Annotated in this window: 52 protein-coding genes, 1 tRNA gene and 1 pseudogene (1 of these 54 only partly in view); 23 read left to right on the forward strand and 31 right to left on the reverse strand. The window is 70.0% G+C overall.

Going from position 1 to position 48,613, the window contains the following annotated elements:
• Window positions 1-716, forward strand: partial view of an aldo/keto reductase gene (locus tag ASF71_RS14640; protein WP_056301725.1) — the 3' portion only. The gene continues 232 nt to the left of window position 1, outside the view; only the last 716 of its 948 coding nucleotides appear in the window; the start codon falls outside the window, past its left edge; the stop codon is at window positions 714-716.
• A 292-nt stretch (window positions 717-1,008) separates the two neighbouring features.
• Here the strand turns inward: ASF71_RS14640 and ASF71_RS14645 are convergent, their stop codons facing one another.
• The 4 genes from ASF71_RS14645 to ASF71_RS14660 all read right to left on the reverse strand — a co-directional run bounded on the left by ASF71_RS14645 (window position 1,009) and on the right by ASF71_RS14660 (window position 4,441).
• Window positions 1,009-2,244, reverse strand: a complete 1,236-nt coding sequence (locus tag ASF71_RS14645) for an aminopeptidase (protein WP_056301574.1) — start codon at window positions 2,242-2,244, stop codon at window positions 1,009-1,011.
• Window positions 2,245-2,311: 67 nt separating this feature from the next.
• The gene (locus tag ASF71_RS14650; protein ID WP_056301576.1) at window positions 2,312-2,794 is read right to left on the reverse strand and encodes a tRNA (cytidine(34)-2'-O)-methyltransferase; all 483 of its coding nucleotides are present in this window, start codon (window positions 2,792-2,794) and stop codon (window positions 2,312-2,314) included.
• Complete coding sequence (gene ispF, locus ASF71_RS14655) at window positions 2,787-3,335, reverse strand: 2-C-methyl-D-erythritol 2,4-cyclodiphosphate synthase (RefSeq protein ID WP_056301579.1); 549 nt, start codon at window positions 3,333-3,335, stop codon at window positions 2,787-2,789. The genes ASF71_RS14650 and ispF overlap by 8 nt, the downstream gene beginning before the upstream one ends.
• A 44-nt stretch (window positions 3,336-3,379) precedes the next feature.
• The gene (locus ASF71_RS14660) at window positions 3,380-4,441 is read right to left on the reverse strand and encodes a M42 family metallopeptidase (protein ID WP_056301582.1); all 1,062 of its coding nucleotides are present in this window, start codon (window positions 4,439-4,441) and stop codon (window positions 3,380-3,382) included.
• 34 nt (window positions 4,442-4,475) lie between these two features.
• Here ASF71_RS14660 and apaG point away from each other — a divergent pair, with 34 nt between their 5' ends.
• Window positions 4,476-4,865, forward strand: coding sequence for a Co2+/Mg2+ efflux protein ApaG (gene apaG, locus ASF71_RS14665; RefSeq protein WP_056301728.1), 390 nt, complete (start codon window positions 4,476-4,478; stop codon window positions 4,863-4,865).
• A 49-nt stretch (window positions 4,866-4,914) separates the two neighbouring features.
• On the opposite strand, the gene ASF71_RS14670 is transcribed toward apaG, so the two are convergent.
• Both ASF71_RS14670 and ASF71_RS14675 read right to left on the reverse strand, forming a co-directional pair.
• A complete protein-coding gene (locus tag ASF71_RS14670; protein WP_235514487.1) occupies window positions 4,915-5,883 on the reverse strand; it encodes a hypothetical protein in 969 nt (322 codons plus the stop codon).
• The gene (locus ASF71_RS14675; protein ID WP_235514489.1) at window positions 5,880-6,623 is read right to left on the reverse strand and encodes a M23 family metallopeptidase; all 744 of its coding nucleotides are present in this window, start codon (window positions 6,621-6,623) and stop codon (window positions 5,880-5,882) included. The genes ASF71_RS14670 and ASF71_RS14675 overlap by 4 nt, the downstream gene beginning before the upstream one ends.
• A gap of 114 nt (window positions 6,624-6,737) precedes the next feature.
• Here ASF71_RS14675 and ASF71_RS14680 point away from each other — a divergent pair.
• The 3 genes and pseudogenes from ASF71_RS14680 to ASF71_RS25820 all read left to right on the forward strand — a co-directional run bounded on the left by ASF71_RS14680 (window position 6,738) and on the right by ASF71_RS25820 (window position 9,419).
• Window positions 6,738-6,813: transfer RNA gene (locus ASF71_RS14680), tRNA-Asp, on the forward strand.
• A 205-nt stretch (window positions 6,814-7,018) separates the two neighbouring features.
• On the forward strand, window positions 7,019-8,929 hold the full coding sequence (gene speA, locus ASF71_RS14685) for a biosynthetic arginine decarboxylase (RefSeq protein WP_056301588.1): 1,911 nt from the start codon (window positions 7,019-7,021) through the stop codon (window positions 8,927-8,929).
• Between the two features lie 133 nt (window positions 8,930-9,062).
• Window positions 9,063-9,419 (forward strand): annotated as a pseudogene (locus tag ASF71_RS25820) (DUF952 domain-containing protein).
• Between the two features lie 60 nt (window positions 9,420-9,479).
• On the opposite strand, the gene ASF71_RS22910 reads toward ASF71_RS25820, so the two are convergent.
• Entirely contained in the window at window positions 9,480-9,650 is a 171-nt protein-coding gene (locus tag ASF71_RS22910; protein ID WP_235514491.1) for a hypothetical protein, read from the reverse strand.
• A gap of 156 nt (window positions 9,651-9,806) precedes the next feature.
• Here ASF71_RS22910 and ASF71_RS14695 point away from each other — a divergent pair, with 156 nt between their 5' ends.
• The 3 genes from ASF71_RS14695 to ASF71_RS14705 all read left to right on the forward strand — a co-directional run bounded on the left by ASF71_RS14695 (window position 9,807) and on the right by ASF71_RS14705 (window position 11,791).
• Window positions 9,807-11,039, forward strand: coding sequence for a class I SAM-dependent RNA methyltransferase (locus ASF71_RS14695; RefSeq protein ID WP_056301590.1), 1,233 nt, complete (start codon window positions 9,807-9,809; stop codon window positions 11,037-11,039).
• A 133-nt stretch (window positions 11,040-11,172) separates the two neighbouring features.
• Window positions 11,173-11,307, forward strand: coding sequence for a hypothetical protein (locus tag ASF71_RS25570; RefSeq protein ID WP_255354745.1), 135 nt, complete (start codon window positions 11,173-11,175; stop codon window positions 11,305-11,307).
• Between the two features lie 73 nt (window positions 11,308-11,380).
• On the forward strand, window positions 11,381-11,791 hold the full coding sequence (locus ASF71_RS14705; protein WP_235514492.1) for a hypothetical protein: 411 nt from the start codon (window positions 11,381-11,383) through the stop codon (window positions 11,789-11,791).
• 15 nt (window positions 11,792-11,806) lie between these two features.
• Here the strand turns inward: ASF71_RS14705 and ASF71_RS14710 are convergent, their stop codons facing one another.
• The 9 genes from ASF71_RS14710 to ASF71_RS14750 all read right to left on the reverse strand — a co-directional run bounded on the left by ASF71_RS14710 (window position 11,807) and on the right by ASF71_RS14750 (window position 19,961).
• A complete protein-coding gene (locus ASF71_RS14710; protein WP_056301593.1) occupies window positions 11,807-12,184 on the reverse strand; it encodes a hypothetical protein in 378 nt (125 codons plus the stop codon).
• Between the two features lie 321 nt (window positions 12,185-12,505).
• The gene (locus ASF71_RS14715; protein ID WP_056301595.1) at window positions 12,506-13,063 is read right to left on the reverse strand and encodes an HD domain-containing protein; all 558 of its coding nucleotides are present in this window, start codon (window positions 13,061-13,063) and stop codon (window positions 12,506-12,508) included.
• A 103-nt stretch (window positions 13,064-13,166) separates the two neighbouring features.
• Entirely contained in the window at window positions 13,167-13,727 is a 561-nt protein-coding gene (locus tag ASF71_RS14720; protein ID WP_056301597.1) for an HNH endonuclease, read from the reverse strand.
• A gap of 176 nt (window positions 13,728-13,903) precedes the next feature.
• A complete protein-coding gene (locus ASF71_RS14725; protein ID WP_056301598.1) occupies window positions 13,904-14,554 on the reverse strand; it encodes a MarC family protein in 651 nt (216 codons plus the stop codon).
• On the reverse strand, window positions 14,554-14,778 hold the full coding sequence (locus tag ASF71_RS14730) for a transcriptional regulator (RefSeq protein ID WP_056301600.1): 225 nt from the start codon (window positions 14,776-14,778) through the stop codon (window positions 14,554-14,556). The genes ASF71_RS14725 and ASF71_RS14730 overlap by 1 nt, the downstream gene beginning before the upstream one ends.
• Before the next feature lie 203 nt (window positions 14,779-14,981).
• Window positions 14,982-15,818 (reverse strand): SDR family oxidoreductase, encoded by an 837-nt coding sequence (locus tag ASF71_RS14735; RefSeq protein ID WP_056301602.1) that lies wholly within the window; start codon window positions 15,816-15,818, stop codon window positions 14,982-14,984.
• Window positions 15,819-15,968: 150 nt separating this feature from the next.
• Window positions 15,969-16,652 (reverse strand): hypothetical protein, encoded by a 684-nt coding sequence (locus ASF71_RS14740; RefSeq protein WP_235514493.1) that lies wholly within the window; start codon window positions 16,650-16,652, stop codon window positions 15,969-15,971.
• Between the two features lie 50 nt (window positions 16,653-16,702).
• Window positions 16,703-19,465, reverse strand: coding sequence for a hypothetical protein (locus tag ASF71_RS24545; protein ID WP_056301603.1), 2,763 nt, complete (start codon window positions 19,463-19,465; stop codon window positions 16,703-16,705).
• Between the two features lie 97 nt (window positions 19,466-19,562).
• Window positions 19,563-19,961, reverse strand: a complete 399-nt coding sequence (locus ASF71_RS14750; RefSeq protein WP_056301606.1) for a Fur family transcriptional regulator — start codon at window positions 19,959-19,961, stop codon at window positions 19,563-19,565.
• Window positions 19,962-20,097: 136 nt separating this feature from the next.
• Here ASF71_RS14750 and ASF71_RS14755 point away from each other — a divergent pair, with 136 nt between their 5' ends.
• The 5 genes from ASF71_RS14755 to ASF71_RS23905 are packed head-to-tail and all read left to right on the forward strand — an operon-like array spanning window position 20,098 to window position 22,924.
• Window positions 20,098-21,054: a biotin--[acetyl-CoA-carboxylase] ligase gene (locus tag ASF71_RS14755; protein ID WP_056301608.1), complete on the forward strand. Its 957-nt coding sequence runs from the start codon at window positions 20,098-20,100 to the stop codon at window positions 21,052-21,054.
• The gene (locus ASF71_RS14760) at window positions 21,051-21,638 is read left to right on the forward strand and encodes a biotin transporter BioY (protein WP_056301611.1); all 588 of its coding nucleotides are present in this window, start codon (window positions 21,051-21,053) and stop codon (window positions 21,636-21,638) included. Before ASF71_RS14755 ends, ASF71_RS14760 begins: the two co-directional genes overlap by 4 nt.
• A 27-nt stretch (window positions 21,639-21,665) precedes the next feature.
• Complete coding sequence (locus ASF71_RS23895) at window positions 21,666-21,983, forward strand: hypothetical protein (protein WP_156372841.1); 318 nt, start codon at window positions 21,666-21,668, stop codon at window positions 21,981-21,983.
• Window positions 21,984-21,997: 14 nt separating this feature from the next.
• Window positions 21,998-22,285: a hypothetical protein gene (locus ASF71_RS23900; RefSeq protein ID WP_156372842.1), complete on the forward strand. Its 288-nt coding sequence runs from the start codon at window positions 21,998-22,000 to the stop codon at window positions 22,283-22,285.
• A gap of 3 nt (window positions 22,286-22,288) precedes the next feature.
• Window positions 22,289-22,924 carry a hypothetical protein gene (locus ASF71_RS23905; protein ID WP_156372843.1) on the forward strand — a complete coding sequence of 212 codons (636 nt, stop codon included), beginning with the start codon at window positions 22,289-22,291 and terminating at the stop codon, window positions 22,922-22,924.
• A 73-nt stretch (window positions 22,925-22,997) separates the two neighbouring features.
• Here the strand turns inward: ASF71_RS23905 and recA are convergent, their stop codons facing one another.
• Genes recA through ASF71_RS14775 form a run of 3 tightly spaced genes read right to left on the reverse strand, consistent with a single transcriptional unit; the run spans window position 22,998 to window position 26,238 of the window.
• Entirely contained in the window at window positions 22,998-24,068 is a 1,071-nt protein-coding gene (gene recA / locus ASF71_RS14765; protein WP_056301613.1) for a recombinase RecA, read from the reverse strand.
• Complete coding sequence (gene thpR, locus ASF71_RS14770; RefSeq protein WP_369815003.1) at window positions 24,065-25,018, reverse strand: RNA 2',3'-cyclic phosphodiesterase; 954 nt, start codon at window positions 25,016-25,018, stop codon at window positions 24,065-24,067. Before thpR ends, recA begins: the two co-directional genes overlap by 4 nt.
• Window positions 25,015-26,238, reverse strand: a complete 1,224-nt coding sequence (locus tag ASF71_RS14775) for a CinA family nicotinamide mononucleotide deamidase-related protein (RefSeq protein WP_056301616.1) — start codon at window positions 26,236-26,238, stop codon at window positions 25,015-25,017. Before ASF71_RS14775 ends, thpR begins: the two co-directional genes overlap by 4 nt.
• A 283-nt stretch (window positions 26,239-26,521) precedes the next feature.
• On the opposite strand from ASF71_RS14775, the gene dnaX reads away from it, so the two are divergent.
• From dnaX to ASF71_RS14790, 3 genes are all read left to right on the forward strand, one after another.
• A complete protein-coding gene (gene dnaX / locus ASF71_RS14780; protein WP_056301617.1) occupies window positions 26,522-28,891 on the forward strand; it encodes a DNA polymerase III subunit gamma/tau in 2,370 nt (789 codons plus the stop codon).
• Window positions 28,892-28,973: 82 nt separating this feature from the next.
• Entirely contained in the window at window positions 28,974-30,839 is a 1,866-nt protein-coding gene (locus ASF71_RS14785; protein WP_235514495.1) for a glycoside hydrolase family 10 protein, read from the forward strand.
• 53 nt (window positions 30,840-30,892) lie between these two features.
• Window positions 30,893-31,396: a flavin reductase family protein gene (locus tag ASF71_RS14790; RefSeq protein ID WP_056301620.1), complete on the forward strand. Its 504-nt coding sequence runs from the start codon at window positions 30,893-30,895 to the stop codon at window positions 31,394-31,396.
• A gap of 79 nt (window positions 31,397-31,475) precedes the next feature.
• On the opposite strand, the gene ASF71_RS14795 is transcribed toward ASF71_RS14790, so the two are convergent.
• Both ASF71_RS14795 and ASF71_RS14800 read right to left on the reverse strand, forming a co-directional pair.
• Complete coding sequence (locus tag ASF71_RS14795) at window positions 31,476-32,399, reverse strand: endonuclease/exonuclease/phosphatase family protein (RefSeq protein ID WP_056301622.1); 924 nt, start codon at window positions 32,397-32,399, stop codon at window positions 31,476-31,478.
• 66 nt (window positions 32,400-32,465) lie between these two features.
• Window positions 32,466-33,020, reverse strand: a complete 555-nt coding sequence (locus tag ASF71_RS14800) for a TetR/AcrR family transcriptional regulator (protein WP_056301739.1) — start codon at window positions 33,018-33,020, stop codon at window positions 32,466-32,468.
• 89 nt (window positions 33,021-33,109) lie between these two features.
• Here ASF71_RS14800 and ASF71_RS14805 point away from each other — a divergent pair, with 89 nt between their 5' ends.
• Window positions 33,110-33,814: an MBL fold metallo-hydrolase gene (locus tag ASF71_RS14805; RefSeq protein ID WP_056301624.1), complete on the forward strand. Its 705-nt coding sequence runs from the start codon at window positions 33,110-33,112 to the stop codon at window positions 33,812-33,814.
• Window positions 33,815-33,878: 64 nt separating this feature from the next.
• On the opposite strand, the gene hflX is transcribed toward ASF71_RS14805, so the two are convergent.
• Together hflX and ASF71_RS14815 are read right to left on the reverse strand one after the other, a co-directional pair.
• A complete protein-coding gene (gene hflX / locus ASF71_RS14810; protein ID WP_056301627.1) occupies window positions 33,879-35,588 on the reverse strand; it encodes a GTPase HflX in 1,710 nt (569 codons plus the stop codon).
• 175 nt (window positions 35,589-35,763) lie between these two features.
• On the reverse strand, window positions 35,764-36,708 hold the full coding sequence (locus tag ASF71_RS14815; protein ID WP_056301629.1) for an aminoglycoside phosphotransferase family protein: 945 nt from the start codon (window positions 36,706-36,708) through the stop codon (window positions 35,764-35,766).
• A gap of 63 nt (window positions 36,709-36,771) precedes the next feature.
• Here ASF71_RS14815 and ASF71_RS14820 point away from each other — a divergent pair, with 63 nt between their 5' ends.
• On the forward strand, window positions 36,772-37,128 hold the full coding sequence (locus ASF71_RS14820; protein ID WP_200939717.1) for an ArsC/Spx/MgsR family protein: 357 nt from the start codon (window positions 36,772-36,774) through the stop codon (window positions 37,126-37,128).
• Between the two features lie 57 nt (window positions 37,129-37,185).
• Here ASF71_RS14820 and ASF71_RS14825 read toward each other — a convergent pair whose 3' ends face one another.
• The 4 genes from ASF71_RS14825 to ASF71_RS14840 all read right to left on the reverse strand — a co-directional run bounded on the left by ASF71_RS14825 (window position 37,186) and on the right by ASF71_RS14840 (window position 39,381).
• Complete coding sequence (locus ASF71_RS14825) at window positions 37,186-37,578, reverse strand: DUF3995 domain-containing protein (protein WP_056301631.1); 393 nt, start codon at window positions 37,576-37,578, stop codon at window positions 37,186-37,188.
• A 71-nt stretch (window positions 37,579-37,649) separates the two neighbouring features.
• Window positions 37,650-37,949: a hypothetical protein gene (locus ASF71_RS14830; protein ID WP_056301633.1), complete on the reverse strand. Its 300-nt coding sequence runs from the start codon at window positions 37,947-37,949 to the stop codon at window positions 37,650-37,652.
• Window positions 37,950-37,987: 38 nt separating this feature from the next.
• Complete coding sequence (locus tag ASF71_RS14835; protein ID WP_200939718.1) at window positions 37,988-39,094, reverse strand: M20 family metallopeptidase; 1,107 nt, start codon at window positions 39,092-39,094, stop codon at window positions 37,988-37,990.
• A 95-nt stretch (window positions 39,095-39,189) separates the two neighbouring features.
• Entirely contained in the window at window positions 39,190-39,381 is a 192-nt protein-coding gene (locus ASF71_RS14840) for a hypothetical protein (RefSeq protein ID WP_056301639.1), read from the reverse strand.
• Window positions 39,382-39,669: 288 nt separating this feature from the next.
• Here ASF71_RS14840 and ASF71_RS14845 point away from each other — a divergent pair, with 288 nt between their 5' ends.
• Both ASF71_RS14845 and ASF71_RS14850 read left to right on the forward strand, forming a co-directional pair.
• Window positions 39,670-41,646 carry a S9 family peptidase gene (locus ASF71_RS14845; RefSeq protein WP_056301641.1) on the forward strand — a complete coding sequence of 659 codons (1,977 nt, stop codon included), beginning with the start codon at window positions 39,670-39,672 and terminating at the stop codon, window positions 41,644-41,646.
• Window positions 41,647-41,778: 132 nt separating this feature from the next.
• Complete coding sequence (locus ASF71_RS14850; RefSeq protein ID WP_056301643.1) at window positions 41,779-44,034, forward strand: MMPL family transporter; 2,256 nt, start codon at window positions 41,779-41,781, stop codon at window positions 44,032-44,034.
• A gap of 60 nt (window positions 44,035-44,094) precedes the next feature.
• On the opposite strand, the gene ASF71_RS14855 is transcribed toward ASF71_RS14850, so the two are convergent.
• The 3 genes from ASF71_RS14855 to thrB form a co-directional block, all read right to left on the reverse strand.
• Window positions 44,095-44,667: a DUF1349 domain-containing protein gene (locus ASF71_RS14855; RefSeq protein ID WP_056301645.1), complete on the reverse strand. Its 573-nt coding sequence runs from the start codon at window positions 44,665-44,667 to the stop codon at window positions 44,095-44,097.
• 85 nt (window positions 44,668-44,752) lie between these two features.
• A complete protein-coding gene (locus ASF71_RS14860) occupies window positions 44,753-45,043 on the reverse strand; it encodes a Dabb family protein (protein ID WP_056301647.1) in 291 nt (96 codons plus the stop codon).
• 67 nt (window positions 45,044-45,110) lie between these two features.
• On the reverse strand, window positions 45,111-46,022 hold the full coding sequence (gene thrB, locus ASF71_RS14865) for a homoserine kinase (protein WP_056301649.1): 912 nt from the start codon (window positions 46,020-46,022) through the stop codon (window positions 45,111-45,113).
• 415 nt (window positions 46,023-46,437) lie between these two features.
• Here thrB and ASF71_RS14870 point away from each other — a divergent pair, with 415 nt between their 5' ends.
• Together ASF71_RS14870 and rpmB are read left to right on the forward strand one after the other, a co-directional pair.
• Window positions 46,438-46,707, forward strand: coding sequence for a GlsB/YeaQ/YmgE family stress response membrane protein (locus ASF71_RS14870; RefSeq protein WP_056301653.1), 270 nt, complete (start codon window positions 46,438-46,440; stop codon window positions 46,705-46,707).
• A 255-nt stretch (window positions 46,708-46,962) separates the two neighbouring features.
• The gene (gene rpmB / locus ASF71_RS14875; RefSeq protein ID WP_056301656.1) at window positions 46,963-47,178 is read left to right on the forward strand and encodes a 50S ribosomal protein L28; all 216 of its coding nucleotides are present in this window, start codon (window positions 46,963-46,965) and stop codon (window positions 47,176-47,178) included.
• A 68-nt stretch (window positions 47,179-47,246) separates the two neighbouring features.
• Here the strand turns inward: rpmB and lspA are convergent, their stop codons facing one another.
• Window positions 47,247-47,765 (reverse strand): signal peptidase II, encoded by a 519-nt coding sequence (gene lspA / locus ASF71_RS14880; protein WP_235514498.1) that lies wholly within the window; start codon window positions 47,763-47,765, stop codon window positions 47,247-47,249.
• Window positions 47,766-47,831: 66 nt separating this feature from the next.
• Between lspA and ASF71_RS14885 the strand changes: the two genes are divergently transcribed.
• Entirely contained in the window at window positions 47,832-48,299 is a 468-nt protein-coding gene (locus ASF71_RS14885; protein ID WP_056301658.1) for an S-ribosylhomocysteine lyase, read from the forward strand.
• The last annotated feature ends 314 nt before the right edge of the window (window positions 48,300-48,613 follow it).

Below are 48,613 nucleotides of genomic sequence, written 5' to 3' on the forward strand. Positions count from 1 at the left end.
CGACCAAGTTCGGGCTGCCGATGAACAAGGAAGGCACCGCGAAGGGGGCGTCGCGCCGGTACATAGAGCGGGCGGTCGAGGCGAGTCTGAAGCGCCTGGGCACCGACTACATCGACCTCTATCAGCTTCACACCCCCGATCCCCTGACCCCGCTGGAGGAGACCCTGAGCGCCCTCCAGAGCCTCATCGCGCGCGGGCTGGTGCGCTACGTGGGCTGCTCGAACCTGCCGGCGTGGCAGGTCGTGGACGCCGACTGGATTGCCAGGACCGGGCACCAGCCCGGCTTCGTGTCGTGCCAGGACGAGTACAGCCTGCTTGTGCGCGGCGCCGAGAAGGAACTGCTGCCCGCCATGCGCGCGCATGGGCTGGGGCTGCTGCCGTACTTTCCGCTGGCGAGCGGCCTGCTGACTGGCAAGTACCGCCCGGACCAGGCCGCTCCCGAGGGCACGCGCTTCGCGTCGGCCAAGGGCCTGAGCGACCGCTACATGACCGAGCAGAACTGGAAGATCGTGGAGGGCCTGCGCGAGTTTGCCGAAAGCCGGGGCCACACGCTGCTGGAACTGGCCTTCAGCTGGCTGGCCGCGCAGGAGCCGGTGTCAAGCGTGATCGCGGGCGCGACGAAGCCCGAACAGATCGACCAGAACGTCGCCGCCGTGGACTGGCAGCTGAGCGCGGAGGAGTTGGCAGAAGTGGGGCGACTGACGGCCAAGGACTGAGTTGGAAGGCGGTCTATTCCTATTTGCCCGCCCCCAGCCCCCCTCCTCCCGGGAGGGGGAAGCCTTTCGCTGCGCTCGGCAAGAGTCATCCCGGATGTTGGTGGAGTCGCTCTGCTTCACAGCGTGACAGCGCAGGTCGGGGCCAGACCCGCCGGGTCAGAATGGCCCGCGCGCTGCGCACACGTGGGCCTTCATGGGAAGTGAGGCTGTGGGTCGGCCCCCCCGCTGAGATTCTTGGGGCTTCGGCGTGGGGTGAGTAGAGTGGGGCGGACACGCGACCTCACCCCTCCCCTTACACCACCCATTCTCCGTTCCGCATCAGGGGCTCTCGGGCGCCGTCCTTCGTCACGCCGTCCACGTCAGTGCCGGGGGTGCCGATCATCCAGTCCACGTGAATTAGGCTGTCGTTGCCGCCGGCGGCGCGCAGGGCCGCTTCGTCGCTGCCGCCCCGCACGTTGGTCGGGTAGCAGCGGCCCAGGGCAATGTGCGAGGCGGCGTTCTCATCGAACAGCGTGTTTAGGAACAGCGTCCCCGTGCGCGCCACCGGAGCCGAGGCGGGCACGAGGGCGATCTCGCCCAGGTGTGCGGCGCCCTCGTCGGTGCCGATGAGCTGTCTCAGGGTCTCCTCGCCGCGCTTGGCGGTGACTTCTACGGCCCGGCCCCCCTCGAAGCGCACGCGGATGCCTTCGATGAGCTGCCCGCGCGCACTCAGGGGCTTGCTGGCGGCGGCCCAGCCGTCCACGCGCTCGCGGTGCGGGGCAGTGAAGACCTCGTCGGTGGGCAGGTTGGGCACGGCGCGGATGCCGTTTTTGGCTGTTTCCGCGCCGCCCTGCCAGATGTGGTTCTCGGCGAGCCCCACCGTCAGGTCAGTGCCCAGTTCGGACTTCAGGTGCACCGCGGCGTACTGCTTCCCGGTCAGTAGGCGGGTCAGGCGCTCCAGCCCCGCCAGGTGCTTGTCCCAGGCGGCGACCGGATCGGGCTGGTCGGCGCGGGTCACGGCGAAGATGTCGTCCCAGAGCCGCGCCACGCCGTCGTCCTGACTCAGCTCCGGGTACACGCGGGTCGCCCAGGCGGGGGTGCTCATGGCGGCCACGCACCAGTTCACCGCGAAGCCGCTCACTGCTGCCGCCACCTCGCGCCCGGCCTGGGCCAGCAGCTTGCTGCGCGTGGCGATGCGCGCCGGGTCCACGCCGGCCAGCAGCGCCGGGTCGTCGCCCACGACGCGCAGGCGGGCGTAACCGTCGTCCAGCATCTTCTGGGCTTCCAGAGTGGCCCACCCTGGCACGTAGGCCACCGCATCGTCGCCGCCGTCTTCGTACAGCGCCAGGCCTAGGTGATCGTCCACGTACTGCACGCGCACGTCGAGCGCCCCGGCGCAGTAGGCGGCGCGGGCGATCAGTCGGGCCAGTGGGGCGGCCTCCAGCGGCGCGGCGACGAACAGTTTGCCGCCGCTGGGCAGGTTGACCCCGGTGCGCACGAGCAGTTCGGCGTAGCGCTCCAGCCGGGTCTGGAATTCGGAGGTGGTCATGGGTTCCACTTTAGGGCGGTCTCCGCCGGGCTGTCCGGCATCGCGGGGCGGCCGGGACCCGTGCCGCCTACCAGCCCTCGATCTGCCGCCCGGCCTCGAACGCGGCCGCGCCGACCGCCACGCTGAGGTTCAGGCTGCGGCCGTGCCCGGGCTGCGGCAGTTTCAGCTTGGGGAGGGCGTCGCGCAGCCACGCGGGCAGGCCGCGTGACTCGGGCCCGAACAGCAGGTAGTCGCCCCGCCGGAAGCCCGCGCGGGTGTGCAGATCGGTCGCGTGGGTGGAGAAGGCGAAGACGCGCGCCCCGGCCCCCAGCGTGCCCTGAAAAGCCGTCCAGCTTGCGTGCTCGTGAAGCGTCACGCCCTCCAGATAATCCATCACCGCCCGCCGGAACTCGCGGTCGTGCAGGTGGAACCCGAAGGGCCGGATGAGGTGCAGCTCGGCCCCCAGCACGGCGCAGGTGCGCGCCACGTTGCCGACGTTGCCCGCCTTTTCCGGCTCGAACAGGACGACGTGCAGCAGCGGCGTGGGAACCGGTGTCGCGCCGTCAGGCATCCGCGCGCTCCGGTTCCGGCTGGCCCAGCAGCACCGTGACCCGCGTCTGCACGTGGTCGGGGGCCAGCCCCTCGGAAGTCTTGAAGCTCACCCCCACCTCGGACTCGGGAAGGGCCAGCAATCCGGCGACCGACCGCGCGATCTCGGCGCGCAGCGGCCCCAGCTTGGGCCGGTCCAGCGTCACGACCAGGGCCACGTTCACGGGCGCGTAGCCGCGGCTACGCGTCAGTTCTAGGGCCCGCGCCAGGATCACGCGCGAGTCCATGCCCTGCCACTCGGCGGCCGTGTCGGGAAAATACTGCCCGATGTCGCCCAGCGCGAGCCCCGAGAGCAGGGCGTCGGCGAGCGCGTGCAGCACGGCGTCGCCGTCCGAGTGCGCCACCGCGCCCCGTTCCGACGGCACGTGCACGCCGCCCAGGACCAGGGAGCGGCCCCCATCTTCCGGCCGGGCCAGGCGGTGGGCGTCCTCGCCGTACCCGATCCGGTAGGCGAGCGGGGCGCGGCTGGGCAGGGCGCGGTCGGGCAGCGGGGCAGCGGTCATGGGGGGCAGGATAACGGGGCCTGCCCGCGTGACCGCTGTACTCCTCAGCGCGTGAAGTCCGGCTGCGCCTCCAGCGCGCGCACGCCCGCCGCGATGATGTCGATGCAGGCCTTCACGTCGCGCTCGTCGACCATCTCGCTGGGGCTGTGCATGTACCGGTTCGGGATGCTGACCACGGCGGTCGGCACGCCCGAGCGCACCAGGGCCAGGGCGTCGGCGTCGGTGCCGCTGTAACGCCCGGTGGCCGAGAGGGTGTACGGAATCCCCTCGGCCTTGGCGGCGTCGGTCAGGCGGCGCAGCAGGGCGGGGCTCTGCATCGGCCCGACCGTCAGGTTCGCGCCCGAGCCGAAGGGCGCTACGCCGTACTTCTTCTCGCTCACGCCGGGCTGCTTGGTTTCGTGCGTCACGTCCACGGCAATGCCGGCGATGGGGTCCAGACGGTGCCCGCTGAGGTGCGCGCCGAACAGCCCGATCTCCTCCTGGGTGGTGCCCACAGCGACCACGCGGTGCTTGAGGTCAGTGTCCTTCAGCGCCCGCAGCGCCTCGAGGACGATGAACGCCCCCACGCGGTTGTCCAGCGCGCGGCTGACCACCTTGCCGCCGACCATCACCGGCCCCTGCTCGATGACGCCGTAGGTGCCCACCGGAATCTGCGCCTGGGCCTCGTCCTTGCTCAGGCCCACGTCAATCCACAGGTCCTCGAGCTTGCTGGCCTTGGTCCGTTCGTCGGCCTCCATGACATGAATCGCCTTCTTGCCGATCACGCCGATGAGGTCGCCGCCGGGTGCCAGCAGCCGGATACGCTGGCCCACGAGCACCTGCGGGTCCCAGCCGCCCACTGGCAGCACGCTCAAGAAGCCCTCGTCGCCCACGTAGGAGACGATAAGGCCGATCTCGTCGAGGTGACCCATCAGGGCGACGGCGGGCGCGTCCTCGGGCCCGACTTCGGCGTACACGTTGCCGTAGTGGTCCTCGCTGACGCGGGCGAAGGTCGCGGCTTCCTTCTTCCAGACGTCGGCGGCGCGGCGCTCGGCCCCGCTGGGAGCAGCCTGCGAGAGCAGGGCGAACAGGAAGTCGCGGTTGATGTAGTCGCTGGTCGGGCTCATGGGCCGGAGTGTAGCGCCCGCCTACACTGTCGCCATGACCCCCTCACCCGTGCCCGACCCTGAGATCGACGTCCAGGTGGACGTGCGCCATCTCCCTGACCACAGCACGGCGCAGCGGCAGGTGTTCGGGTACGTCATCACCCTGCACAACCGGGGCGGCGACACCTGGCAACTCGTCGCGCGCCACTGGGACATCCAGGACGCGCGCGGCCACACGATCACCGTAGACGGCGAGGGCGTGGTCGGCGAGCAGCCCATCCTCGCGCCCGGCGCCCGCTACACCTACAACTCCTTCGTGACGCTGGACACCGCGCCCGGCGTCATGGCGGGGCATTACGTCATGCGCGACGCCTGGGGCCAGAGCGCCCAGGTGCCCGTCCTTCCCTTCCGGCTGGATACGGGAAGCGAACGGGTCCTGAACTGAGGGACGGGGGCGGCGGGAGCATACGGGCCGGCGTCCGCTGCCCTGCCCCTCAAGGCAACCGCAGCACCCGCACGTTGCCGCTCGCTGCGCTCAGGAAATTGAGCCGGCCGCCGTCGGGGCTCACGTTCCAGTCGCTCTGGCGCACCTGATCGCCCAGGTCGCCCAGGGTGGTCCAGGCTGCGCTGCCCACGCTGTACTGCCTCAGCACGTGCGGCCCGCTGCCACCGAGCGGGATAAGCAGCATCCGGTCCGCGTCGCGCCAGCGGTACGATCCGAACACGTTCAGTTCGCGCGCTGCGCCTCCCGCCGTGTCCTGAAGCCACAGGCCGTTGCGCGCCGCGGAGTCGAAGGCGACCGTGTACGCGACCCGCCGACCGTCGGGGCTCAGGGCGACCGCGCGGAAGCCCAGGGCGGTGCGCAGCGTCTTTTTCGCGCCGGTCAGGACGTTCAGGGTGAACAGGTCGCGGTCGCGGTCGCCGGGCGCCAGCTTGCCGCTCAGGAGCAGCGTATCCTCGCCGATCCACCCCGAGACGCCGCCGCCGTACAGTGTCGCCACGGCGCGCGGCGCTCCGAAGGCGTTGGCGACGTAGACCCGTGTGGCCCGGCGGTCGTAGTTGCCGCCCGTATCACTGCGTGCATAGGCCAGCCGCGTCTCGCTGCGCGTCCAGGCCACGTCGCTTCCGTAGGTGGGCAGGGTGAAGCGCCGGCCGTCGGCCAGCCGCTCCAGGGTGGTTGCCTCGCCGTTGCCGGGGCGCACGGCCCACAGCAGCCGGGGCGAGAAGAAGGCCACCGAGGAGAAGCGCCGCGTGACCTCGCCGCCCCCGGCCGGCACCTCGTAGATGCCGGTCGCGGCGCGCGCCGGGGGGCCGTCCAGAAACAGCAGCGAGCGCGAATCCGGCGCCCAGACCGTGCCGGGGCAGCACGTCCCGCTCAGGACGGCCTGCGAGGGCAGCGTGGCGGCGGGGGCCAGGGTGCTCAGTGCCAGCGCCGCCAGCGCCAAGGAACGGGCGCGCCTCACCGCGCGCCTCCGGGGGCGGGGGGCCAGGGCCGCCGGAACTCGTTGAGGAGCGGGCCGCCGCGCAGCGCGCCCGGCTGGGTGTCGGGGGTCTGCCAGCGCCGGGGCTGGTCGAGGTCGTACTCGTAGCCGCGCCCGAAGCCCCCGGCCAGGGCGAGCGTGTCCCAGTCGGCGGCGATGTACGGCACCGGGTTGAAGAAGCGCTGGTGCGAGCGGTCGCGCAACTCCAGGTGCAGGTGCGGCGCGCTGACGCAGGTGAACTGCGAGTCGCCACTCTCGCCAATGACCTGTCCGCGCTTGACCTGCTGCCCGACCCGCATCGAGGAGCGCACGCGCAGGTGCCCGTACAGGCTGCTGAGGTTGCCCGCGTGGTCAATCACGACGTTGTGCGGCGGGCTACCGTGGGTGCCGTCCACCTCGGCCACCCGGCCGTCGCCGATAGCGCGCACCGGGGTGCCGCAGGGCGCCGAGAAGTCCAGCCCCGCGTGGATGCCCTGCAGGTTGCCGTAGGTGCTGCGCCGCTGCCGGTACGACCCTGTGGTGTTGCCGTAGCCCTGTCCCAACAACCAGGTGTCGGGCCCCGGCGCGTCCGCGAAGGGCAGCCCGAACTGCCGGGAAGGCGGCGCGGTGGCCGAGAGGGGGAGCGGCGCGGCGTAGTGGGCCAGCGCGCCGCCCAGGAGCAGCAGGCCGGCCATTCCCAGGCCCACCCGCCGCCCTCGCCGGAACAGATTCAGCTTGAACATGGCGAATGCTCGCGCGGGCGTGGGTGCGGCACGGTAGCGCAGGGCACCTTCGCGTGCGCCGCCGCGCCCCCCGGCTTGACTTCCGCGCCCGTGACCCGTACCTTGTTCTCCGCTGGTCCGGTAGTGTAGCGGTTAGCATATCTGCCTGTCACGCAGAAGGTCGCGGGTTCAAATCCCGTCCGGACCGCCAGCACAAAGCGCCCCTCATGGGGGCGCTTTTTTCATGTTCCGTGACGAACTCGGGGTCCGGCCGCGCCAGATGACACTCTGCGGCCCCCGCCTGTCCTATCATGCGCCCCGGTTTCGCACGGCGTCCGTTGAGTGGGCCTTTTGCCCGGCCCTCTCCGAACCCCGCGCACGGCGAGCCTATCCACATTCTGGGGAGGACGCCACGCATGACTGCCACCAATACCAATTTCTCGACCACCGACGCCGCCGAACTGTACCAAGTGCCCAACTGGGCAGGCGGCTGGTTCCGCGTGTCCGACAAGGGCGCGCTCGAAGTGACCCCCACGCCGGGCCTGCACGCTCCGCTGCGCGCCATCGTGGACGAGATCGTCGACCGCGGCGAGAGCCTGCCGGTCATCCTGCGTTTTCCGCAGGTACTCGCCGGGCGCGTCAAGCACCTCAACGAGGCCTTTCAGTCGGCCATCACCGAGTACAGCTATAGCGGCCACTACCAGGGCGTGTTTCCCATTAAGGTCAACCAGCGCCGCATGGTCGTCGAGTCGGTGGCCGCCGCCGGCTACGACTATGCCCACGGCCTGGAGGCAGGCAGCAAGGCCGAGCTGGCCCTGTGCCTCGCGCAGAAGATGCACCCCGACGCCCTGCTGTGCTGCAACGGCTTCAAGGACGACGGCTTCATCAAGCTGGCCCTGTGGGGCCGCACGCTGGGCAAGAACGTGGTCATCACCATCGAGAAGTTCACGGAGCTCGACCGCATCCTCAAGCAGGCCAGGGCGCTCGGGGTCAAGCCGGCCATCGGCGTGCGCTTCAAGCTGCACGCGCGCGGCTCGGGCCAGTGGGAGGAGTCGGGCGGCGACCAGGCCAAGTTCGGCCTGAACGCCTACGAACTGCTGCGCGTGGTCGAGCGCCTGCGCCAGGAGAACATGCTCGACTCGCTGGTCATGCTGCACACCCACATCGGGTCGCAGATCACCGACATCCGCCGGGTCAAGGTCGCCGTGCGCGAGGCCACGCAGACCTATGCGGGCCTCATCGCGGCGGGCGCGCAGCTCAAGTACCTCAACGTGGGCGGCGGCCTGGGCGTGGACTACGACGGCTCCAAGACGACCTTCTATGCCTCGATGAACTACACGGTCAAGGAGTACGCCGCCGATGTGGTCTACACCGTGCAGGAGGTCTGCAAGGCGAGGAACGTGCCCGAACCCGTGATCGTCTCCGAGTCGGGCCGCGCGCTGACCGCGCACCACGCCGTCCTCATCTTGCCGGTCATCGACGTGACCGGGCCGACCCGTGACCTCGAAAATCTCGCGCCCCCCAGCGCCGACAGCCACCAGGTCGTCAAGGATATGGAGGAGATTCTCGAGAAGATCACGGCGCGTAACTACCGCGAGTCGTACAACGACGCTGTGGGCGACAAGGGCACGCTGCACAACCTCTTCGACCTCGGCTACGTGACGCTGGAGGACCGGGCGCGCGGCGAGGCGCTGTTCAACGCCATCCTCCGCAAGATCGCCAAGCTGATCGCGGGTGAGAAGTACGTTCCCGACGAACTCGAGGACCTGCAAAAAGTCCTGGCCGACAAGTACATCTGCAACTTCTCGCTGTTCCAGAGCTTGCCGGACAACTGGGCCATCCAGGCGCTGTTTCCCATCGTGCCGCTCGACCGCTTGGCCGAGAAGCCCACGCGGCAGGCGACGCTGGTGGACATCACCTGTGACAGCGACGGCAAGATCGAGAAGTTCATCGACCTGCGCGACGTCAAGGCCACGTTGCCCCTGCACGACCCCGGCGACCAGCCCTACTACCTGGGCGTGTTCCTGATGGGCGCGTACCAGGACGTGCTGGGCAGCGCCCACAACCTGTTCGGCAAGGTCAGCGAGGCGCACGTCACGGTGCGGCCCGGCGGGAAGTTCAACATCGACCTCTTCGTGCGCGGCCAGAAGGCGCGGCGCATGATCGAGTCGATGGGCTACGAGGAACCCATGCTGCGCGACGCCATCGAGGACCAAGCCGACGTGGCGATCAAGGCCGGCATCCTGACCACTGACCAGGAAAACGAGCTACTTGAGGCCTACGGTGAGGAGCTGCTGGGCTACACGTACCTGGAGTATGAGAGCTGAGCACTCCGGTGAACTCGCGTCTTGTGCGGTTTGACGAGCGCGGAGCGAGCTGGAGAAAAAAGGGTGCCGGGCGTGAAGTGAGCCGCCCGGCGCCCTTCCGGGTGGTCTACGGGACCCACGGAAGCCGGTGGGCATGATCCCCGTCGCCCACATCACGACCCGCGCGGCGTGGACGGCGGCGCTGGCGGTCGGGGAGTACACCGCCCCTACTCTGGGAACGCAGGGCTTCATCCACGCCTCGCGGCCAGATGCGGGGCAGCTTCTCGCGGTCGCCGACTTCCTGTACCGGGGCCAGCCGGACCTCGTGCTTCTGCTCATCGCCTCCGAGCGGCTTCACTCCGAGCTGCGCTGAGAGGAGTCCGGGCCGGGCAGGGACCTCTTTCCTCATCTCTACGGCCCGGTGAATCTGGACGCGGTGGTCGGGGTCCTGGACTTTCCCCCGGAACCGGACGGTACGTTCCGGCTGCCTGGGTTGCTCCGGGGACCATGAACCCAGGACACAGCGCCCGCACGGGCTGGTGGCCCGTGCGGGCGCTGTGTCTGTGGGGCGTTACTTGTTGCTTTCGGTCGTGGTCGTCGTGGTCGAGGTGCCGGCGGGCTGCCCCGACGGGTCGAAGGTCTTGGTGGTGGTGGTCGACGACGATGAGGAGGTATCGCTGCCCTGGTTGCTGCAACCGGCGAGCAGGAGGGCGGCGGCCAGCAGCGGAAGGAGGCGTTTCATGCCCCCAGTGTCGGACAATTGCCGCCGCGCAGATGAGAGGCGTGAGCCGGAAAATCTTGAGGAGTTCGTCAATTCTGCGTCAGTTCCGGGCAGGCCCAAACCGAACTGGCACGCCGCAGCCCATACAGGGGGCCGCGCCGCGCTACCCTGTACGTTATGTCGGATGCTCTCATCACGCTGGAAATCGAAAAACTTGTAGCGGGAGGCCTGGGTCTGGCCCGTGACGAGTCTGGCGTGGTGCTGGTACGCGGCGCCCTGCCCGGCGAACGTGTCACCGCCCGCCTGCGCGCCGGTAAAGGAGTCCGTCAGGGCGAAGTGGTCGAGGTGCTGCGCCGCAGCCCTGACCGGGTAGACGGCCCCGAGCTTCCCACGGCCGATCTGGCGTTCGCCAGCTACGCGGCGCAGCTCGCCTTCAAACGGGCCTTCGTTGAAGAAGCCCTGACCCGCATCGCCAAGGTGCGGCACACGGTCGGCGAGACGGTGCCCAGCCCGCAGGAGTGGCACTACCGCAATACTGCCCAGTACCTCGTGACGCCGCAGGGCCTGGCCTACCGCGAGCGCCGGGGCCACGGCCCGCAGGCCTTCACCCAGGACCCGCTCGTCATGGAACAGATCCGGGCCGTGGCCGAGCGCCTCGACCCCGCCCACCTCGACCCCGTGACCGAGGTGGCTTTCCGGGCCAGCCAGCTTACCGGCGAGGTCGTCGCGGCGATCATCGGGGCGGGCGAGCCCAAGCAGTTCCTGCGGGCCAGCGACCACCTCATGGACTCGGGGGTGGCCGGCGTGTCGCTGGCGCAGCCGGCAGGGCGGCGCTTCAGCGCGGGCGTACGCCTCGTCGCCGGCGAGAGCGAGATCCGCGAGCAGTTCGGGCGCGTGCAGGTCAGCGTGTCGGCCACCGGCTTCGCTCAGGTGAACCCGGCGGCGGCGGGGCTGGCCTACGTGCGCGCCGCCGAACTGGCGGGTACCGGCGAACACGCCGTGGACCTGTACGGCGGGGCCGGGGCTATCGCGCGCCATCTCTCGCCCAACTTCCGGCGTGTGACGGTGCTCGACAGTTCCTCCGAGGCGCTGTCGCGTGGCCGGCAGGACGTGGCCCTGAGCGGCGAGAAGAACGTCACCTACCGCAGCGGCGACGCGGCCCGGTTCTCCGAACTCGGCACCGACGTGATCGTCGTGGACCCCCCCCGCGCCGGCCTGGAGGCCGAGGCCCGCGAGCAGATCCACGCCTCGACCGCCGACCGCCTCGTGTACGTCTCGTGCGACCCGGCCACCTGGGCGCGCGACATCGGCGAGTTCGCGCGCCGGGGCTGGAAGCTGGGCGAGGTCACCCCGCACGACTTCTACCCCCAGACCTCGCACGTCGAGATCGTGAGCGTCCTCAACCGCTGAGATGACCCCGCCGCAATTGTCCCCGCGGGCCGGCAGGCTGTGGGCCTGGGCACTTGCTGGGGCGGCCGCGTTGCTTCTCGTGGCCGTCATCTCGCTGAGGGTGAGCCACGAGCTCTGGGGCGACGCAGACGAAATGACGGGCAGTTCCCCGGCGTCTCTGGCGGACTGCATCAACTCGCTCGGTCTAGCCTTCGTTGAGATTCCCTCGAAACATCAGGTCCTCGTGCGGCAGGGCGACGTGTGGTGGATAACCAACACCTACGCCTGAGCCATGCTGCACCGCTTCACGGAACGGTTAGAGACGGCCTCAACCCCCGACCCTGCACGGTAGGGTGCAGGCCGTGAACCGTGCCGCTCTGTGTTTCGCCGTGCTGCTGGCACCGCTGCTGGCCGGATGCCAGGACCGGCAGGTCCGCGCCGATCAGGCGGCACTAGCGCAGCGGGTCACGGCGTTGGAGGCTGAGGTACGAGGCCTCAAGGGCCAGGACGCAACCCTTGCGCCTACGCTGCCCGAGGCCAGCGAGGCGACAGCGCGCGCCGCTGCCGGCAACTGCGCGACGGCTCTGGCCCGCGCGCTGGAGACCTACCGCAGCGGCAGCCTGGACACCCGCTACCCCACCCGGACCGAGCTGGCCGCGCCGGACGCCTGCGCGGGACAGCGGGTCGAGTGGACTGCCCTGGAGGCGCAGCGTTACGCCTTCCGGGTGCTGTCGGCCAAGGGCCAGGAACTCGCGCGCCAGAACGGTCCCTGAGCCCGGCTTCCCGGCTCAGTGGCGGTCGGTGCCTGTCACGGTGCGCTGAGTAGTGGGGACAGGTGCAGGTGCGGGCCGGTTGCGGCCCATCAGCCCGAAGAGCCCCAACAGCCCGAGCAGGCCCCAGGGAAAGTCGTTGCCTCTGGGGGCTTCGGTGACGCTGCTGCTCGTGGAGGTGTCGCTGGTGGTCCCCGGCACGGCCGTATCGGTCGTGTCTGTGGAAGTCGTGTCGGCCGGGGTGGTGGTGTCGGTCGTGTCCGGCGCTGTGGTATCGGCCGGGGTAGTCGTGTCGTCCGTGGAGGTCTGGACCTGAACGTAGCCAGGGGTGGGCGCGGTCGCCAGGGCCACCGGGGAAGCGAACAGCAGGGCGAGCGTAAAGGTCATCGTGCGCATAGGAACTCCTTGAGCAGTGAAGCCGGGGCCCCGAGTGCGGGAACCGGATCTGTCTGGCGCCAGTCTGATTCGGAGGACCGCCGCTGCGCTGAGAAGTGGGCTGGGCTGGCCTTTACTCGCCGCAGAGCGGCCCTGAAGTCAAACTCGAGGGCTGTCCTCCAGTTGCATGAACATGCCTTCATCCTTCGGGTACGAGTTGGGCCGCCTCGCCGGACGCTCCGGGACGGAAACCGCGCTAGTGCGCGGCCTGCCAACATCAGATTTCATGTTCCGCCGGTCTGGTGCGGCGCCTTCTGGGAGCGGGGCAGGGGCAAGCCGGTCTCAGGCGTCCGGGGTCATCGCCTGCATGGCGCGCAGGACCGTCGCCATGTGTGTGTCGAGGTCTACGCCGAGCTCACGGGCGCCCTGCTCGACCTCGTCGCGGTTCACCCCGGCCGCAAAGGCCCGGTTCCTGAAGCGCTTCTTCAGGCTGCTCAGTTCGATCCCCCGCACGTCCCTGTCGGGGCGCACGAGGGCGGCGGCCTGCACCAGCCCGGTCAGTTCGTCCACAGCGAACAGGGTCTGCGAGAGCCGGGTGGTGCGCGGCGTGCCTGTGTGGGCCGCGTGGCCCATGACCGCGTCGAGGATCTCGGGGGCCGTGTCGGTGTTTTCTCGCAGGTACGCTACGGCCCAGGCGGGGTGTTCGTCCGGGTGGCGCTCGTAGTCGAAGTCGTGCAGCAGCCCGGCGACGGCGTAGGTCTCCTCGTCCGCCGCCTCGCCCAGGCTGGCCCAGTGGCGGGCATAGGCGCGCATCGCTGCCTCGACGTTCAGCATGTGGCGCCGCAGCGATTCGGAGGGCGTGTGTTCCAGCATCAGGGCGTAGGCCTGCTCGCGGTTCATGCCCCCCAGTCTAGGGTCGGGGACCGTGCCGTGCCGGCTCACCGGAGCAAAACCGCCGCCGGGAAGGTCCGGGCGGCGATGGGGTTGGGGTTGCCCGGCGGGCTTACTGGGCGCCCAGGTACTGCGCCCATACGGGTTGCCAGTGCGCGAACTGGCCGTGGGCGTAGACCCCGAAGCTCGGCGCGCGCGGGCGCGTGCGCAGCGGCATGCCGGCTTCGTCGGGCGTGCGGTTGCCCTTGCGCTGGTTGCACGCGCGGCAGGCGGTGGTCACGTTGTCCCAGCCGTGGCGCCCGCCCCGCGAGCGCGGCATGACGTGGTCGAGCGTGAGGTCGTCGCCGCTGCCGCAGTACTGGCACACGAAGGTGTCGCGACGCAGCACGTTGCGCCGGTTGAACGGCACCGGGTGCACGCGCGGCCGGCGCACGTAGCGCCGCAGCCGGATCACGCTGGGAATCGGCAGGACGGTGCTGGGCGATCGCACCACCTCCTCGCTGTTTTGCAGCACCTCGGCCACGCCGTACTGGAGCAGCGTGATCGCGCGCTTGGCGCTCGTGACGTGCAGCGGTTCGTAGGACGCGTTGAGCACCAAGACGCGCGGCGCGTTCAGGTCCGGCGCCGTGCGCGGTCGTTGGACTTCTTCCCCTCCAGTTCCGGCCGTGTTCATGCCCCATTCTAGGGCGCGGCCATCAGGGAAATGTTGCGCCAGGTGGCTTACGCCGGCCCAGTTCGTTCACGCAGGGACGCGGCCTGGACGGCCGGAGGAGAGACGCGGTCTCCGGGGCCACCGGGGCGTCTCTGGGGTGCGTGTCCGGCCACGTTGTCCGTACCCCGGCTCCAGCCTCAACCGGGGCGCAGGCCGCCGCGCATGAGTTCCAGGGTGCCGTCGGCGATGTACTGCACGGCCAGTGCGCCCAGCAGCACGCCCAGGACGCGCGTGACCACATGCACGCCCGTCACGCCGATGACCCGCCCGATCTGGCCGCTCAGGCGCAGGGCGAGGTAGCACAGCCACAGCACCACGCCCGTCATGGCGAAGACCGCCAGCAGCAGCACCGGGTTGCCGTGCGCCGTGTTCGCCTGGATCATGATGCTCGCCAGCGTGCCCGGCCCCGCGATGAGCGGAATCGCCAGCGGAAACACGCTGATGTCCTGGCGTTCCTGGGCCTCGCGCTCTTCCTCGGGCGTCTCCTTGCTGCCGCTGGGACGCGCGAAGACCATATCCAGCGCGATCATGAACAGCAGGATGCCCCCCGCGATCCGGAAGGCGCTCAGGCTGATGCCCAGGTGTTCGAGCAGCGCCCGGCCCACCAGCCCGAACACCAGGATGATGCCGCCGGCCACCAGGGCCGCCTTGAGGGCGATGCGGCGGCGCTCGAAGGCCGGGCGGTTGCCCGCCAGGCCGATGAAGATGGGCGCCAGCCCGATGGGATCCATGACCACCAGCATGGTCAGAAAGGTCTGCGTGACGATCGCCACGATCTCGGAGGTCATCACGGCCGCGCTCCCTGGTCACTCCGGGGCTGCACCCTGAGTTCGAGCCCCAGCATGTCCAGGATGGCCGAGAGATGCGAGGTCGGTATGCTCTTGCCGCCGCCGACGAACTGCGCGACGGCGGGCTGCGAGATTCCCAGGCGCTCGGCCAGCGCGGTCTGAAAACCGCGTGGCTGCGCCCGAATCTGTTCGCGAAGGTAGTGTTCAGTCTGTTCCCAGTTCATCCGGCCAGACTATCATGTTTATAATCTACAGACTATGATTTGTGTCCTCCTGGCGGGTGACTAGGGGCCGGACACTCCGAGCTGTCATTCGAGATCAAAATACCGGCAAAGTTTGCGCAGTTGTTAAGGAAGAACAAACGTCTCCGAGTAGGCTATGCAGCTCTGCGGGAAAGTATGCAGCGGTAGTGGACTGGATACCGGGCTCAGCTCTGCTTCGCGCCGCCCTGCGCTTCGAGGGCTACGGGCTGCCATTCACGCCATAGGGCGAGGCGGCTCTCGTAGTCGCGGGTGGCGATGGCCAGCGGCGCCTCACCGAAGAACACGCGCAGCGGTGGCTCGGCGGCGTCCACAATCTTCAGGATGGGACTGCGGGTGGCCTGCGGGTCGCCGGGAGCGGCCACGCGGGTCGCGCGCGCCTGCCTCATCTGTTCGTGGACCTCGGCGTAGGCCTCCATGGGCTGCGCGTGTCGGGCCGAGCTGCCGCCCCAGTCGGTGTCGAATCCGCCCGGCTCAATCAGGGTGACGAAGATCCCCAGGGGCCGCACCTCGGTCGCCAGCGCCTGGCTGAAGCCCTCAAGGGCCCACTTGGAGGCGTTGTAGATACCGATGCCCCCGAAGGCGCTGATCCCGCCGATGCTCGACACCTGGATGATGTGGCCGCTGCCCTGCTGGCGCAGAAAGGGCAGCGCCGCCTGCGTGACCCACAACGCCCCGAACACGTTCGTCTCGAACTGGTCGCGCACCTCGGCCTCGCTGAGTTCCTCGATCAGGCCGAACTGTCCGTACCCCGCGTTGTTCACGACGACGTCCAGCCGCCCAAAATGCTCGTGGGCCTGCCTGACGGCCGCAAAGGCCGCCTCGCGGCTGTTCACGTCCAGCGTGAGGGGCAATACCGCGTCGCCGTACTTTTCGGCCAGCCCGTGCAGGCTCGCCGCGTCGCGGGCGGTGGCCGCCACCTTGTCGCCGCGTTCCAGCGCCGCGTCGGCCCACTCGTACCCGAATCCCCTTGACGTCCCCGTGATGAACCAGACCTTGCTCATGTGTGCCTCCCCGGTCCGCCGCTTGCTCGCCGGTCCGTTCTCCAGCGCGGCGCGAACCGTTCGCCGCTCTGGATACGCGCTCTGACAGGCTGGGACGGTAAGGCCGGCAGGTTTCTGAACGCCGGGCCAAGGGAGCGCCCGGCAGGAGGATCAGGGCCGCACGTCGATCTCTAGCGACCCGTCCGCGGCGACGGCCCGGCCGTCCGGGGCCGTCTGGCTGGCCTGCACGCCCGCCGTGAAGGTGTTGATGGGCGCGCCCGCCAGGACCGTCACACGGACCGGAAAGATCTCGCCGACGCGCACCGCCGTCTTGGGCAGCGTGACGACCACGCTGGGCGTGCTGCTCTGGGCACTCAACTGGAACACGCCGGGGTGCGTCTGGGGAGTGTACCCGCCGATCCGGCCGGTCAGGTCGCGCGACTCGCCCGCCCGCAGCGAGAGCGTGCTGACCGAGCGGGTGCCCGGCGCGGCCAGGACCACGTAGCCGCCCGCGCAGCCGGTGGTGCGCAGTTCGCCGATGTCGCGTGCGCCCACGTACAGCGCCGGCATCAGCGAGGCGACGACCAGCCCCAGGCCCAGGGCGGCGCGGCGTGGGCGGCGCCAGCTCAGCGCCGTGAAGCCCAGTCCGCCGGGGCCCAGCAGCAGCGGCATCGCCAGCGAAAGCAGCGTGCGCCCCGCGCACGGCGTGGTGAGCAGGGCGTCGCCCAGGGCGCGTACTCCGAAGGTCAGCAGGGCGCCCAGCCCCCAGCCCAGCAAGAAGGCCGGCAGAAACTCGCGCATCCGGTAGACCGGAAAGGCCGGCGGTTCGGGGGGGGAAGAGAGCGGCGCCGTCATGTCTGCGAGCGTAGCGCCGCGTGGGGGGGACAGGTTGCTCTGCGCAGGTCTCAGGGACCGCCGGGCTGGGGCCGCTCCGGTCGGGGGGCGTCGTCCGGCTCAGCGGGAGCGGCGGCGGGACGCGGCGCGAATACGGCCACGAGCAGCAGGCTCAGGCCACTGACGAGGACGGCCAGGCCGGCCGCTACCCCGGGCCGGCTGTAGCTCAGGGCGTCGAACACGGCCGCCTTGACCCCCGCCGCCGCCATCAGGCCCAGGCCGGCAGTCCACAGGGCGCGCGCCTCCGGGTGGTGACCGGCGCGCGCCCGGAGGCACGCTGCCAGCCCGGTGCCCAGCAGGGCGAGGCTGGAGAGCGTGAGCCAGGGGCCGGCGTCCTGACCGGGCCACAGCAGGGCGACCAGCGGCAGCAGGGCCAGCCACCCGGCCAGCCACAACGCGCGGGCCGGCTGCGCGGGTGGCGGGAGCTGCGCCAGTGCTCCGCGCGCGCCCGGCCACTGGCGCCCGAGCCAGGTCTGCCCTCCCGGCGTGCGGGTCAGGGCCCACACGGCCAGCCCGAGAACCGGGCCCAGCGCGCTGCCCAGGCGGGGTCCGGTTTCCGGAACGTGGTCGGTCAGCCCCTGCACGGTCAGGAACAGCAGGGTACTGACCGCCCCCAGCCCCAGCAGGATGTCGGCGCGCCGCCGGCCCAGGCGCAGCGGGCGCGTGGCCGCCAGCAGGGCGACCAGGGCCAGCGCCGCGCCCCAGTCGCCGGCCACCAGGGCCAGCGCCAGTATGGGCACCAGCAGCGCGAGGGCGGCGGCTTCGGCCCAGGGGCGCGCGCGGCCGGCGCTGCGGCGCGTGGCCAGCAGCGACAGGGCGGCCACAGCACTGCCCAGCAGGGCGGGCCAGCGCAGAGTGTGGTCGCCGGCCCAGACGAGCAGACCTAGGGCGCCCAGCGCCGTTCCCGGTGCCCCGGCCCACCACAGCGTGCGCCGCAGCGCGCCGGACCAGCGCCGACCGGGAAAGAGGCCCGGGGAGAGGCGGCGTAGCGTCCACAGCCCCGCCCCCAGCGCCAGGGTGCCCAGCAGCGCGGGCCAGAGCGGGGGCAGCGAGAGGGCCAGTGCCGCGCTGCACAGGCCCGCGAGCAGCGGGGCGCTCAGGCGGGGGCGGACCGGCCGGGCCACTGGCGCGGACGCCGGCCCTTCCGGCCGTGCGGGGCGGGGGCGCGTGGTCCAGCGGTCGGCCCCCAGTCGCAGCGCGCCTGTCAGGCCCAGCAGGGCCGGCACGGTGGCCGTCCAGCCGCCCGCCGGTGCCGACCACAGGGCGCTGGCCACCAGCACCCCGGCCCCCACCCGCAGCCACAGCCGGCTGCGCCCCCCGGTGCCCAGCGCCAGCAGGGCCAGCCCCAACGAGGCGAGGGCGGCCGCGTCCCCGCGTGGTCCCGTCAGCGCGAGCAGGCCGGCGCCGGCCACGGCGCTGGCGCCGGCCGTCAGGGCGCTGCGCAGCGCCCCCGGCAGCGAGGCTTCGCCGAGATCCCGCCGGGCCGGTTGCGCTCCGGTCCGCCAGGCCCACGCCGCCGCGCCGACCAGGGCCCCCAGGACGGCCAGCGCCAGCCCGGTGGCCGCCACCGGAAGCGGCCGCAGTTCCAGCACGGTGCCCACGGCGGCGGCCGTCAGCACCTGCGGCGCGAGGGTCGCCCAGCCCACCGCGAGGGGCAGAGGCCCGGCGCCGTGGGCGCTGTCAGCCTGCCGGGTACGCAGCAGGGTCAGGGCCGGGGCCAGTGCCAGCACCCCGAAGCCCACCCAGAAGGCCAGGGCCCAGGGCTGCGGCCCGGCGGGGCCGCTCAGCAGCAGGACCTCGGCAATCAGTCTCCGGCCCCCCGGATCACCGGCGAGGGTCGGCAGCCCCAGGCTGTCTCGCCCCCAGGCCGGCAGGTGGCTGAACGACGCGGCAGCCCAGCCTACCGGGACCGCGCCCGCCACGCCCAGCGTGAGGGCCAGCGCGGCGTCGTGACCGGGCGTGGCCCCGGCCCCAGGGCCCTGCGCCTCGCCCGTTTCCCGACGGGGCCACACGGCAGCGGCCGCCAGGACCAGCGTCAGCCCGGCGGCCGGAATCGACCAGCGGCCCAGGTCGTCGGCGAGCATCCAGACGCTCAGGGCCGCGCCGCCTACCGCCAGCGCCCCCAGCAGGGGTTCGTCGCGGCGGCGGCTGTCCCATACGAGCGCCGCGCTCAGGGCCAGCAGCCCCAGCAGCGCCGCGGCGGGGCCCCAGGGACCGGGCAACCACACGAGGCGCTGCGCCGTACCCCCCAGGCCCAGGGCCGTGACCCCGTAGCCCAGTCCGCGCAGCGCCCCCGACACCGGCCAGGGCACCAGGCGCGCCGTGGCGTACAGCAGCCCCCCGAAGGCGAAGACAGCCAGCAGCAGCGTCCAGCCGGGCAGGCCCAGGGCCCGCAGCGTGAAGGCCAGTCCTCCCAGGACCAGCGCGCCCCCCAGCACACTGATGCGCGCCCGGCTGTATTCCGGTGCCCACAGCGCAGAGCTGCCCCGGCGCCCGGGCCGTGGAGGTCTGGGCCGTGGGGTTCTGGGCGGCGCCTCGCCGGGCCAGACGGGGGGGAGGTCGGCAGCCGGGGGCGGCGCCGCGCCGGGCGCCCCGCTGTTCACCGGCTGCGCCTCCTCTTCCGGCGGGGGCCGCAGACGAAGGAGCAGCGCCCGGTGGGCCGCTTCCAGGCGCGCCAGCCGCTCCTGCGTCTCGTCCGCGCGGCGCAGGGCCTCGCGCGCCTGGGCAAAGGCGATGACCGCCATGAGCAGCGCCACCACGGTGAGGGCAACCATAAGGCAGCTTACGGGGCCGGGCAGGCCGGTGGGGCGCAGATGGAACGCGGCCCAGGACAAGTCGAAGTCCTGAGCCGCGTTGCCTTGTTGGTCGGTGCTAGTTGGCCGCGCGCTCGGCGCAGCCGGGGCACACGCCCATGAATTCCAGGCGGACGTCGGTCACCTGAAAGCCGCTGGGCAGCGCGGCTTTGGGCAGGTAGGGCAGCGCGCCGACCTCCACGTCAAAAATCGCTCCGCAGCCCCGGCACACGGCGTGGTGGTGTTCCTCACCCTCGTGGCGGTAGTCGTAGCGCGTGGCCTGCCCGGCGCGCTCAATGGTGACCAGAACGCCGTCGCGGACGAGTGCGTCGAGGGTCCGGTACACGGTGCCCAGGCTCACGCTGGGCAGTTGCGTGCGCACGGCCGCGTGGACCCCAGCCGCGTCGGGATGGGCACGCGACGTCCGCAGAACCTCGATCACCGCCGCGCGCTGCTTGGTTTGCCGCACCATCGTCATAATGCCGCACTCTAGCAAACCCCCCCCAACCCTGCCGGAACCTCGCTCACGGTGCGCCGGGAGGCGGTAGAGCGCCGATCTCTGTACCGGGTTCAGTTGCCTTTCGTTCGGCTTTTCCCGTAGAACACTGAACCGAATGCCCCAGCGTCTGCTTCCCCTGCTCAGCGACCGGCCCCAGTCGGGCGAGACGCTGGGCGCGCGTCTGGGCGTAAACCGCGTGACGGTCAGTACCCTGGCCCACCGCCTGCAGGAAGACGGGGTGCCCCTGCGGATCTCGCGTGCCGGCTACGCCCTCGACCCCGGGACGCCGACCCCGGCGCTGGTCGAAGTGCGCGGCGAATTTGGACGGGCCATGCGCTACGCCGGAACGGTCGTCAGTACCCAGGACGAGATCCGTGCCTGGGCCGACGAGGTGGGCGAGCCCGCCCCGCACGGCGCGGTGTTTGTGGCCGAGCGCCAGACCGGGGGCCGGGGCCGGCGGGGCCGCGCCTGGGACACCCGCAGCGGAGTGCTGGTCTTCAGCGTGCTGCTGCGCCGCGACCTGTCGCTGGCCGAGCTGGCCCTGGCCCCGCTGGCGGCCGGGGTCGCCCTGCACGCGGCGGCGACGCGGGGGGTGCCCGATCTGCCCCTGGGCCTGAAATGGCCCAACGACCTGCTCGCGCCGGGCGGGCGCAAGGTGGCGGGCATCCTGCTCGAGGCCGAGCTGCGCGGCGAGGAGGCGCGCCGGGCGGTGCTGGGCATCGGCGTGAACGTCGCGTCGGCCCCGCCCAGCGCAGCGCACCTGGGCGAGTGGCGCCCCGGCCTGACCCGTGCCGAGCTGCTGGGCGACACGCTCGCGGCGCTGGAGCACTGGCTGACGCAGCCCCCCGGCACCGTCCTGGACGCCTGGCGCGCCGCGAGCGTGACTCTGGGCCGCGCGGTCGAGGTCGCCACGCCGCGTGGCCTGGTCGCGGGCTTGGCTGAGGATCTCGACACCAGCGGCAGCCTGCTCGTCCGCAGCGCCTCCGGCACTCTGCACACCGTCAGCGCCGGGGACGTGCAGCTCGTCGGCGCGCTTTCGCCCTCTTTCCCCTCTCAAGGAGACCTGCCATGACCCAGACCATCTATCCCACCCTGTCCCGCACGCTGGCCCCCGCCCGCAGCCTCACCCGCAACCTGCTGCTTGTGGCGGGCGGCGCGGCTTTCGTCTTGCTGCTCGCGCAGGCCGAACTGCCCCTCCAGCCGGTGCCAGTCACTCTTCAGACCCTCGGCGTGCTGCTGGTCGGCGCGGCCTTGGGCTGGAAACGCGGCTTCGCGGCGCTGGCGCTGTACCTCGCGCTGGGCGCGGCAGGCCTGCCGGTCTTTTCGGGCGGCAGCGGCACCTTCGCCAAATTCCTGGGGCCGACCGGTGGCTACCTGCTGAGCTACCCGCTGGCCGCCGCGCTCGTGGGCTTCCTGGCGCAGCGCTTCGGGCTGGACCGCCGGGTGTGGGGCGCAGCTCTGGCCATGCTGGCGGGCAGCGCCGTCATCTACGCACTGGGTCTGCCCTGGCTGGGCGCCGTGACCGGCCTGCGCGGGTCGGCGCTGTTGCACGCAGGCCTCACGCCGTTCGTATTGGGCGACGCGCTCAAGCTGGGGCTGGCCGCCCTGCTGCTGCCGGGGGTCTGGCGTTTTTTTAATAAAACCCATTTACGCTAGAGGACTGAACTAGTCTAAGTTGCACCTATGAATAAATATTTGTTGAGAAATGTATTTGTGGCCGGCGGGGAGCCGAGCCTAACTTACAATCCTAGGGAGAATCTATCTCTCGAAGAAAAGATTAGGGATTATTTGGAAGAGAGATCAAGGATACTTTCGATATCCGGCCCCACCAAGTCGGGTAAAACAGTACTTGTTAGAAGAATAATCCCCAAGGGACAGGCCTGTGGGTCCCTGGGGGACAGATATCTACTGAAGCGGAGTTTTGGATATTTGTTAATGAGTACTTTGGAGGAGAGGAGACATTTCATAAGGAGGAGGGTACACAAATATCAAACTCTTTAACCCACGAAGGAGATGTGGGAGTGCGCCCAGGCGGAGTCGGAGCTGGCTTCAAGACATCTAACCAAGCGAATAAAATAGATACTACTAAAACATCAAAAAGCTGGAAAATTAATCCCAAGAATAGGGCTATAGAAAATCTTATCTCCTCTGAAATTCCCCTTGTAATAGATGATTTTCATTATATTCCGCAAGATGAGCAGAGAAAGATAGTTAGAGCTCTCAAGGAACCTATATTTGATGGACTCGCGGTAGTGGCCTTATCTGTACCACATAGGACGTTTGACACAATCAGGGCAGAGTGAGAGATGACTGGTAGGGTTACACAACTTAATATACCCCTATGGAGTACCCAAGAGCTGGATGAGATTGCAAAATTTGGCTTTGCTGCTCTTAATGTGGTCCTGGACTCCAAGGATGTTAGCCGGTTATCCGAGGAGAGCTTTGGAAGTCCTCATCTAATGCAAGAGTTTTGTAAACAAATATGTAAGATAAATGGTGTTAAAGAAACTTTAGAAGAATCGAAAAAACTAGCTCCGCCTGAGGATCGGATTAACTTTTTTAGAGAGAGAGCGAATGAGGCGTCAAAGCCAGCATTCGATAGGTTGGCAATGGGTCCTAGGCAAAGGTCAGACAGGAAGCAACGTGATTTGCGTGATGGTGGTGAGGCCGATATTTACATTGCTGTTCTTAGAGCCATAGCTGATACGGGACCTAAGGTTGAGTTAACCTACGAGGAAATTAGAAGTTCTTTAAGAAACGTTTTAAATGAAATGCCCCAAGCGCATGAAGTCTCTAGAGTTCTGGAAAAGATGACTGATATTGCTAAGCTGGAAAAAGGTCAAGGCGAACCCGTTCTAGACTGGTACGAAGGCAAGCTGCATATATCTGATCCCTTTTTCGCCTATTACCTTAAATGGGCGGCAAGAACAAACTTAGAATAGTATAAATTGAGGGGCATTCTTCTATTTTAGAGAATGCCCCTCAATTTACAAATTTTCAAGGAGAAGCATTTGGTTACTCCGCTAGGGCAGGCACGCTGGGCACTTCCGGGGCGTTGCCGGTGCGGATGGCGCCGAGCACGCGGGTGCGGATCTCCTGCTCCATCTCGGGGCGCTCGGATAGGTAGGCGATGGCCTTTTCCTTGCCCTGACCGATGCGCTCCTCGCCGTAGCTGTAAAAAGACCCCGACTTCTTGATGATGTCCATATCGGCCGCCAGCGTCACGAGGTCGCTGAGCTGGTCGAAGCCCTTGCCGTACACCAGGGCCAGTTCGACTTCCTTGAAGGGCGCGGCGACCTTGTTCTTCACGGTCTTGACCTTCACGGTGTTGGCCACGGCGTCGTTGCCGATCTTGATGGGCTGGCCGATCTTGCGCACGTCGAGGCGCACCGAGGAGTAGAACTTCAGCGCGCGTCCACCGGTCGTGGTTTCGGGGTTGCCGTACATCACGCCGATCTTCTCGCGCACCTGGTTGATGAAGATGGCGGCGGTGCCGGTCTTGGACAAGATGGCCGTCAGCTTGCGCAGGGCCTGCGACATCAACCGGGCCTGGAGGCCGGGGAGGCTGTCGCCCATCTCGCCCTCGATTTCGGCGCGGGGGGTCAGTGCGGCAACCGAGTCCACCACGACCACGTCAATGGCGCCCGAGCGCACGAGCAGCTCCATGATTTCCAGCGCCTGCTCGCCGTTGTCGGGCTGTGATACGAGCAGTTCGTCGGTGTTCACGCCCAGGGCGCGGGCGTACACGGGGTCCAGCGCGTGTTCGGCGTCAATGAAGGCGCAGGTGCCGCCCGCCTTCTGCGACTGCGCAATGATGCTCAGGGCCAGGGTGGTCTTGCCGCCCGACTCGGGACCGTAGATCTCAGTGACGCGGCCCTTGGGGATGCCGCCCACACCCAGCGCGAGATCGAGGCTCAGGCTGCCGGTGCTCACCGTCTGCACGTCGAGCTTGCTCTCGGCGCCGAGCTTCATGATTGAGCCCTTGCCGAACGCCTTCTCGATCTGGCTCATGGCCGTCTCGATGGCCTTGGTGCGTTCCTTGGCGTCGCTGGGGGCACTGATTTCTTTGGTGGCGTCTTTGCTCATGGCGTCTCCTGATGGGCCTCTTGGCCGGGAATCTCGTCGGAAGGGTCGGGCGCGGGGGCCGGGACTGCCGGGGGCCGGGCGCCCTGAAAACGGAAGCTGCTCTCGGTTTCGTAGATCGGGCCGGTCTTACGGAGGATGCTGCGCATGAGCGCCGCGCCGCTGGCCTGCCAGCCCAGATCGAAGGTGAGGGGCGGCACGCGCGGCGCTGGTCCCTTCTTGCGTGCCAGGGTGATGTGGGCCTTGAAGTTCAGGTCGTCGGTTTCTATTCCCAGCGCCTGAATCCCGGCGCGCAGTTCGGCCGCGAGTTCGTCCAGGCCGTCCGACTCCACCTTCACGAACCACACGCGCGGGCTGCCCTCATTGGGAAAGTAGCCGGTGCCGCGCAGGCGCACGTCCATCGGCGCGCGGTTGCCCAGCAGGCGCAGGCCCAGGGCCTTGAGGTCGCCTATACGTGCGGGCGGCACGGCCGGCAGGTACGCCAGGGTCACGTGCAGCTGGTCGGCGCGTACCGAGCGCCAGTTGCCCTTGAGTCGGCGCTGCACCTCCGCGAGTGGCCCGGCGACGTTGCTGGGCACCTTGAGTGCGTAGAACAGCCGCAGGGTCGAGGGAGTGTGGGTTCCGTCCTCCGCCTGGGCGGCCCGGCCGGAGCCAGGGCGGGGCTGGCTGGTCAACCTGAGCTGGTCGGCTGATCTGGCCGGTCTGGCCAACTTGGGCTGACCGGCCCGGCGGTCCACAGGCCCACTGGAAACCGGTGCACCGGAGACCGGCAGATCGAAGACCGGCAGGCTGAAGACAGGGTGGTCGGCCGCAGCCGGAGCCAGCGCGGACTTCTTCTGTGTGGCTTTCGCCTGGGCCGACTTGCCGGAGGCTGGCGTCTTGGCCACGGACTTGCCGGAACCGGTGCGGATCTTCACCGGGCCGCCCTTGTTCGCTGGGCCCCCGCGGTTCACTGTTCCCCTCCGGTGGCCGGCCGCAGGGCGCGGTAGGCCAGGGCCAGGGCCGCGACGGCGGCGCGCTCGCGGACCTGGTCGGGGGCGCCGCCCCAGTTGATGCGGGCAGTCCGGCTCACGCCTTCGGCGTCCACGGCCACGAAGGCCTGTCCGGCGTTCTCACTGCGCGTATTCACGACCACGCTCAGGCCCACGTCGGAGGCGAGGTGTTCGCGCGCTCCGGCAGCGAGTTCGCGGGCGGCCTGCTCGCTGACCAGTCCTGCGTCGCGCAGCGTGACCGGCGTCAGGCCCAGGGTGATGAGGCGGGCGTGGTCGGTCGTGACGGCCGCGTCGTGGAAGCCTGCCTCGTCGGCCAGCAGGGTGCTGAGCATCCCCGCGCTGCCTGCCTCGATGACGCCCAGCGTGCGTCCGCCGAGCAGCCTGCTCGTGGCACCGGCCAGGGTGTCGTCGTCCTCGCCCCAGGTCCAGCGGGCGAGGTCGGCGCGCACGCCGTCGAGCACGGGCTGGGCCAGCGCGCGGGCCTCGCCCTCGCTCGGGGCACTGGCCGCCACGCGGATGTCCACGCCGGTCTTGCGGAAGTAGGTCGCCACACTGGGATTGGCCTGCCGGGTCAGCGCGCCCAGGCGCTCGGCCACGTCGCTCTCACCGAGTCCCTGGGTGTGCACCGTCACGGCGTACAGCGCCTGATCGGGCAGTGGCAGCCGGGGCACGACCTGCTCGCGCCACATCTGGTGCATCTCGCGGGGTGGGCCGGGCATGGCGACCACGTACTGCGGCTGCCCGCCCTCGCCGGTCAGGCGCACGAACCAGCCCGGCGCGGTCCCCACCGGGTTGGGCAGCGCCTCGGCCGAGGGAATCAGCCAGGCCTGCTTGCGGTTGATCTGCGGCATGACGCGGCCGCGCGCGGAGTACAGACCCTCCAGCCAGGCGATCAGGTCCGGGTCCTCGGCGGGCGTCTCGCCCAGCGCGGCGGCGATGGCCTCACGGCTGAGATCGTCGTCGGTCGGGCCCAGACCCCCACCCACGAGCACGAGGTCGGCGCGCGACAGGGCCAGCCGCACGGCGTCCGTAACCCGGCCGAGGTTGTCGCCGAGGACGGTCTTGCGGTGCAGATTGACCCCTCTGGCCCCCAGTTCACGGGCCAGAAAGGCGGCGTTGCTGTCCACGATCTCTCCAAACAGCAACTCCGTGCCTACGCTGATAATTTCTGCTAGAAGCATAACAACCTCGAGTAAGTATAGGTCAAAACTGAATAAAACGCCAGAGCTTTCATCCGCCGAGTGTACGGGTCTGGGGGTGGTGTGGGGACCATGACCGGCCCGGCCGAGGGGGGGGCGCCGCCACATCCCCACCTGCCTCACCGCGCGCTCGGGCGCCGCCCTCTAGACTGGGCGGCATGACGGGACCTGTGGGTAAAAGGCAGTGGGCAGGACAAAACACACCTCTTCGCAGGTGGTCCTGTCCGCTTCCCGCTTCCCGCTTCCCGCGCCCCGGAGGCTGGCTGTGAGCGCGATCTATCAGCGCGCCCGGCCCATCCGCTGGGAGGACGTGGTCGGGCAGGAGCATGTCAAGGACGTGCTGCGCGCCGCCCTCGAGCAGGGCCGGGTGGGCCACGCCTACCTGTTCTCGGGGCCGCGCGGCGTGGGCAAGACGACCACCGCCCGCCTCATCGCCATGACGGCCAACTGCCAGAGTGAGGGGCCCAAGCCCTGCGGCGAGTGCGAGAGCTGCCTGGCTGTGCGCGCGGGCTCGCACCCGGACGTCATGGAGATTGACGCCGCGAGCAACAACAGCGTGGACGATGTGCGCGACCTGCGCGAGAAGGTCGGGCTGGCGGCCATGCGCGGGGGCAAGAAGATCTACATCCTCGACGAGGCGCACATGATGACGCGCTCGGCCTTCAACGCCCTGCTCAAGACGCTGGAGGAGCCGCCCGGCCACGTCATCTTCATCCTGGCGACGACCGAGCCCGAAAAGATCATCCCGACCATCCTCTCGCGCTGCCAGCACTACCGCTTCCGGCGCCTGACGCCCGAGGAGATCGCCGGCAAGCTGGGTGCCCTGGCGCAGACCGAGGGGGTGCGGGCCGACGCGGACGCCCTGGCGCTCATCGGCCGCCTCGCCGACGGAGCCATGCGCGACGGCGAGAGCCTGCTCGAGCGGATGCTCGCGGCGGGCACGGCCGTGACACGCGCGGCGGTCGAGGACGCGCTGGGCCTGCCTCCCGGCGAGCGGGTGCGCGCGGTCGCCTCGGCGCTCGTGCTGGGCGACGCGGGCGCGGCGCTTCAGGGCGCCTCGGCGCTGTACCGGGACGGCTTTGCGGCCCGCACGGTGGTCGAGGGCCTGGTCGGCGCGTTCGGGTCGGCCCTGCACGCCGAACTGGGCATCGGCGACCCGGCCCAGGCCGAGGAGGGCCGTCTGGAGGGCGCCGATGTGCCCCGGCTGCTGAAGTTGCAGGCTGCCCTCGACGAGCAGGTGGCCCGGTTTGCCCGTTCGGCCGATGGGCTGAGCCTCGAACTGGCCCTGACCCACGCGCTGCTCGCCACCGAGGTCCCGGCATCGGCCGCGCCTGCCACCGGGACCGGGGCCGCCAGTCTGCCTGCCGACCTCGGTGCGCGCCTGAACCGGCTGGAAAAGGAGCTGGCGACACTGCGGGAGGCTCCCCGTCCGGTAGCGGCCCCGGCCTCGGTCGCCTCACCGCGCCGTGAAGCGCCTGCGGCCCGCTCCGCCGCACCGGCCGAACCCGAACCGCAGCAGGAGACCCCGGCCGCCGCACTTCAGGGCAGCTGGGACGACGTGGTGCGGCAGGCGAGCATGCAGCTCCGGGCCTTTCTCAAGCCCGCCCGTCGCCACGCCGAACCCGGCTACGTCAGCCTGAGCTACGACGACAAGAACGCCTTCCATGCCAAGCAGATCGCCTCCAAGTTCGACGAAGTGCTGCGGCTGGTGCGCGCCGTCTTCGGGGCCGTGACCTTCGAACTGATCGCTCCCGAGGGGCTGGGCCGCCGCCAGGGCGCCGGGGGAGAGACGGGACCCGCGGCCGCGCCGGTGTCCCGGCCCGCCGTGGCGACGCCGTCTCCGGTCGTTGGCCCGGCGGCCCCGCCGCCCACCCGCGCGCCCGCGCCCCAGCCCGCTCCGGTCGAAATCGCCGATTTCGACCCGGTGCCGCGCCGGGGAGGCCGGGGACCACAGGAGGCGGCGCCCGGAGGCGGTGTCCCACAGGCCAGTGCGGGCACGCCACCCCCTCGCCCGGCCACCCGGCCCGCCAGTGTGGCGACGCTGGAGCCGCCGCGCGCGGCTGTGGCCCAGTCTACCCTGCAGACCCCACCGCCGCGCCCGTCCGGGGTGCAGGGCCGCGTGCCGCCGCACAGCCCCGACGACGTGGCTCCGGCGCCGCTTCCCGTTCCGCAGCCGGCGCCCTGGGAAGAGGAGCATGTCGCCGACGGGCCGCCCGCCCCCGCCGATGCCCAGGGGGGGGACCGCACGCCGCCCCCCGGTACCGCGCGCGAGCTCTACCTGGCCGAACCCATCACCGAAGAACCCGACTGGGGTGATCTGGGCGGTCCGGTCGGGCATGAGGGAGGCCACGGGGGGGAGGAGCCACTCGACCTGAGCAGCGCGCCCTTCGCTGAACTCTCGGCACCGCGCCCGGCTCCCCGTGCGGCGCCTCAGCCCACGCCCGAACGTCCCGCCGCCGAGCGGCGCACCGAGGTCTCGGCGGCGCCCTCGCGCCCCGGCGATATCCGCGCGCATCCGATGTACGACGACATCAAGGGCCGGTTCTCGGGCCGCGTGCGCGAGATCGGCAAGAACCGCCGCGTGCAGGCCGAGGCCCCGGAGACTGCCAGCGACGAGGACCCGGCCGAAGCCTGAGCTGACCGCTCGACCGCTCCGGGCCGGCGCCTTCCACTCCGGTATGCCCCTCATGCCGGTGCGCTAGCCTGAGTCCCAACGTATGACCCCCGCCCTGCCGCGCCGCGCCTTCCTTCTGGCCCTGACCCTCGCGCTGGCGCTGCCGGCCTCCGCCCAGGTCGCCCTGCCGCCCGACGTCTCGGCGCCGGTGACGACTCCGGCGACCGACCCCCCGGCCGATCTGGCCGTACCCGGGGACGGGGGCGGAGCTGATACGGGCGGCAGCGCCGCACAGCCGAGCAGTTCGGCCGCCGCTGCCGGCACGGCGGCCCCCACCACCTCCCCAGCCGACATTCCGGTCACGCCGCCGGTCCCGGCCCCGGAGCCGATTCCGGCCGTTCCAGTCCTGACCAGTCCAGTGCCCACCGTGCCTGTGGCCCCCACTCCGGTCCCTACGCCGGTCGTGCCCACGCCAGTCCCCCCGGTGCTCACGGTGCCGACCCCAGTGACACCAAAGCCGGCCGCGCCCCCCCAGCCCATTACTCCGGAGGCCGTGACGGTCCGCGGGCTGTGGGTGGACGCCTTCGGGCCGGGGCTCAAGACGCGCGTGCAGGTGGCGCAGATGGTGGACGACGCGGTGAAGCTCGGCGTGAATACGCTGTTCGTACAGGCGATCCGGCGGGGCGACTGCCTGTGCATGAAGAGCGGGCTGCCCTTGGCGACCGACGCCGACCTGGAAAAGAACTTCGATCCGCTGGCCATCGCTGTGCGGCTCGGGCACGCGCGCGGCCTGCGGGTGATCGCCTGGGCCAGCGTGACGGGGGTCGCCAACACCGCCGCGCCGAACACCAGCCCCCTGCACGTCATGCGCACCCACGGCCCGGATTCGGGCAAGAACTCCTGGCTGGCCCGGCGCCCCGACGGCACCTGGCAGGAAGGCAGCGACGGCTGGCTCGACGCGGGCATTCCCGAGGCCGCCGACTTCATGGTGAACAGCGTCGTGAATCTGGTGCGCAACTACGACGTGGACGGCGTGCAGCTTGACCGCATCCGCTACCCCGACGGCGGCGCGTGGGGCTACGATCCCAAGACCGTGGCCCGCTACGCCGCCGAGACCGGCGCGAAGGGCACCCCCGTGCCCGGCGACCCCGCGTGGCAGGCCTGGAAGCGCGAGCAGGTCACGGCCCTGGTGCGCCGCATCGCCTTAGAGGTCAAGAGCGTGCGTCCGACCGCCTGGATGAGTGCGGCGACCATCACCTACGGCCCGGCGCCGCGTATCACCGACCCCACGGCCTTCCGGCGCTCGCGGCCCTACACCGACGTGCTTCAGGACTGGCCGACCTGGGTGCGCGAGGGCCTCATCGACCTGAACGTGCCCATGAACTACAAGCGCGACGGCGTGACCGAGCAGGGCGCGTGGTTCGACGGCTGGAACAGCTACGCCGCGAGCGTGCGTACCCGCGCCGACGGCGTGCTGGCTCCGCTGGCGGTGGGCACGGCCATGTACCTCAACTCGCCGGCCGTCACGGCGGCGCAGGCGTCGCGCAGCGTGGGCGCCGGCCTGGGCTGGGTGGGGTACTCGTACCGCAGCCCGACCCCCGGCGTCATCTCGGGACAGCAGACGACCGCGCAGGGTCTGGACAGCGTGCGCGCCGCACTGCACGGCAAGGGCGAGCCGCTGGCCACGCCGCTGCGCTGGACTGCCGCTCCGCCCAGCCTGCGCGGTCTGATGGGCCGGATCGTGGGCACTGCGCAGCCCGGCGGCCGCGTGGTGGAGGCGTGGCAGGGCGGCAAGCTGGTCGCCACGGGGCTCACCGACGGCGGCGGCTACTACGGCTTCCTGACCCTGCCGGCCGGCCGAACCGAGGTGCGGGTCAGCGGCCAGCGCTGGAGCGACACGGTGCCCGAGCGCGGTGTGGCCCGCCTGCCCGACCTGCTCGCGCGCGACATCGCTCCGCTGAAGCCCTGAGCCGGGTGGCCGGGGTCCGCGGCGCTTTCGCCGCCTTGCTCTAGACTCCGGCCATGCCCGACCCCCACAACGAAGGCCAGCCCAGTCCTGGCCTGACTCCCACCGAGTTCCGCGAGACGCTGGGGCGCTTTGCCAGTGGCGTGACCGTCATCACGGCCAGAAGCGGCGACGAGCGCCGGGGCATGACCGCCAACGCCTTCGTGTCGGTAAGCCTCGCGCCGCCCCTGATCCTGGTCAGCGTGGACCACCGCGCCCACATGCTCGCGCTGCTCATGCAGGACACGGTCACGCATTTCGGGGTCAATGTCCTGAGTGCGACCCAGCGCCACCTCAGCACGCACTTTGCCGGCAAGCCGGGACCCGACGAGGGGGTGCCCTGGTTCGAGCACGAGGGCCTGCCCCTGATCGGCGGTACGGTCGCGCAGCTCGTGTGCCGCAAGGAGCGCCTCATCGAGGCGGGCGACCACACGCTGGTGCTGGGCCACGTGGAGTACAGCCGCTACACCGACGACGACCCCCTGCTGTACTTCCGGGGCCAGTACCACGAGCTGGGCTGAGAACCGGTTCCCGGCGGCGCTCGTCGCCTGAGCGGCGGGGCCATCCCCAGGGGCCCGGCCCCTGAAGGGACTGGCCCCGTTACCGGTATTCCACCAGCAGGGGCAGGTGGTCGCTGCCCGCGTCCGGCAACACCCGCGTGCGCACGGCGCGCAGTTCGCGGCTCATCTGGTGGTCGATGCGCAGCTTGAGGCTGGGGAAGGTCCAGCCCGGTCCCCGGCCGGCGCGGTCGTGGGCGTCGGGGCCGTAGGCGGCGCGCAGCTGCCGGTAGACCCGGCCGCGCGGCGGGGTGTTCAGGTCGCCGCCCAGCAGCAGCGGCCCCTGCGCGCGCGCGGCGAGGTCCAGCAGCACCCCCACCTGGGCCGCGCGCGCGTTGCGGGTGTGCCGCACACGTTCCAGGTCGCCTGAGAGCAGGCTGGAGAGCATGACGGTGCCCAGGTGCGCGTTGACCACGTTCAGGGGCTCACCCTGCCAGCTCACGCGGGTGAGCAGGACCTCGCGCCGGTTCAGGGGCAGGTCGTAGCGCTGCACGTCCTGAAGGGGAAGGCGGCTGAGGGTCGTGACCTCGGCGGCGCGCGTCACGCTGTAGCCGGGCAGCAGAGACACGAGCTGCGCATGGAAAGCGGGCCGCGCGAAGTTGGCCTCCTGAAGCAGCACGAGGTCGGCGTCCGCCTCACCGATCAGCCGGGCCAGCCGCTCTGGGGTGGTCTGCGTGCCGCTGCGCACGTTGTAGGTCAGTACGCGCAACTCGCCGCCGCGCTGAAAGTTCCAGTGGAACAGGCCCGCGCCCCCGGCGGCCAGCAAGGCGGCCAGCACCACCGGCCCCAGCCGGCGGCGGCGCCACAGGCACCACGCCAAGACCAACGGTGCCGGCAGGAGCCACAGCAGCGGCGGTGTGTAGGCCAGCAGGAGCGTGTAGACGGTCCGTTCGGCCACCCATTCGCCGAGCACCCAGATCAGGACGACACCGAGCAGATAGGCCCAGGCAAGACGGGAACGCGGCATCGCCGGGTAGCCTCTCACACCCGGGTGAGAAAAACGACCCACGGTGACCAGCGCGGCCCGCTCCGGTCAGGGGGCCAGCAGCCCGCGCACGAGTGCCTCCAGGCCGCGCTGAAATCCTCCCTGGTCGCCGCTCGGCCCGAACTGCCCTCCCAGAAAGAAAAGGGTGTGGCCGTGCAGGAAGGCCCAGACCGCCACGGTGGCCCCGGTGTCGTCCGGCCGCCCGGTTACCGCACTGACCCCCTCCAGCACGGTATTCCAGAGGTCCTTCATCGGTCCCGGCGAGGCGGTATAGGGCCGGGCGGGGTCCAGCAGCAGCGCGTAGAGGTGCGGGTGCGCGCGGGCGTAGGCGTGGTAGGCCCCGGCCATCGCCCTCAGGCCGGCCTGAGGGTCCATTCCCTGTGCCGCCGCCTCCAGCGTGACCTGCAATTCCCGCGCCACGTCGTCGGTCAGGGCCGTGAGCAGGGCCGCCCGGTCGGCGTAGTGGCGGTACAGGCTGCTAGGCCGTACCCCCAGCGCCTCGGCCAGCGGCCGCATGTTCAGGGCGTCGGCGCCGCCCGCCTCCAGCAGCACTCGGGCCTGCGCGGCGATGGCATCCGGGGTCAGCTTGGCAGGATATGGCATGACGAACACTGTACGTCTTGACGACTCTCTTTCCAAGACGTACAGTGTTCGTCATAAAGGTGAACAAGGTTCATCTTGAGGAGATAGATATGCGCGTTACTCCCCATGGTCCGTATCTGCACCTCCTCACCCGCCTCGGCCTCATGAACAGCGCGCTGGTGCGCGAGGACGACGGTTTCACCCTTGTGGACACCGGCATTTCGGGGTCGGCCCCCGCCCTCCTGAAGGCCGCTGCCGCGCTGGGAGCACCCATTCGCCGCGTCGTGCTGACCCATGCCCACGACGACCACGTGGGCAGCCTGGACGCCCTGCACGCGGCGCTGCCGGAGGCCGAGGTCCTGATCTCGGGGCGTGACGCCCGGCTCCTGGGCGGCGACCTGAGCCTCGACCCCAGCGAGCCGCAGACGCCGCTACGGGGTGGCCTGCATGGGGCCAGGACGGCGCCCACACGGCTACTGCGCCTGGACGGCACTGATCAGGTCGGGCACCTGCGGGTCGTGCCGGCGCCGGGCCATACGCCGGGCCACGTGGCGCTGCTGGACACGCGCGACGGCACTCTGATCTGCGGCGACGCCTTTCAGACCGTGGCGGGCGTCCGGATGTGCAGTGACCGCCGGGGGCTGTTTCCGCTGACCGCCTTCGCCACCTGGCACGCGCCCACCGCCCTGTACAGTGCCTCGGCGCTGGCCGACCTGCACCCCACGCGGCTGGTGCCCGGCCACGGCAGGGTCGTGGAAGACCCGGAAGCGGCGATGCGCCGCGCTGTGACCCGCGCCGGAGGGAGAGAGGCTTGAAGGCGGGCCAGAGCGGCAATGAAAAATGGGGGGAAGCTCTCCCCATTTGACTTGCGGTCCTAGGTCAGTGCCACTCGGCAGCCAGGGCGCGCACCTCTTCCTGGCGGGCGAGTTCCCGGCGCTGCACCTGCCCGATGGCGTCGGCCAGGGCTTCTTTCAGGTCGGCCAGACCGATGTTGCGCAGCGCACTGACCGGAATGCCCTCGGTACGCTCGCGCTCGCGGGCCAGCGTATCCGGGTCGGCGGCGTCGGCCTTGTTCAGCGCGACGACGGTGGGCATGTCCACGAAGCCCAGCTCTTCGAGAATGCGGTTCACGGCGTCCAGGCGCGTGTCGGCGCCGGGGCCGGCCGCGTCCACCACATGCAGCAGCACGTCGGCGTCCCCGATTTCCTCCAGCGTCGAGCGGAAGGCCCGCGTGAGGTCCTTGGGCAGGTCGCGGATGAATCCTACGGTGTCGGTCAGCACGACCGGCCCGATGCCCTCCAGGTAGCCCTGGCGGCTGGTGGGACGCAGCGTGGCGAACAGCTTGTTCTCGGCCAGCACGCGCCGGGGTTCCTCGGCGGCATGGGTGAAGGCGTTGAGCAGCGTGGACTTGCCCGCGTTGGTGTACCCCACGATGGAGACGACCGGCACGTCGTTGCGCTCGCGGCTCTTGCGGCGTTCCTCGCGGCGCTGCGCCACGCTCTCCAGCTGCTTTTCCAGGAACGCGAGGCGGTCGTTGATGCGGCGGCGGTCGAGCTCCAGCTTGGTTTCGCCGGGGCCGCGCGTGCCGATGGCCCCGCCGCCCGCGCTGCCCCCGCCGCCCCCGATGCGTGACAGGGCCGCGCCCGCACCCAGCAGCCGGGGCTTCATGTAGCGCAGCTGCGCCAGCTCGACCTGCAGGCGCGACTCGACGCCCTGCGCGTGCAGCGCGAAGATGTCCAGAATGAGCTGCGTGCGGTCGATGACCTTGAGGCCGGTGGCCGCCTCGATCTCGCGCGCCTGGGCCGGCCCGAGTTCCTGCCCGAAGATGAGCAGGTCGGCGTCGAGGTGGTAGGCCCGGCTGGTGAGTTCTTCGAGCTTGCCCGCCCCGACCAGTGTGCCGGCCTTGAGGTTGCGCCGGAAGACGAGTTCCTTGTACACGACCTCGGCCCCGGCGGTGCGGGCCAGTTCGCTCAGCTCTTCCAGCCGTTCCTCGGCGTCGAATTCGCCCTGGTCGATCTGGACCAGCAGCGCACGCTCGCGGTCTTTTTTCGCTTCGCGGGTGCTCGCGGCGCGCGCGATTTCTTCCTCGAGCGCCGACACCTGCGCGCCCAGATCGAACTCGTCGATCTGGAAGGCGGGGACAGGCGGCAGGATGCGCCAGTCTTCTTCCTCGCCGACCGTGCCGGGCGGGGTCAGGTGCGCCGTGTGCACGAGGCCGGGCTGGCCCTCGTTCCGGACCTCGATGGCCGACACGGCGTCCAGGCGCCCGAGGAACAGCGCCGAGAGGTCGCTCTTGCTCAGCGCCCCGCCGCGCGGGTGGGTATGCAGCAGGTGAAAGCCCGCCAGCCGGTTTTCGCCCTGGCGCAGGTCGGGTAGTTCGGCGGCCTTGGCGTCGGCCACGCTGACCGAGATCACGCGGCCCCGGCGGTCGATCAGGACGCTGACCTCGCGCCGCACGTCACTCGACAACTCCGCGAGGTTACGCGCGAGTTCCGGCGAACCGACGCGGCCGGGTTCGATCCGGCGGCGGTAGAGGTTGCCCAGGGCCTTGAGCTGGGCCGGGCGCAGGCCCGAGATGTTGCCAAGCACTTTATCTATAAGGAGTCACTTCCTTCGAGTTTGGGAAAAGAGAGAACGCTGTCCATGCCCCCCGGAAACGCGTCCGGGCGGAGAGAGAAGACACGCCTTGTCATTGCCCCCATTCTAAAACCCGGGGCCTGACGCGACCGTGTGTCTTTACTTGATCTTCTTGATCATGATGGGTTCAGGGTAGGGGGCGCGGTGCGGGAGGCGCATCGGCCGGGTGGCCTAGCTCCGGCGGGGCCGTCACCTGCTCCAGCGTGAACAGGGCGCGTTCCACGATCTCGGGGTTGGTGTGCCGGTAGTAGGGGAGAGCCAGCAGCGCTTTTGCCAGCGCCAGTGCCCGGCCCCTCTGCACCGTGGTGTTATCGGGAGCCAGCGCGCGCAGGTAGGTGGCTCGCGCCGCCGGCCCGAAGGTGTTCCAGGCGGGCAGAAGGTCCACCGCCGGGTCGTCGAGCCGCAGGCCGAAATCCAGCACGGCGGCCAGCCGGCCCGCCCGCAGCAGCAGATTGTTGGCATGGAGGTCACCGTGAACGGCGGCCGGCGCGGCGCTCCAGCCGGGCAGTATCACGGCCTGTGTCCAGAGCTCCGTCGCCCGGTGCCGCGTCTCCGGGGACAGCAACTCGGCCGACTCGGCGAGGGCACGCTCCACATGAGGCCCGAGGTCCAGCAACAAGCGGCCGGGCGACTCGGCGCGCGGGGCGCCGGTCACGTCCGCGCGGCGCAGGGCGAGCACGAAGGCGGCGAGCTGGGCGGCCAGTCCGGTGTCGTCCTGCACGCCGCTCAGGGTCGCCATCTCGCCCGGCAGCCAGCGGTAGATGCCCCAGGGCCAGGGGTAACCCTCGCCGGGCTGTCCCAGCGCGAGTGGCTGCGGAATCTCCAGCGGCAGTGCCGGGGCCAGCCTGGGCAGCCACGTCAGGTCCTGCTCGACTTGCCCCACCGCCCAGCCGATCCGGGGCAGGCGTGCCAGCAGGCCGTCTCCCACCCGGTACAGGGCGTGGTCGGTGCCCCAGGAGAGCAGCGGGCGCACGGGCTCGCCCGTCCACTGCGGAAACTGCGCGGCGATCAGGCGGCGCACGAGGTCGGCGTCCGTGGCCTGTTCGCCCTCATGCATCTGCCCTGGGATCATGGGCCGAGTCTAGTGAGGCGCGGGGGCGGGAGCACGCGCCAGGTGGCCTATAGAATCCGGAGCATGGCAGAGGTACAGCCCCAGGTGTTCGGCACGAAAAAGAGCAAGGAAACGCGCGCCGCCGAGCGGTTTTTCAAGGAGCGCCGCGTCAAGATCCATTTCGTGGACCTGAACGAGCGGCCCATCGCCAGGGGTGAACTGGCCCGTTTCGTGCAGAAGTTCGGTCTGAACGCCTTGCTGGATCTGGAGGGCAAGGCCTACGAGCGCAGCAACCTCGCCTACCTGCGCACCACCGAGGAAGGGATCGTCTCGCGCATCATCGAGACCCCCGAACTGCTGCGCCTGCCCCTGGTGCGGCTCGGCAAGGTCCTGACGGTGGGCGAGGACCCGGCCGCCTGGGCCCAGTTGCTGGAAGGCTAGCGGGAACAGCCCGGGCGGGGCTGCCGCGCGCCGCAGGGGTACAGGTCAGCCGGCGACCTACTGCTGGCGGCGCAGCGAGAGGGCGGTCAGGAGGCCAAGCCCCAGACACAGGGGAGAGTAGACGCGCCGGTTGAGGCGGTCGAAGGACCGACCCGTATGGGGCAATCCGTAGCCCCCGGCCCCGCGCAGCAGCAAGACACCCGCCACTGCCACCGCGCCGGTCCGTGCCCGGCGCGACCGGGGAGACAGCAGAACTGTCCCGGCAGCGCCGGCCAGCGCGGCCGCCACCCCGAAGCAGGCGGCGGGCGGTGGCAGTTCGCCCGGCCCGACGACCTTCGCGGCCAGGTCGTGTCGGTCCCGTCCCGGCCAGAGGCCTCCGGCACCCCAGTACCCGTGCAGCGCAGCGATCAGGGCCAGGACCGAACACACCAGCAGCCGAATGGGAAGCATGCCTGAGGATGCGGCCCCGGGACGGGCGCTGCCAGGACGGAAGTCACCCGAATGCCGGAGCCCGCGCCGCTTCAGTCGCCCTCCCACTCGCTCATCGGCACGAAGTCCAGGCCCTCACCGCTGACCCCGGTCACGTTGTACTTCTTGTCGAACTGCACGAGGAGTTCGCCGCGGTCGAAGTGCTGCGGCGAGACCACGGGCTTGCGGAACATGTGGTTGCCGTCGTCGTCTATGCCGATGTGGGCGCCCTTGGTAAAACGGAACTCGATCACCTCGCCGTGGGCATGGGTGCGCACCCGTACGCGGTAGGTCTGCGGGTCGTCCTGCTTGACATAGAGGTTGGGGGCGGGCCGGCGAAACAGGTTGAACATAGGGGCAGGGCCTCCGGGGAAAAGAAGAAGGTCGGCGCTCAGAGCGTCTGGAGCAGCCGGGTCAGCAGCCGTACGTGGTCGGGCCAGCGGTCGAGCCGGACATGTTCGTGCGCGGCGTGGGCTCCGTCGCCCGGCGCGCCCAGGCCGTCGAGGGTCGGTGCGAGCGGCGCGGTGAAGTTGCCGTCGCTGCCCCCCCCCACGACCTCGTGCCCGATCTCGAAGCCCAGCTCGGCGGCCAGGGCCCGCGCCTTCGCGTACAGCGCCAGCGTGTCGGGGCCCTGCTCGAACGGAGGCCGGTTCAGGCCACCGGCGACCTCCACGGTCACGCGCGGGTCGCTGGGCCGCCACGCCTGGAGGGCAGCCGTGACGCGCTCGGCCTCGGCCAGGGTCGAGACACGCAGGTCGAAGTCCACGCGGCACTCGGCCGGAATGACGTTCACGGCGCCCCCACCCGAGATGCGCCCGGCACTGACCGTGGTGCCCACCTCGGGGCGGGCGAGGGCCTGCACCGCCAGCACCGCCTCGGCCGCGGCCGTCACGGCACTCACGCCGTCCTGGGGGCGGTTGCCGGCGTGGCTTGACACCCCATGCAGGTGCAGTGTGAAGTCGCCCGTTCCCTTGCGTCCGGTCTTGAGATTGTGGCTGTCCGCCACGGGCGGCTCGACCACGAGCACGGCGCGCGCCCGCCGGGCCGCCGACTCGATGTGGCCTCGGCTGCTGTCACTGCCCGTTTCCTCGTCGGGTGAGAGGAGGACGCGCACGCCGCCTTCCGGCCACTGCCGCTTCAGTGAGCGCAGCGCGTGAAACAGGCCCACGACGCCCGCCTTCATGTCGTAGGTCCCGGGACCGTACAGGCGCTCGCCCTCCTGACGCCAGGGCATGGTCTCCAGCGTGCCGTGCGGCCACACGGTATCGGCGTGCGACAGCGCCAGGAGGTACGGCCCCTCACCCACCCCGAAGTCGAAGACGCGCGTGCCGCCGGGCAGGGCGTGGGTTACGGCGCCCAGGTCCCGCGCCCAGTGTTCAGCCACGTCCATCACGTGCGAGATCGCCACGGGGTCGGTCGAGGGCGATTCGATCTCCACCAGGGCGCGCAGGTCACGCAACATGGCCGCGAGGTCGGGCCGGGCAGGGTCGGCAGTCATGCCGCGCATGCTACCCCCACCCGCCGTGAAACGCCGCCGCCAGGGTTTCCGGGCGGCGGCGCAGCTTGAACTCGGGGTGAGGCGAAAGGGGAACGTCAGACCAGCAGATCGATCTGCTGCGAGTTGGCGCGCAGGACGACCCGGCCCTTGAGGTACAGGTCGTTCAGGGCCTTGGAGCCGAAGATGCGGCCCAGACGGGTGCTCGTGAGCTCGATATTCCGGGTGCCGAGACGCAGCCGGACGACGTCGATGGTGCCGGGGACCCAGGTGCAGGACAGCTCTTGCATGACAGACCTCCTGATGGAAGAAAAAGAAATGGAGAAAAGGGAGGACAAGACAGCTCACAGACGTCCTGAACCGAAAGGGACGTCTGCATTTCACAGACTGGGCTGCCCGTAGGGGCGGGCCCGAGCCATACCGGGAAAACTTGGTAAGACCAGCGTAAGCTACGGAGATGCGCGCAACGCGAGAGAAGTCACCTTCGGCGTTGAGGCGGGGTTTAACTTCCCCCTGATGGCCGTCGGGTCATCCACAGGAGGCGGCTGCCGGCGCTGCTCCGTGCTTGACTGGGGAACATGACTTCTCCTGTTTCCCAGGACGGCGCCGCGCCCGGTCCCGACTCTCTGCTGGCCCTGCGCTTTCCCTCCGACCCGCAGGTCAGCCCCGATGGACGCCGGGTCGCCTACGTCCTCTCGCGGGTCGAGGAAGAGGAGCCGCGCAAGCCCGACGCCGAGTTCGCCCGGCCGCGCTACCGCTCTCACCTGTGGCTGGCCGGGGCGGGCGGCGAGGCCCGGCAGCTCACGCACGGCGAGTCGGGCCGGGGCGACAGTTCACCGCGCTGGTCGCCCGACGGGCAGACCCTGGCCTTCGTGCGTACGGCGGGCGAGGTGAGGGGCGCGCTCATGCTGCTGCCGCTGGCGGGCGGCGAGGCGCGGCGGGTCACGCATTTTCTTCAGGGCGTCCAGAACGTGCAGTGGAGCCCCGACGGGCGGTTCCTCTCCTTTTTCAGCGGTGGGGACGAGCAGGACAAGCGTGACGAGCGGGGCGAAGCCCGCGTCATCACCCGGCCGCGCTACCGCTTCAACGGCCGCGACTGGCTGCCCGAGGCGCCCGCGCGCCTGTGGCGCTACGAGGTGGCGACCGGTGAGCTGAGCGAGTGGCACGCCCCCGAAATCGAGCCGGGGGCCTACGCCTGGCTGCCCGACTCGGGCGGCGTGCTGTTCGTGTCGAGCACCGACGAGCGCGCCGCCTACGAGTGGCGCAGCGAGGTCTACCGCCTGGACCTGGACGGCGCGGTCACGCAGCTCACGGCCTGGGACGCTGCCCTCCAGGCCGTCGTTCCGCACCCGGACGGCGAGCGCTTCGCCGTGGTGGGCCGCCCGAGCGGCAAGGGCAACACCGAGAACGCGCACCTGTATCTGGTCGGGCCTGGAAACGAGGTCACGCGGCTCGACGAGGGCCACGACCACCCGGTCGGCGGCGCGGTGGGGGGCGACTGCCATGTGGGGGCCCTGCCCGAGAAGCCGGTGTGGCTCGATGACCGGACGCTGCTGTTTACCAGCACGGTGCGCGGCAGCGTGGGCCTGTTCACGGCGACAGTCGGCGGCGGCGTCGCGGCACATGACCATGACCCCCAGGGCCTGATCTCGGCCTTCACGGCGTCCTCAGGCGGCGTGGCCCTGATCCGCGAGTCGGCCACCCGCTTTCCCGAGGTGGAGCTCAACGGCGTGGCCGTCACGGACCTCAACGCCCATCTGCCCTTCGCGCCCCTCGCCCCGCAGCGCGTGACCTTCGGCAACGAACTAGGTGAGGGCGAGGGCTGGGTGCTGCTGCCCGGCCGGGTGGCCGAGGGGCAGCGGGTACCCGCCCTGCTGAGCATCCACGGCGGACCGCACACCGACTACGGCTACGGGTTCACACACGAATTCCAGCTGCTCGCGGCGCGCGGCTACGGCGTGTGCTACAGCAACCCGCGCGGGAGCGTCGGCTACGGGCAGGCCTGGGTGGACGCCATCCACGGGCGCTGGGGCACGGTAGACCAGGACGATCTCCTGGCCTTCTTCGACCGCTGCCTGGAGACGGTGCCGGCGCTGGACCCGGCGCGCACCGCCGTCATGGGAGGCAGCTACGGCGGTTTCATGACGAACTGGATCACCGCGCACACGGATCGCTTCCAGGCCGCCATCACCGACCGCAGCATCTGCAACCTGATCTCCTTCGGGGGCACTTCCGACATCGGGCTGCGGTTCTGGGTGGACGAACTGGGCCTCAATTTCGCCCGCCGCGCCGACGCCGCCAAACTCTGGGACCTCTCGCCGCTGCAATACGTCGAGAACGTCACCACGCCCACCCTGATCGTCCACTCGGTCCTCGACCACCGCTGCCCGGTCGAGCAGGCCGAGCAGTGGTACGCCGCCCTGACCCTGAACGGCGTGCCGACCCGCTTTGTGCGGTTTCCGGGCGAGGACCACGAACTCTCGCGCTCGGGGCGCCCCGACCGCCGCTTGAAGCGCCTGGAGGAATACCTGGGCTGGCTGGACCGCTGGTTGTAACAGGGCAGTGGGAGATAGGGAGTAGGACAAACGGGGAAGGTGGGTCGGTGGACCAGGCTGACAGGTCCAGCCCGCCTTCCCCGCTGCGCTCCGTGAGCATCCCGTCACGCCCCGGCCGCTAGAGTCGCGGGCGTGTCCCTGTTCGCCAACCTCGTCTCGCGCCGGCCCTGGCTGGTGCTGCTCGTGTGGGTGCTGGCCGCGCTCGCCAGCCTGCCCTTCGCCCTGCGCGCGCCCCCGGCCCTGAGCGCCGATCCCGGCCGCCTCACCCACTCCGAGAGCGTGCGCGTCACCACGCTGCTGCAAGACCGTTTCGGCGAGCGCGACACGAACACGGCCGTGCTCGTCACGCGCAGCAGCCCGCCGCTGACCACCGCGCAGGGCCGCGCGACCTACGACCGCTTCGTGCAGGGATTGGAGACGGTGCCGGGCGTGACCCGGGTCCTGGCCGCCGACACGGCCGCCGGGACCGGGGCGGGCAGCGCCGGAACGGCCGTGCCCACCCGCGACGCAGGCGGCACCCTGGCCCTGACCATCGCCCAGATTCCGCTGCTCGACGGCGCGGCCGAGACTCTGGCGCGGGTGCGGGCCTACGCGCGCTCGGCCGAGTCGGCCGGTCTGGACGTGCGCGTGACCGGCGGGCAGGCCGTGGCCGACGACTTCACGACCTACGCCGAGGCCGATACCAAACGCAGTGAGTTCGCCGCCCTGCCGCTGACCGGGCTGGTGCTGCTGTTCGTGTTCGGGGCGCTGGTGGCCGCCGGGCTGCCCCTGGTGACCAGCGTCCTGAGCGTGACCGTGGCGATGGCCGGGCTGTACGGCCTGACCCGCGTGATGGAGGTCAGTACCTTCGCCCAGAGCGTGATCACCATGCTGGGCCTGGGGGCGGGCATCGACTACGCCCTGCTCACCGTCAACCGCTTCCGCGAGGAATTGACCCGCGACGGCGACCCCCGCGCGGCGGCGGCGCGCACCGTGCGCACGGCGGGGCGCAGCGTGGCCTTCAGCGGCATGACGGTCGCGGTGGCGATGGCGGGCCTCATCGTGCCGCCGCTGACCTTCGTGCGCAGCATCGGCATAGGGGGGGTGCTGGCGGTACTGCTCACGGTCCTGGCGAGCGTGACCGTGCTGCCTGCCCTGCTGGCGCTGCTGGGCGAGCGGGTCAACAGCCCCCGCCGCCTGCGCCTCACCTGGGCCCAGACCTGGGCGCAGAGCGGCGCGGCCTCGGCCGGCTGGACCGCCTTCGCCCGGCGCGTCACCGCCCGGCCCTGGCTGGGGCTGGTGCTGGGCACGGGCTTTTTGCTGCTGCTGGCGGCCCCGGCCCTCCAGATGCGTACCGGCTACGCGGGGGCCTGGGGGCTAGCGCCCGGCGTCGAGAGCCGCGACGCCCTCCAGGACGTGCGGGCGCTCGGGGCGGGCGGTCTTCTGAGTCAGTTCGAGGTCGTGCTGGACCTGGAGGGCCAGCGTTACGGGGCGGGCGACCGTGCCCGCTTTCAGGCCGTCACCGAACAGTTGCGCGCCCTGCCCGGCGTGCGCGGCGTCCTGAGCCCCTTCCTGACCCCGGCCGACCTCGCGGCGGCGGGAGGCGGCACGGACGCCCTGGGGGCTGTGAGCGCCCTGAACCGCCGCTCGTTCAGCGCCGACCGCACGCTGCTGCGCCTGACCGTCATCCCGGCGACCGACCTGCGTGCCGACCGCGTGGACGCCTTCGAGGCCCGGTTGCGCGGGGTGCTGGACGCCAGCGGCTACCGCTACCTGCTGGGCGGCGCGCCGGTCGGCGGGCGCGAGTTCAGCGCGGCCATCACCGATACGCTGCCGACCATCGTCGTGGCCGTGTTCGCAGGGACCTTCCTGCTGCTGATGCTGGCCTTCCGCAGCCTGCTCATTCCCCTCAAGAGCCTGCTCGCCAACGCCCTGACGGTGGGCGCGGCGGCCGGGGTCGTCACCCTGATCGTGCAGGACGGCTTCCTGGCCGGGCCACTGGGGATTCCGCAGGATGTGGGGGTACTCGACGCCTCGCTGCCGGTGCTGCTCTTCGCGGTGATGTTCGGCCTGAGCATGGACTACGAGATCTTTCTGCTCTCGCGCGTGCAGGAGGAGTACCTCTCGGGGGCCAGCAACGACGAGGCGGTCGTGCGGGCGGTCGGCCACACGGCGCGCATCATCACGTCGGCGGCGATCATCATGTTCATCGTGTTCACGGCCTTCATGATCGGCCGCGTCGTCGCCACCAAGAGCATCGGCCTGGGGCTGGCGGTCGCGGTGGTTCTCGACGCCACGCTCGTGCGCCTCATCCTCGTGCCCTGCTTCCTGCGGGTGGCGGGCGACTGGAACTGGTGGCTGCCCGCGTGGCTCGACCGCCGCTTGCCCCACATCCGCCTGGAACACTGATCGGACGCCCTCCCTGCGCCGCAGTGGGGAGGGTCCGGCCGGTGTACGCCGTGCAGGAGGTCAGTACGGGCTCTCCGTCTCCGGCGCGCCGACCCTCCACCCCGAAAAGCGGACCTCAAAGCCGCCGCGCTGGGGACTACAGGCGTAGACGCCCACCGCGGCCGGTTCCTCCGGCGGGTAATAGGCTAGGCGGAGCAGCGCCCAGTCTGCCCCCGGCAGGCGGGACTGCACCTGGAGGGTGTCGCCCCGGCGGGTGATCTTCAGGTCGACGAAAGCCGGGTTGCCGGTGGGCTGGACGCTCCAGTCGCTGTACTCCCGCGTGACGACCGCGCTGAGCCGCTGCCCATGGACGAACTCGATGCCTGCCTTGACCCAGCACCCGGGGTGGCTGCGGACCATCAGCCCAGCCTGGTCGTACAACGCCTCATAGGTTCCTTCGGCCCGCACCTGCGCCGTGAACTCGCCAAGCGGCCGCGTGTGCAGGAAGTGGCCGCTGTCCCGCACGAAGCCGTAGTGAGTGAGGCGCCAGAAGTCCGTCTCGGGAGCGGTGCGGATTTGGAGAACGTCGCCAGCGGCCGTCCAGTCCGGTTCGTTCAACCACTTCAGTTCGGCCCAGGGGAGTGCAACCGGCATGGTCTAGAGCCCCCGGACGGGGCGGCGGGAGGCACTCACCCTCACCACCTGCAGGCTCCTAGGGCCCCGACATGCTCTTTGTCCTCTACAGGAGGACATAGTCGATCTCCAGGAAGTCGGTCACTTCCGGCTGCCACCGGTCCCGCACGAACTGTTCGTGGACCGGGTGAACGTTGTAGGCGTCGTAGGCGGCCTGATCGGCGAACTCCATGGAAAAGCCGAAGCGGAAGCTGTTCTTCGGGCTGATTTGCCGGAGCTGCTCGAACTTCTCGACCGTGGGGATATGCTCCAGGGCCCGCCCGGCCTGCAAAAAGCTTTCTTCTTCGGCAGAGCCTGAGGCATGCCTGAGGGTGAAGACGACGGTATGACGAATCATGGGTTCTCCTGAGAAATGAAAAGAGCTGGCCTGCGCCAAAGTTCCAGCGGTGGGGTGGTGCCGAGCTTCAGTCCCGCTCGATCACTGTGCCGCGTGTGTCGATCCCGAAGTCCATGACCCGGCCGGTCAGCCCATTCCGGGTCATTACGCCGTGCAGGTAGGTGTGCAGCGGCGCAGTGGGCAGGCGCGTGTCGTGAAAGCACAGCACGGTCGGCCCCGCGCCGCTCAGGGCCGCGCCCAGGGCCCCGTGCTCGTGGGCGCCTTCCAGAATGTCGCTCAGGCCCGGCACCAGAGGCGCGCGCCACACCTGATGGATGTAGTCCTGCATGGCGTGGCGCAGCAGGTCCAGCCGGCCCTGCGCCAGGGCGGCGGCCAGCAGCGCGGCGTGCGACAGGGCGTGCACCGCGTCGGCGCGGCTGTACTCGCGCGGCAGCACGGCGCGGGCTTTACTCGTCGAGAGCTCGAAGTCCGGCACCAGCACCGTCACGCCCAGGTGGGCCGGGGGGTCCAGGCGCACGTAGTGGGTACCCAACTTGTCCAATGTGGCGACCACGATGCCCCCGAACAGCGCCGGAGCTACGTTGTCGGGGTGGCCCTCCTCGCGGGCGGCCACGTCCAGTACCGTCTCGTCCGTCAGTGGGCGGCCCAGCAGCTCGTTGCCCGCCACGATCCCCGCGACCAGCGCGGCGGCGCTGCTGCCCAGCCCCCGCGCCAGCGGTACCTCGGTCCGGATCTCCACCCGCGCGGGGGGTAGGGGCCGGCCCGCGCGCTTAGCGGCCAGGAGCATCGCCCGATATACGTAGTTGCTCTCGTCGGCGGGCGTTCCCTCCAGTTCCGCACCCAGCGGTACCACCTCAGTCACGTCCTGCGGCGTCACGTGCAGAACGGTGTACAGCGGCACGCTCAGCCCGAGGCTGTCGAATCCCGGTCCCAGGTTGGCGCTGCTGGCGGGTGCGCGCACCGTGAAGCCTCCGGTCATGGATGGTCCCCGGGCCACGGCGCCGGAGTCGGGCAGGTCGCGGGGGGGGCAGTCGGTGGAGAACACGCAGGGCAGTCGGGCATAGGGGAGGCCTCCAGGGTGCGCCTCCTCGGGGTGGCGTCACCGGTCATGGTAACGGCCTCTCCATAGCCGGTCGCGGCGCAGCCGAGACAAATCAGCGCCTCAAGCCGACAGAAACGAGTCAGGAATAAATGTCCCAGTCAGCTACTCCTGCCTTCACCTTAAGCCCATGCCCTCTCACCCTTACCTGCCCTTCGCCCCCCCTTGAGAATGTACGCCACGCAACATTAGGGGGGGGGAGGCGGGCTCATGCTGCCTCCATCAAGACCGGCCGGGAAGTGCGAAAGCGCCGACAGGGCCGAGTAAAACCACCACTTTAGAGGAGGAACACATCATGGGTTGGATTATTACTATTCTGGTTGGTGCGCTGATCGGTTGGCTCGCGAGCATGATCATGAAGACGGACGCTCAGCAGGGCGCGGTCGCTAACATTCTCATCGGGATTGTAGGCAGCCTGCTCGCCCAGGCCGTGTTCGGCAACTGGCTCAACATCGGCGGCGCTTACGCGGCCGGCGGCGGGTTCAGCTTCTGGAGCATCGTGTGGGGCGTGGTCGGTAGCGTCGTGCTGATCGCCATCCTCAAGGCGCTGCGCGTTCTCCGCTAACCCTAGATTTTCGGCAGCCGGGCGCCCCAGTGGCGTCCGGTTTTTCGTGTGATCCGGCACGGCTATGGTCCGCTGAACCGCCACCCGGATGTGCTACAGTCGGAAGGCTTGTCTGCGCCGGTCCGGCGTGGCAGACGCCCCCACACCCGCCGGCGGTTTCTGGGTCATCGCCCAGAGCCACCCAGGCGGGCGAATCCCAGCGGGCGCGGCCCCCGGACCATCTGGCGGCCCAGACTCAAGAAGGAGAAGAAGAACATGGCGAAAGTGTGCGAAGTGTGCGGTAAGGGGCCGATTGTCGTGAACGCGGTGACGCGCCGTGGTAAGGCCCGTGCGGCCGGTGGCGTGGGTCGCAAGACCACCGGGATCTCCAAGCGGGTCCAGAAGCCCAACCTCCAACCCCTGACGGTGGCCCGCGGCGGCGTGAGCCTGCGTCTGCGCGTGTGCACCAAGTGCCGCAAGAGCCTCGTCTAAACCGGGCCCTGTAGCACTCAGCCCCCGGCCTACGTGGCTGGGGGCTGATCTTTTGGCTCTGGTGCGGGTCAGGCCTTCTTGCGGTCGGGGAGAAGACTGCTGATCAACAGGATTAGTGTCCCCACCACCACGCACATGTCGGCGATGTTAAAGATCGGGAAGTCGGTGCCGTTGATGGCCCGGGTCACGGCGCTGAGCACCGGGGCATGGATCATGTCCGTCACCCGCCCTGCGCGCAGTCCGTCAATGGCGTTGCCGATGGCACCCGCGGCGATCATGCTCAGCAGTACGCTCAGCAGTCGGGGCTGGGGACGCAGGAACAGGTACACCAGAATCCCCGCGCCCACCAGCAGCCGTGCCAGGGCCAGCGGGGCCGCGCTGCCGCTGAACATGCTCCAGGCCGCGCCCGTATTGAAGGTCAGCACCCAGTCCAGCAGGCCCGGAACCACCGGAATGGCCGGCTGGCCGTATTGCAGGTTGGCCAGGGCCCACGCCTTGAGGGCTTGGTCGGCGCCCACGAGCGCGAGAACGATGAGGAGCAGCACCCAGAAGGGCAGATGCGGGATGCGGCGGGTCAGGGTGGACACGAGGGGCAGTATATGAACTCCGGGCAATTCACCATTGGTGCCCGGAAGCGGCCCGACAATACGGGTATGGCAAACGTGGAGTCCTTCGATCTCGACCACACCAAGGTCAAAGCCCCCTATATCCGGCTGGCGGGGGTCAAGACCACCCCGCGCGGCGACAGCATCAGCAAATACGACCTGCGGCTGCTTCAGCCCAACGCGGGAGCCATTGACCCGGCGGCTATCCATACGCTCGAGCACCTGCTGGCCGGCTACCTGCGCGATCACCTCCAGGACGTGGTGGACGTGTCCCCGATGGGTTGCCGTACAGGGATGTATATGGCGGTCATCGGTGAGCCCGACGAACAGGGCGTCCTGCGCGCCTTCGAGGCGGCGCTGCGTGACACGGCCGCCCATGACCGCCCCATCCCCGGCGTGAGCGAACTGGAATGCGGCAATTACCGCGACCACGACCTTGGCGCGGCCCGTCAGCACGCCCGCGACGCCTTGGCTGGCGGCCTCAAGGTGCAAGAGACGGTGCTTCTCCAGCGCTGAGCGCTTTTGCTTCTCGGGCCATCTTGCTTGTGCAGGACGGCCTTTCCTGTGCTGATGCGAGACTGGATGCCGGACCGGGGACGTGGGGTGTTGACAGATCGGCGAATGCCCGGTATCTTTTCTGAGCCTCAAGCGAGGCGAGCAGCATGAAAGCAGAAGAGAGGGTGCGAGAGCAGGAACATCCGACAGGGTGTGCGAGCGGTTTTCTTCGGAAGACTCCAGACTCGAGAGGTCGCAAGACCACAAGCCGGTCTTCGGACTGGCAGTACAGCCTCTGAGAGGCAAGCCAAGCGCAAGCTTGGATCAACAGATCA

The sequence above is a fragment of the Deinococcus sp. Leaf326 genome (assembly GCF_001424185.1).
Classification (GTDB): domain Bacteria; phylum Deinococcota; class Deinococci; order Deinococcales; family Deinococcaceae; genus Deinococcus.

What these genes read in the sequence shown, in the direction of transcription:
- ASF71_RS14645 (WP_056301574.1), bottom strand. Translation starts at nt 2,244, where the DNA reads ATGACCACCTCCGAATTCCAGACCCGGCTGGAGCGCTACGCCGAACTG.
- ASF71_RS14650 (WP_056301576.1), bottom strand. Translation starts at nt 2,794, where the DNA reads ATGCCTGACGGCGCGACACCGGTTCCCACGCCGCTGCTGCACGTCGTC.
- ispF (WP_056301579.1), bottom strand. Translation starts at nt 3,335, where the DNA reads ATGACCGCTGCCCCGCTGCCCGACCGCGCCCTGCCCAGCCGCGCCCCG.
- ASF71_RS14660 (WP_056301582.1), bottom strand. Translation starts at nt 4,441, where the DNA reads ATGAGCCCGACCAGCGACTACATCAACCGCGACTTCCTGTTCGCCCTG.
- apaG (WP_056301728.1), top strand. Translation starts at nt 4,476, where the DNA reads ATGACCCCCTCACCCGTGCCCGACCCTGAGATCGACGTCCAGGTGGAC.
- ASF71_RS14675 (WP_235514489.1), bottom strand. Translation starts at nt 6,623, where the DNA reads ATGTTCAAGCTGAATCTGTTCCGGCGAGGGCGGCGGGTGGGCCTGGGA.
- speA (WP_056301588.1), top strand. Translation starts at nt 7,019, where the DNA reads ATGACTGCCACCAATACCAATTTCTCGACCACCGACGCCGCCGAACTG.
- ASF71_RS22910 (WP_235514491.1), bottom strand. Translation starts at nt 9,650, where the DNA reads ATGAAACGCCTCCTTCCGCTGCTGGCCGCCGCCCTCCTGCTCGCCGGT.
- ASF71_RS14695 (WP_056301590.1), top strand. Translation starts at nt 9,807, where the DNA reads ATGTCGGATGCTCTCATCACGCTGGAAATCGAAAAACTTGTAGCGGGA.
- ASF71_RS25570 (WP_255354745.1), top strand. Translation starts at nt 11,173, where the DNA reads ATGACGGGCAGTTCCCCGGCGTCTCTGGCGGACTGCATCAACTCGCTC.
- ASF71_RS14710 (WP_056301593.1), bottom strand. Translation starts at nt 12,184, where the DNA reads ATGCGCACGATGACCTTTACGCTCGCCCTGCTGTTCGCTTCCCCGGTG.
- ASF71_RS14715 (WP_056301595.1), bottom strand. Translation starts at nt 13,063, where the DNA reads ATGAACCGCGAGCAGGCCTACGCCCTGATGCTGGAACACACGCCCTCC.
- ASF71_RS14720 (WP_056301597.1), bottom strand. Translation starts at nt 13,727, where the DNA reads ATGAACACGGCCGGAACTGGAGGGGAAGAAGTCCAACGACCGCGCACG.
- ASF71_RS14725 (WP_056301598.1), bottom strand. Translation starts at nt 14,554, where the DNA reads ATGACCTCCGAGATCGTGGCGATCGTCACGCAGACCTTTCTGACCATG.
- ASF71_RS14730 (WP_056301600.1), bottom strand. Translation starts at nt 14,778, where the DNA reads ATGAACTGGGAACAGACTGAACACTACCTTCGCGAACAGATTCGGGCG.
- ASF71_RS14735 (WP_056301602.1), bottom strand. Translation starts at nt 15,818, where the DNA reads ATGAGCAAGGTCTGGTTCATCACGGGGACGTCAAGGGGATTCGGGTAC.
- ASF71_RS14740 (WP_235514493.1), bottom strand. Translation starts at nt 16,652, where the DNA reads ATGACGGCGCCGCTCTCTTCCCCCCCCGAACCGCCGGCCTTTCCGGTC.
- ASF71_RS24545 (WP_056301603.1), bottom strand. Translation starts at nt 19,465, where the DNA reads ATGGTTGCCCTCACCGTGGTGGCGCTGCTCATGGCGGTCATCGCCTTT.
- ASF71_RS14750 (WP_056301606.1), bottom strand. Translation starts at nt 19,961, where the DNA reads ATGACGATGGTGCGGCAAACCAAGCAGCGCGCGGCGGTGATCGAGGTT.
- ASF71_RS14755 (WP_056301608.1), top strand. Translation starts at nt 20,098, where the DNA reads ATGCCCCAGCGTCTGCTTCCCCTGCTCAGCGACCGGCCCCAGTCGGGC.
- ASF71_RS14760 (WP_056301611.1), top strand. Translation starts at nt 21,051, where the DNA reads ATGACCCAGACCATCTATCCCACCCTGTCCCGCACGCTGGCCCCCGCC.
- ASF71_RS23895 (WP_156372841.1), top strand. Translation starts at nt 21,666, where the DNA reads ATGAATAAATATTTGTTGAGAAATGTATTTGTGGCCGGCGGGGAGCCG.
- ASF71_RS23905 (WP_156372843.1), top strand. Translation starts at nt 22,289, where the DNA reads ATGACTGGTAGGGTTACACAACTTAATATACCCCTATGGAGTACCCAA.
- recA (WP_056301613.1), bottom strand. Translation starts at nt 24,068, where the DNA reads ATGAGCAAAGACGCCACCAAAGAAATCAGTGCCCCCAGCGACGCCAAG.
- ASF71_RS14775 (WP_056301616.1), bottom strand. Translation starts at nt 26,238, where the DNA reads ATGCTTCTAGCAGAAATTATCAGCGTAGGCACGGAGTTGCTGTTTGGA.
- ASF71_RS14785 (WP_235514495.1), top strand. Translation starts at nt 28,974, where the DNA reads ATGACCCCCGCCCTGCCGCGCCGCGCCTTCCTTCTGGCCCTGACCCTC.
- ASF71_RS14790 (WP_056301620.1), top strand. Translation starts at nt 30,893, where the DNA reads ATGCCCGACCCCCACAACGAAGGCCAGCCCAGTCCTGGCCTGACTCCC.
- ASF71_RS14795 (WP_056301622.1), bottom strand. Translation starts at nt 32,399, where the DNA reads ATGCCGCGTTCCCGTCTTGCCTGGGCCTATCTGCTCGGTGTCGTCCTG.
- ASF71_RS14800 (WP_056301739.1), bottom strand. Translation starts at nt 33,020, where the DNA reads ATGCCATATCCTGCCAAGCTGACCCCGGATGCCATCGCCGCGCAGGCC.
- ASF71_RS14805 (WP_056301624.1), top strand. Translation starts at nt 33,110, where the DNA reads ATGCGCGTTACTCCCCATGGTCCGTATCTGCACCTCCTCACCCGCCTC.
- ASF71_RS14815 (WP_056301629.1), bottom strand. Translation starts at nt 36,708, where the DNA reads ATGATCCCAGGGCAGATGCATGAGGGCGAACAGGCCACGGACGCCGAC.
- ASF71_RS14820 (WP_200939717.1), top strand. Translation starts at nt 36,772, where the DNA reads ATGGCAGAGGTACAGCCCCAGGTGTTCGGCACGAAAAAGAGCAAGGAA.
- ASF71_RS14825 (WP_056301631.1), bottom strand. Translation starts at nt 37,578, where the DNA reads ATGCTTCCCATTCGGCTGCTGGTGTGTTCGGTCCTGGCCCTGATCGCT.
- ASF71_RS14830 (WP_056301633.1), bottom strand. Translation starts at nt 37,949, where the DNA reads ATGTTCAACCTGTTTCGCCGGCCCGCCCCCAACCTCTATGTCAAGCAG.
- ASF71_RS14835 (WP_200939718.1), bottom strand. Translation starts at nt 39,094, where the DNA reads ATGACTGCCGACCCTGCCCGGCCCGACCTCGCGGCCATGTTGCGTGAC.
- ASF71_RS14840 (WP_056301639.1), bottom strand. Translation starts at nt 39,381, where the DNA reads ATGCAAGAGCTGTCCTGCACCTGGGTCCCCGGCACCATCGACGTCGTC.
- ASF71_RS14845 (WP_056301641.1), top strand. Translation starts at nt 39,670, where the DNA reads ATGACTTCTCCTGTTTCCCAGGACGGCGCCGCGCCCGGTCCCGACTCT.
- ASF71_RS14855 (WP_056301645.1), bottom strand. Translation starts at nt 44,667, where the DNA reads ATGCCGGTTGCACTCCCCTGGGCCGAACTGAAGTGGTTGAACGAACCG.
- ASF71_RS14860 (WP_056301647.1), bottom strand. Translation starts at nt 45,043, where the DNA reads ATGATTCGTCATACCGTCGTCTTCACCCTCAGGCATGCCTCAGGCTCT.
- thrB (WP_056301649.1), bottom strand. Translation starts at nt 46,022, where the DNA reads ATGACCGGAGGCTTCACGGTGCGCGCACCCGCCAGCAGCGCCAACCTG.
- ASF71_RS14870 (WP_056301653.1), top strand. Translation starts at nt 46,438, where the DNA reads ATGGGTTGGATTATTACTATTCTGGTTGGTGCGCTGATCGGTTGGCTC.
- rpmB (WP_056301656.1), top strand. Translation starts at nt 46,963, where the DNA reads ATGGCGAAAGTGTGCGAAGTGTGCGGTAAGGGGCCGATTGTCGTGAAC.
- ASF71_RS14885 (WP_056301658.1), top strand. Translation starts at nt 47,832, where the DNA reads ATGGCAAACGTGGAGTCCTTCGATCTCGACCACACCAAGGTCAAAGCC.